General features: G+C 64.9%; 39 protein-coding genes and 1 tRNA gene (1 of these 40 only partly in view). 24 read left to right on the top strand and 16 right to left on the bottom strand.

The genetic code is table 11. From position 1 onward, the window contains the following. Both H6844_16290 and H6844_16285 read right to left on the bottom strand, forming a co-directional pair. Positions 1 to 1,012: type I secretion system permease/ATPase (locus H6844_16290; GenBank protein MCB9930963.1), on the bottom strand; the 1,012-nt coding region annotated here is incomplete at its 3' end. Between the two features lie 99 nt (positions 1,013 to 1,111). Further along, positions 1,112 to 1,900, bottom strand: coding sequence for a hypothetical protein (locus tag H6844_16285; GenBank protein ID MCB9930962.1), 789 nt, complete (start codon positions 1,898 to 1,900; stop codon positions 1,112 to 1,114). A gap of 387 nt (positions 1,901 to 2,287) precedes the next feature. Between H6844_16285 and H6844_16280 the strand changes: the two genes are divergently transcribed. Genes H6844_16280 through H6844_16260 form a run of 5 tightly spaced genes read left to right on the top strand, consistent with a single transcriptional unit; the run spans position 2,288 to position 8,304 of the window. After that, positions 2,288 to 3,607 (top strand): KamA family radical SAM protein, encoded by a 1,320-nt coding sequence (locus tag H6844_16280; protein MCB9930961.1) that lies wholly within the window; start codon positions 2,288 to 2,290, stop codon positions 3,605 to 3,607. A 3-nt stretch (positions 3,608 to 3,610) separates the two neighbouring features. Continuing rightward, on the top strand, positions 3,611 to 4,624 hold the full coding sequence (locus H6844_16275; GenBank protein ID MCB9930960.1) for a D-alanine--D-alanine ligase: 1,014 nt from the start codon (positions 3,611 to 3,613) through the stop codon (positions 4,622 to 4,624). Position 4,625: 1 nt separating this feature from the next. Next, positions 4,626 to 5,606 carry a D-alanine--D-alanine ligase gene (locus H6844_16270; GenBank protein ID MCB9930959.1) on the top strand — a complete coding sequence of 327 codons (981 nt, stop codon included), beginning with the start codon at positions 4,626 to 4,628 and terminating at the stop codon, positions 5,604 to 5,606. A gap of 5 nt (positions 5,607 to 5,611) precedes the next feature. Then, entirely contained in the window at positions 5,612 to 7,885 is a 2,274-nt protein-coding gene (locus H6844_16265) for a GNAT family N-acetyltransferase (protein MCB9930958.1), read from the top strand. Continuing rightward, positions 7,882 to 8,304 carry an SET domain-containing protein-lysine N-methyltransferase gene (locus tag H6844_16260; GenBank protein ID MCB9930957.1) on the top strand — a complete coding sequence of 141 codons (423 nt, stop codon included), beginning with the start codon at positions 7,882 to 7,884 and terminating at the stop codon, positions 8,302 to 8,304. The genes H6844_16265 and H6844_16260 overlap by 4 nt, the downstream gene beginning before the upstream one ends. On the opposite strand, the gene H6844_16255 is transcribed toward H6844_16260, so the two are convergent. From H6844_16255 to H6844_16240, 4 genes are all read right to left on the bottom strand, one after another. Further along, entirely contained in the window at positions 8,261 to 8,632 is a 372-nt protein-coding gene (locus H6844_16255; GenBank protein ID MCB9930956.1) for an XRE family transcriptional regulator, read from the bottom strand. The genes H6844_16260 and H6844_16255 overlap by 44 nt on opposite strands. Beyond that, a complete protein-coding gene (locus H6844_16250; GenBank protein ID MCB9930955.1) occupies positions 8,629 to 8,979 on the bottom strand; it encodes a type II toxin-antitoxin system RelE/ParE family toxin in 351 nt (116 codons plus the stop codon). Before H6844_16250 ends, H6844_16255 begins: the two co-directional genes overlap by 4 nt. Positions 8,980 to 10,105: 1,126 nt before the next feature. Then, positions 10,106 to 13,801, bottom strand: a complete 3,696-nt coding sequence (locus H6844_16245; protein MCB9930954.1) for a vitamin B12-dependent ribonucleotide reductase — start codon at positions 13,799 to 13,801, stop codon at positions 10,106 to 10,108. Between the two features lie 662 nt (positions 13,802 to 14,463). After that, a tRNA-Pro gene (locus H6844_16240) sits at positions 14,464 to 14,563 on the bottom strand. 755 nt (positions 14,564 to 15,318) lie between these two features. Here H6844_16240 and H6844_16235 point away from each other — a divergent pair. From H6844_16235 to H6844_16225, 3 genes are read left to right on the top strand one after another with little or no spacing between them, the layout of a single operon-like run. Beyond that, positions 15,319 to 15,684, top strand: coding sequence for an NADH:ubiquinone oxidoreductase subunit NDUFA12 (locus H6844_16235; GenBank protein ID MCB9930953.1), 366 nt, complete (start codon positions 15,319 to 15,321; stop codon positions 15,682 to 15,684). A gap of 12 nt (positions 15,685 to 15,696) precedes the next feature. Then, on the top strand, positions 15,697 to 16,155 hold the full coding sequence (mlaD, locus tag H6844_16230; protein ID MCB9930952.1) for an outer membrane lipid asymmetry maintenance protein MlaD: 459 nt from the start codon (positions 15,697 to 15,699) through the stop codon (positions 16,153 to 16,155). Further along, positions 16,155 to 16,538: a DUF2155 domain-containing protein gene (locus tag H6844_16225; protein ID MCB9930951.1), complete on the top strand. Its 384-nt coding sequence runs from the start codon at positions 16,155 to 16,157 to the stop codon at positions 16,536 to 16,538. Before mlaD ends, H6844_16225 begins: the two co-directional genes overlap by 1 nt. Before the next feature lie 168 nt (positions 16,539 to 16,706). On the opposite strand, the gene H6844_16220 is transcribed toward H6844_16225, so the two are convergent. Both H6844_16220 and H6844_16215 read right to left on the bottom strand, forming a co-directional pair. After that, positions 16,707 to 17,630: a DMT family transporter gene (locus H6844_16220; protein MCB9930950.1), complete on the bottom strand. Its 924-nt coding sequence runs from the start codon at positions 17,628 to 17,630 to the stop codon at positions 16,707 to 16,709. 17 nt (positions 17,631 to 17,647) lie between these two features. Continuing rightward, the gene (locus H6844_16215; GenBank protein MCB9930949.1) at positions 17,648 to 18,595 is read right to left on the bottom strand and encodes a 2-dehydropantoate 2-reductase; all 948 of its coding nucleotides are present in this window, start codon (positions 18,593 to 18,595) and stop codon (positions 17,648 to 17,650) included. 298 nt (positions 18,596 to 18,893) lie between these two features. Here H6844_16215 and H6844_16210 point away from each other — a divergent pair, with 298 nt between their 5' ends. Next, entirely contained in the window at positions 18,894 to 19,946 is a 1,053-nt protein-coding gene (locus tag H6844_16210) for a phosphotransferase (GenBank protein MCB9930948.1), read from the top strand. Between the two features lie 190 nt (positions 19,947 to 20,136). Here H6844_16210 and H6844_16205 read toward each other — a convergent pair whose 3' ends face one another. After that, the gene (locus tag H6844_16205) at positions 20,137 to 20,643 is read right to left on the bottom strand and encodes a GFA family protein (GenBank protein MCB9930947.1); all 507 of its coding nucleotides are present in this window, start codon (positions 20,641 to 20,643) and stop codon (positions 20,137 to 20,139) included. Further along, on the bottom strand, positions 20,636 to 21,508 hold the full coding sequence (locus H6844_16200) for a MaoC family dehydratase N-terminal domain-containing protein (protein ID MCB9930946.1): 873 nt from the start codon (positions 21,506 to 21,508) through the stop codon (positions 20,636 to 20,638). Before H6844_16200 ends, H6844_16205 begins: the two co-directional genes overlap by 8 nt. An 89-nt stretch (positions 21,509 to 21,597) precedes the next feature. Here H6844_16200 and H6844_16195 point away from each other — a divergent pair, with 89 nt between their 5' ends. Beyond that, positions 21,598 to 22,650 carry a TIGR03617 family F420-dependent LLM class oxidoreductase gene (locus H6844_16195; protein ID MCB9930945.1) on the top strand — a complete coding sequence of 351 codons (1,053 nt, stop codon included), beginning with the start codon at positions 21,598 to 21,600 and terminating at the stop codon, positions 22,648 to 22,650. 157 nt (positions 22,651 to 22,807) lie between these two features. Beyond that, entirely contained in the window at positions 22,808 to 25,030 is a 2,223-nt protein-coding gene (locus H6844_16190) for a cation-translocating P-type ATPase (GenBank protein ID MCB9930944.1), read from the top strand. Positions 25,031 to 25,129: 99 nt separating this feature from the next. Here the strand turns inward: H6844_16190 and H6844_16185 are convergent, their stop codons facing one another. The 3 genes from H6844_16185 to H6844_16175 all read right to left on the bottom strand — a co-directional run bounded on the left by H6844_16185 (position 25,130) and on the right by H6844_16175 (position 27,592). Further along, positions 25,130 to 25,675: a peptidylprolyl isomerase gene (locus H6844_16185; protein ID MCB9930943.1), complete on the bottom strand. Its 546-nt coding sequence runs from the start codon at positions 25,673 to 25,675 to the stop codon at positions 25,130 to 25,132. A gap of 84 nt (positions 25,676 to 25,759) precedes the next feature. Continuing rightward, positions 25,760 to 26,458 (bottom strand): response regulator transcription factor, encoded by a 699-nt coding sequence (locus H6844_16180; protein MCB9930942.1) that lies wholly within the window; start codon positions 26,456 to 26,458, stop codon positions 25,760 to 25,762. Between the two features lie 162 nt (positions 26,459 to 26,620). Beyond that, on the bottom strand, positions 26,621 to 27,592 hold the full coding sequence (locus tag H6844_16175; GenBank protein MCB9930941.1) for an NAD-dependent epimerase/dehydratase family protein: 972 nt from the start codon (positions 27,590 to 27,592) through the stop codon (positions 26,621 to 26,623). A gap of 1,292 nt (positions 27,593 to 28,884) precedes the next feature. Here H6844_16175 and H6844_16170 point away from each other — a divergent pair. The 9 genes from H6844_16170 (at position 28,885) to H6844_16130 (ending at position 41,299) form a co-directional block, all read left to right on the top strand. Next, on the top strand, positions 28,885 to 29,568 hold the full coding sequence (locus H6844_16170; protein ID MCB9930940.1) for a hypothetical protein: 684 nt from the start codon (positions 28,885 to 28,887) through the stop codon (positions 29,566 to 29,568). A gap of 41 nt (positions 29,569 to 29,609) precedes the next feature. Beyond that, positions 29,610 to 31,193 carry a hypothetical protein gene (locus H6844_16165; protein ID MCB9930939.1) on the top strand — a complete coding sequence of 528 codons (1,584 nt, stop codon included), beginning with the start codon at positions 29,610 to 29,612 and terminating at the stop codon, positions 31,191 to 31,193. 372 nt (positions 31,194 to 31,565) lie between these two features. Continuing rightward, positions 31,566 to 36,884, top strand: coding sequence for a hypothetical protein (locus H6844_16160; GenBank protein ID MCB9930938.1), 5,319 nt, complete (start codon positions 31,566 to 31,568; stop codon positions 36,882 to 36,884). Between the two features lie 129 nt (positions 36,885 to 37,013). Further along, a complete protein-coding gene (locus H6844_16155; GenBank protein ID MCB9930937.1) occupies positions 37,014 to 38,240 on the top strand; it encodes a glycosyltransferase family 4 protein in 1,227 nt (408 codons plus the stop codon). Positions 38,241 to 38,246: 6 nt separating this feature from the next. After that, on the top strand, positions 38,247 to 38,909 hold the full coding sequence (locus tag H6844_16150; protein ID MCB9930936.1) for a peptidoglycan-binding protein: 663 nt from the start codon (positions 38,247 to 38,249) through the stop codon (positions 38,907 to 38,909). Between the two features lie 114 nt (positions 38,910 to 39,023). Further along, entirely contained in the window at positions 39,024 to 39,536 is a 513-nt protein-coding gene (locus tag H6844_16145) for a helix-turn-helix transcriptional regulator (protein ID MCB9930935.1), read from the top strand. A 118-nt stretch (positions 39,537 to 39,654) separates the two neighbouring features. Continuing rightward, positions 39,655 to 40,329: a response regulator gene (locus H6844_16140; GenBank protein MCB9930934.1), complete on the top strand. Its 675-nt coding sequence runs from the start codon at positions 39,655 to 39,657 to the stop codon at positions 40,327 to 40,329. A gap of 393 nt (positions 40,330 to 40,722) precedes the next feature. Further along, positions 40,723 to 40,923: a hypothetical protein gene (locus H6844_16135; protein MCB9930933.1), complete on the top strand. Its 201-nt coding sequence runs from the start codon at positions 40,723 to 40,725 to the stop codon at positions 40,921 to 40,923. Then, on the top strand, positions 40,904 to 41,299 hold the full coding sequence (locus tag H6844_16130) for a molybdopterin-dependent oxidoreductase (protein MCB9930932.1): 396 nt from the start codon (positions 40,904 to 40,906) through the stop codon (positions 41,297 to 41,299). The genes H6844_16135 and H6844_16130 overlap by 20 nt, the downstream gene beginning before the upstream one ends. A gap of 670 nt (positions 41,300 to 41,969) precedes the next feature. Here the strand turns inward: H6844_16130 and H6844_16125 are convergent. After that, positions 41,970 to 49,169 carry a hypothetical protein gene (locus H6844_16125; GenBank protein MCB9930931.1) on the bottom strand — a complete coding sequence of 2,400 codons (7,200 nt, stop codon included), beginning with the start codon at positions 49,167 to 49,169 and terminating at the stop codon, positions 41,970 to 41,972. 409 nt (positions 49,170 to 49,578) lie between these two features. Between H6844_16125 and H6844_16120 the strand changes: the two genes are divergently transcribed. Further along, the gene (locus tag H6844_16120; protein ID MCB9930930.1) at positions 49,579 to 50,751 is read left to right on the top strand and encodes an isovaleryl-CoA dehydrogenase; all 1,173 of its coding nucleotides are present in this window, start codon (positions 49,579 to 49,581) and stop codon (positions 50,749 to 50,751) included. Positions 50,752 to 50,755: 4 nt separating this feature from the next. Here the strand turns inward: H6844_16120 and H6844_16115 are convergent, their stop codons facing one another. Together H6844_16115 and mscL are read right to left on the bottom strand one after the other, a co-directional pair. Then, positions 50,756 to 51,577, bottom strand: a complete 822-nt coding sequence (locus H6844_16115) for a mechanosensitive ion channel (protein MCB9930929.1) — start codon at positions 51,575 to 51,577, stop codon at positions 50,756 to 50,758. 203 nt (positions 51,578 to 51,780) lie between these two features. Then, entirely contained in the window at positions 51,781 to 52,200 is a 420-nt protein-coding gene (gene mscL, locus H6844_16110; protein MCB9930928.1) for a large conductance mechanosensitive channel protein MscL, read from the bottom strand. Positions 52,201 to 52,479: 279 nt separating this feature from the next. Here mscL and H6844_16105 point away from each other — a divergent pair, with 279 nt between their 5' ends. From H6844_16105 to H6844_16095, 3 genes are all read left to right on the top strand, one after another. After that, the gene (locus tag H6844_16105; protein ID MCB9930927.1) at positions 52,480 to 53,439 is read left to right on the top strand and encodes a nitronate monooxygenase; all 960 of its coding nucleotides are present in this window, start codon (positions 52,480 to 52,482) and stop codon (positions 53,437 to 53,439) included. 87 nt (positions 53,440 to 53,526) lie between these two features. Beyond that, positions 53,527 to 54,663, top strand: a complete 1,137-nt coding sequence (locus H6844_16100; GenBank protein ID MCB9930926.1) for an acyl-CoA dehydrogenase family protein — start codon at positions 53,527 to 53,529, stop codon at positions 54,661 to 54,663. Positions 54,664 to 54,767: 104 nt separating this feature from the next. Beyond that, on the top strand, positions 54,768 to 55,944 hold the 5' portion of the coding sequence (locus tag H6844_16095) for a DUF3095 family protein (GenBank protein ID MCB9930925.1). It continues 74 nt past the right edge of the window; 1,177 of the gene's 1,251 nt are visible here — the first part of the coding sequence; it begins with the start codon at positions 54,768 to 54,770; its stop codon lies beyond the right edge, outside the window.

Here is a 55,944-nt window from a genome sequence, read left to right as displayed (position 1 = left end):
GCCGGGCCTGCCCCGGAAACGCGAAGCTCAGCTGTTCCACCGCAATTCGCCCGGTCGGGCGCGGCAGCGCGCGGTCCGAACGGCCCATGCCCTGGCGCGACAGGAAGCCTTGCAGCCTCTGCCAGGCCTGGCGGGCCTGCACGATGTTGCGCCAGGCGCCGAACACCTGCTCGATCGGGGCGAGCGCGCGGGCCATGACGATGGAGCCGGCAATGGCCGTTCCGGCGGAGAGGTGTTCCGTCAGGCTCAGATAGGCGCCGACGCCGAGAATGGCGATCTGAAACGCCAGCCGCAGGAACTTGGTGACGGAGACGAACAGCGCCGAGCGGTCCAAGGCGCGGCGCATGGTGCGCTCGCCCTGGCTCGAAACGGCCGACCAGATCCGCAGCATGTTCGGCGCCATGCCCATGCTGTCGATCAATTCCGCATGGCGCACGATGCCGGAGGCCCGGCGCTGGGCGAGCATGGCGGACTCGTTCGCGGCCCGAAACAGCGGCGACGTCGTGCGCTCGTTCACGATGGCCAGCGCCACCATGGTGGCGACGCCGATCAGGGCCACCAGCCCGATCAGCGGATGCAGGAACACGGTCAATAACAGATAGATCGGCACCCATGGCAGATCGAAGACCGCCAGCATGGTCGGGGATGCGAGAAAGCTTCGCACCAGGCCGAGATCGCGCAGGGCTTCGGCCTGGTAGGCGGCCCCGCGCAGGCTGTTTTCCAGGGCGCGTTCGAAACTGGGCCGCGAGGCGTGTTTTTCGATCCAGGCGCCGACGCGTTCCATGACGCGGGCGCGCACCGCCTCCAGCACGGCCAGAACGCCCAGGGCGACCGCGGCGATCAGGGTGAGGTAGACCAGGGTGTCGAGGCTGCGCCCGTTCATGACCCGGTCGAACACCTGCATCATATAGACCGAGGTCGTCAGCTGCAGGATGTTCGCAAATCCGCTGAACAGCATCACGGCCGCAATCTGCGGGCGGCAGGTTTTCAGGAGGGTGGAGGGCGTAGACACGAAAATCTCCTGACATGGGGCGCCGTCGAGGCGGCGTGACCCGACGGGTTCAGGAAGAAAAGGAAAGAGGGAGCGCAAGCGCTCCCTCTCTGCCGGTCATCAGCCGATGATGGTATCGGCCGGGGCCAGGTGGGCCTGGATCGCGGCGAAGTCGACATTGCCGCTCAGGTCGAGGAAGGCATCCGACTGCGTTTCGCCTTCGGCGATCTGGGTGTAGATGCCGTCGCCGTTGTCGTCGCGGAAGACCTCGAATTCGACCTCGTTCCAGTCGGTCGTGGTCTTCACGACGTGGGAGATGCCGAACACGTCGATTTCCTGATAGGATTCGTTGCTGCGGATCCAGTCGTTGCGGGCGCCGCGCCAGGTCAGTTCCAGGTCGGCGGTGATGTTGCCGTTCAGGTCGAAGATGAACTCGTGTTGCTCGGCGCCGCGGGCGCTGGTTGCCACCTCGATCTCGAAGTCCTGGGTGAAGAGGCCGTCGCCATCCAGGTCGGAATAGCTCTTCACCTCGACCTCGTTCCACTTGAACTCGGTCTCGGTGACGTTCACGACATTGCCGACGAGGTCCTGCTCGACCGTGAACTCGCTGCGGCGGATGCTCTGCCATTCGGCCCGGCCGCGCTCGATCTCGAACATCTGCGTGACGTCGAGATTGCCGTTGATGTCGGGGGCGAAGGTGAAGCTGTACAGGTCCTGATCGTCGTGCGAACCGTAACGGGAGCCATGATCATCGTGATCCGAGTGACGCGAGCCGTAACGGGAACCATGATCGTCGTGATCCGAGTGACGCGAGCCGTAGCGGGAGCCGTGATCGTCGTGATCCGAGTCGTGGCGCGAGTAACGCGAACCGTAATACCGATCTTCGTAACGTGATCCATGACGCGACATTGTTTTTTCTCCTCGGTTTGTGGAGATTTGCTCTCCGGACAAGACAAACCTAGGCGCCGCTGCCTGTCAGAATGCTGTCAATGGCAACAGTTTCGGCTCGGGACGTTCATCGGATTGGCCTGGCGCCATGGCCGGGCCTCGCGCTTCAATGCCTCGATCCGACGGCGGCGTCAGGCCCGACGGCCGGCCGGTGCGCAGCTTGAGCCGGCGACTGACCGTGGAGGTTGCCGACGCATGGCCTCGCCATTCTGTCGCACCTTGCCCGGAAAAAGCCACTTGCCGTGAGTGGCGCTGCGTATATTTGATTGAGTGGTTCCTGGTTTGCGACAGCATCGACGATTGGCGCGCGACGGCCACCAGGATCGAACGAAAACTCGCCCCAAAATGATGGATGTTTCGGCTCCGGAAGCGGAGCCTCCCGGACACGGCAACGCCGTGCCCCTCAACGCACGCGCAGACTCTGCCGTGTTCGCCCTCCGCCAACCCCCGCTGGCTTCGCGTCCTGCGAAGCCGAAACCACCCGGCCACTCCCCCCGCTTTCCGATCGGCGCCGCCACCGACGAATTTCGCCGGCGCTTCTTCCCCGATGCCACCAAGACCGACTGGAACGACTGGCGCTGGCAGTTGCGCGCGCGCATTCGCTCGGCCGAGCGGCTGGCGCAGATCTTCGCCCTCTCCGACGACGAGCGCGGCGCCGTCGCCCTGATGAAAGGCGCGCTGCCGGTCGGCATCACCCCCTATTATGCGAGCCTGATGGACCGGGAGAATCCGGCCGATCCGCTGCGCCGCACGCACATCCCGGTCGGCCAGGAATTGCACCGGATGCCGGGCGAGGCCGACGACCCGCTGGGCGAGGACCACGACGCCGCCGTTCCGGGCCTGGTGCATCGCTATCCGGACCGGGTGCTGTTCCTGACCACCGGCACATGCTCCACCTATTGCCGCTATTGCACCCGCTCGCGCATGGTGGGCGATGCCGGCGGCGAATATGCGTTCTCGCGCAGCCAGTGGGACAAGGCGCTCGCCTATATCGAGGCGCACTCGGAAATCCGCGACGTGCTGCTGTCGGGCGGCGACCCGCTCACCATTGCCGACGAGAAGCTGGACTATCTGCTGGGCCGGCTGCGGGCGATCCCTCATGTCGAGTTCGTGCGCATCGGCACCAAGGTGCCGACGGTACTGCCCATGCGCATCACCAAGGCGCTGACGCGGATGCTGCGCCAGCACCACCCGCTCTGGCTGTCGATCCACGCCACCCACCCGGCCGAACTGACGCCGGAGGTGACGGAAGCCTATGGCCGGCTGGCCGATGCCGGCATCCCGCTCGGCAGCCAGACCGTGCTTCTGGCCGGGATCAACGACGACGTGGAGACCATGCGCGGCCTGGTGCACGGCCTGCTGAAGCGGCGGGTGAAGCCCTATTATCTCTACCAGTGCGACCCGATCACCGGCTCGGCCCATTTCCGCACGCCGGTCTCCAAGGGCATTGCGATCATCGAGGGCCTGCGCGGCCACACCACCGGCTATGCCGTGCCGCACTATGTGATCGACGCACCCGGCGGCGGCGGCAAGATTCCGTTGCTGCCGGAATACGTGGTCGGCCGCGACGGCGACGACCTGCTGCTGCGCAATTTCGAGGGGGGCGTCTACCGCTATCCCGATCCGGGCGGCGACTACGGTGCCAACCGCACCCGCGGGGAGCGCTAGGCCATGCGCATCGGTCTCACCTACGACCTTCGCGACGACTATCACGGCCTGGGCCTGACGGAAGAGCAGTTGGCCGAGTTCGACTCGCCGGAGACGATTGCCGCCATTGCGGGTGCCCTGCAACGCCGCGGCCACGCGGTCACGCGCATCGGTCATATCCGGGCGCTGGCCGCGCGTCTGGTGGCGGGCGAGCGCTGGGATCTGGTGTTCAATATCTGCGAGGGGCTCTCCGGCCGCTCGCGCGAGGCGCAGGTGCCGGCGCTGCTGGAGGCGTTCGGCCAGCCCTACACCTTTGCCGACCCGCTCACCATGGCGGTGACGCTGGACAAGGCCGTCGCCAAACGCCTGGTGCGCGACGCCGGCCTGCCGACCGCGCCCTTTGCCGTGCTGGCGAGCGATGCGGACGACGCGGCCTGCCGGCTGGCCTTTCCCGCCTTCGTCAAGCCGCTGGCGGAAGGCACCGGCAAGGGCTGCGAGCGCGCCTCGAAGGTCCGCGATGCGGCCGCGCTCGCCACCGCCGCCCGCGACCTGCGCGCCCGTTTCGGCCAACCGGCGCTGGCGGAGGCATTTCTGCCGGGCCGCGAATTCACCGTCGGCATTCTTGGCAACGGCGCCGGGGCGCGGGTGATTGCCGTCATGGAAATCGCCCTGGCCGAAACGGCGGATGAGGCGATCTATTCGTTCGAATCCAAGGAACTGTGCGAGACCCGCGTGGTCTACACCCTGGCCGACGATGCGGAGGCCCGCGCCGCGGCGGAGACCGCGCTGGCGGCCTATGCGGTGCTCGGCTGCCGCGATGCTGCCCGGCTCGACCTGCGCAGCGACGCCCGCGGCGTGCCGCACTTCCTGGAGGCCAACCCGGTCGCCGGATTGCACCCGACCCATTCGGACCTGCCGATGCTGGCGACCAAGGCCGGCCTCGCCTATGACGCCCTGATCGACGGCATCGTTCACGCGGCCGCCCGTCGCCAGGGTCTGGGCCGGTTAGACCATCGCCTTGGCGCGGAGGCCGCCTGACATGCTGAACGGTCTGTTCATCCCCGTCGTCCACGGCGCCACCGAAGGCCGCCTGGACGAGGCCGACACGGTGGTGGCGGCAGAGGCCGTCGCCGCCGCATTGCAGCGCCTCGGCGCGGCAACGGAAATCGTGCACGTCGCCCCGAACCTGGTCGCGCTCGACTGGCTGGCATTGCGCCGCCCGGACGCCGTGTTCAACCTGGTCGAGGCCCTGGGCGGCGACGGCGGTCGTGCGGCCGATGCCATCGCCCGGATGCAAGCGCTCGGCTTCGCCCACACCGGCGCCGGCGGCGACGCCTACACCGCCAGCAGCGACAAGCTCGCGGCCAAGCTGGCCTTGCAACACGGCCGCCTGCCGACGCCGGTCTGGTCGTCGGACGGTGGCGGTTTCAGCCCCGCTGCCACGGTCATCGTCAAATCGGCGACCGAGCACGCCTCGCTCGGCCTGGATGCGGCCTCGGTCGTGCCGGCGGCGCTGGCCCCGGCCGAGATCGCCGCGCGCGAAGCGCGGTTCGGCGGGCATTTCTTCGCCGAAGCCTATATCGAAGGCCGCGAGTTCAATCTGTCCGTACTGGACGGCCAGGTCCTGCCGCCGGCGGAAATCCGGTTCCATGACTTCGCTCCCGCCCGCCCGCGCATCGTCGACTGGGCGGCCAAGTGGGAGACAACGAGCCACGCCTACGCCCACACCCCCCGCAGCTTCGCCTTCTGGGACCGGGACGCCGCGCTGTTGGCGCAGTTGAAGCGCCTTGCGCTGCAAACCTGCCGCCTGTTCGGCCTTGCTGCCTATGCCCGCGTCGACTTTCGCGTCGATGCCGAGGGCCGGCCCTGGATCCTGGAGGCCAACGCCAACCCCTGCCTGACGCCCGACGCCGGCTTTGCCGCCGCCGCGGCCGCCGCCGGCATTCCCTATGACGCCCTGATCGAGCGGATCGTCCGCGCCGCCCTGCCGCGCCCGGCGACCCTCGCCCTAGCGGCCTGACGCCCATGCTTCGCATCCGCAAGATCACCAACGCCCGCGCACCCGCCAACGCCAAGGCCGTGGCCGAGGTGCAGGCGTTGATCCACCAGTCCTTTCCCGACATGCCGGAAGGGGATATCGCCAAGCTGCCGACGCAGCTCGACAATCCGTTCCGCCAGCGTTTCGTGACCGAATTGCTGGTCGCGAGCGACGCCGCCGAGCACGTGAAGGGCGCGGCGGTGCTGATGCACGACCCGGACCTGCACTTCTCCTATCTCGACGTGGTGCTGGCCGGCGGCCGCGGCACCGGCACCGGCGGCGCTCTCTATGACCGGGTGCGGCTGGAGGCGCAGGAGCGCGGCAGCCGGGGCCTGTATTTCGAGTGCTTGCCGGACGATCCGGAGACCTCGCCCGACCCGGCGACCCGCCGCCAGAACGTGGCGCGCCTGCGCTTTTACGAGCGCTACGGCGCGCGCCCCATTGTCGGCACCGACTATCAACGGCCGTTGCAGCCCGGCGACACCGACATGCCGTTCCTGGTGTTCGACGGCCTCGGCCGGAACGACCTGCCCGCAGCCGCGCCATTGCGCGCCATCGTGCGCGCCGTGCTGGAGCGGAAATACGCCGATCTCTGTCCGCCGGACTATGTGGAGGCGGTCATCGGCTCGATCCGGGACGAGACGCTGGGGCTGCGCCCGGCCCGCTATGGCGGCAAGGCCAACGGGGCGGCGACCGCCGGCCCGCCGGTGCGCGTGCCCTATCCGCTGGTGGTCAACGACCGGCACGACATCCACCATGTCCGCGAACGCGGCTATGTGGAGGCGCCGATCCGCATTCCCGCCATTCGCGATGAGTTGCACAAGACCGGCCTGTTTCGGGAAACCCCGCCCCGCACCTTTCCCGAGCGCTGGATCCGCGCCGTCCACGACGGCGGCCTGGTTGCCTATGTCGAGCGCGCCTGCAAGGAGGCACCGGAGGGGAAGTCGCTCTACCCCTACATCTTTCCGATCCGCAACCCGGCCCGCAAGCCGAAGGAGCGCTCGGTGCTGGCCGGCTATTGGTGCATCGACACCTTCACGCCCTTGAACCGCAACGCCTGGCCGGCGGCCCGCCGCGCCGTCGACTGCACCCTGACCGCGGCGGATGCGGTGCTGACCGGCGCGCCCATGGCCTATGCCCTGGTGCGCCCGCCCGGCCATCATGCGGAGCGCCGCAGCTTCGGCGGCTTCTGCTATCTCTCCAATGCCGGCGTGGCCGCCAACTATCTGGCCCAGTACGGCCGCGTCGCCATGCTCGACATCGACTATCATCACGGCAACGGCCAGCAGGACATTTTCTACGAGCGCGCCGACGTGCTCACGGTCTCGATCCATGGCGATCCGAGCTTTGCCTATCCGTATTTCTCCGGCTTTCGCAACGAGACCGGGCGCAATGCCGGCGCCGGGTTCAACCTGAACCTGCCGCTGCCGGAAACCCTGACGCCCGACGCCTATCGCGAGGCGCTGGCGACGGCGTTGCGCCGCGTCGCGCGGCACGAACCGGCCTATCTGGTGCTCTGCCTGGGCTTCGACACCGGCCAGGGCGACCCGACCGGCACCTGGCCGAACCGCGCCGACGATTTCCGCAAGATCGGCGAGATGATCGGCGCTGCCGGCTATCCGACCCTGATCGTGCAGGAGGGCGGCTATCGGGTGCGCGCCCTCGGCTCCAACGCCCGGCATTTCTTTGCGGGCTTTGCCGCCAAGCACGGGCCCGCTTTTGGCGCCAGGCCGGTTGCACCGGCGGTTTCCGCCGGGCCGGGGCGCGCATCGCGGCGGGCCGAGGTCTGGCGCGAATCCGTGCGCGAGGCCGACGCCCAGCCGATCCGGGACCTGGTGGCCGCCACGGGCTTTTTCTCCGCCGATGAAATCGCCATTGCCGGCGAACTGGTGGAGGAGCGCGTGCAGAAGGGCCGCGTCAGCGGCTACGAGTTCGTGGTGCTGGAGCAGGCGGACCGCATTGCCGGCTATGCCTGCTTCGGTGAGATCCCCGGCGCGGAAGGCAGCTTCGACCTCTATTGGATCGCGGTGCGGCCGGAGGCGCAGGGCCAGGGCCTGGGCCAGCGCATTCTGAGCCGCGCGGAAGGGGCGATGCGGCGCATGGGCTGCCGCCTGGTCTATGCCGATACCTCGGGGCGGCCCGACTATGCGCCGACCCGCGGCTTCTACGTGCGCGCCGGCTACCGGGAGGCCGCGCGCCTCGCCGACTTCTATCGGCCCGGCGACGACAAGGTCATTTTCGCAAAGGCGCTGGCGCCATGACACCCGCCTTCACCATCGTTTCGGCGGAGGCGGCCGCCCGGACGCCCAGCCCGGCGCGGGCGACGGTCCGGGCGATTGCCGGCAAGGGGCGTGGCATCGTCGCCGCGGGCCCGATTGCGGCCGGCGACCTGATCCTGACCGACCCGACCGTCGAGCTTTCCGCCGCCGACTGCCGCGCCCTGGGGCCGACGCCGATCGAGGACTATCACTTCGCCCACCCGGAAGACGCGGAACTCGGCCTGCTGGTGTTGGGGCTTGCGAGCCTGGCCAACCATGCCGATGCCCCGAACGCCGCCACCGAATACTGCCGCGCCGACGGCCTTGGCTGGCTGGTGATGCTGCGGGCGCTGCGCGCCATCGCCGCCGGCGAGGAAATCACCCGCCGCTATGCCTGCGAGCCCTGGTTCCCGGTGACGTAGACCCCGCCGGCGCTGGCCCGGCCATGGGCGCGGAGACGCGGAGGGTGACCCGGGCCTCCGGCGCCAGGGCCTGGAGCATGCAGATCAACCGGTCGAGGGTGAAGCGGGCGAGGCGGGCATTGCGCACGCGGGAGAAGTCCGCGGCGGCAAAGCCGGTGGCGGCCGCGGCCTCGCGCACGGTGAGGGTGCGGGCGTCGAGGGCCTGGAGGATGGAGGCGGCGAGGATCGCCTTCGCCTGGCGCAGGTCCGGGTCCGGCAGGCCCAGGTCGCGGAAGATGTTGCCGCTGCCGCGGTCGAGTTCGAGGGCTTCGTGGGTCTCGGCGGTCATGGGGCCAACTCCCATCGCAGGCGCCTGATCCGGTCGCGGATCAGGTCGATCTCGTGTCTGGGCGTTTTGATGCCGGTCCTGGACTTCTTCTGAAAGGCGTGCACGACCCACAAACTCCCGGCGATTTCGGTCACATAGACGGCGCGGTAGGCGTCGCCGCGATAGGGCAGGGCGATCTCCATGACGCCGGCGCCCAAGCCTTGCATGGGTTTGGCGATGTCTGCCTTGCCACCTTCCGCTGCGATGGTGAGCGCGTCGGCCATCTCATCCTGCACGTCTGCCGGGAACGCCAAAAACGCCTTCCGGGCCGCCCGGACCCAGCCGATGGGTCTGGTGTCACGGACCATGAGGCAATGTAGTCATATTTGACAAATTTATCAAGGTCGACTCCCTTTGCCGAACGAGTTCGGGAGCGGTGAATAAATCGAGTAGGGTAACGCAAGGATAGCCGATGAGCATAACGTAAACTGGTTGTTGGCGATGGGCGGAACCGAGGATAGCAAAATGACTGGCGTTTTTGCCTTCAGACAGCCTAGAAGCCATCATATTCCCTCAAATTCACCCAGTCGCAAAATGTTAGAGAGTATTCTAAAGATAATATTCGAGGATTATATTGTTGCATTGTATAAATTAAAATAAATTTAATTTTCTTCCAACATGAATAATTCTATCTAATTGGGCGCTCCTCGCTGAGCCAAATTTCTTTGCGCCGTAATCTTTCTTTCTCTTTATCCATTCCAAAGATCACAGAGTGCTTCATTATAATTGTTTCGAAAATCGTTTTTTATCTTTCTCTGAAGGTAATGAGGTCCAATACGTTCTTTTTTTATTTATATATTCTAATAGTTCTATATTTGGCGCTAAAGAGGTAATTTTTAGTATCCATCCGCTGTTCCGTTAAATTATTATGCAATTTCATTTTCTGAGTTGAATCCATCTATATCCTTAATCGGGATCCAAAAAGAAATTTTCTCTCTATTTTTATTTATCTTCTCATTGATAATTTTATTCGAATATTAAATGACTAATGTCAATGGCGTGAAAATAGTGGAGACCGTGCATAACGTCATCTATTTCTTTGTCACTGGCACCCAAATTTCGCAACGACCTATCCAAATTTTCTGAGGCATCAAACAACATCTGTCGGTTTCTTATAGAAATAAAACGCCCAGTAGAACCCATTAATTCGATAATCTGTTTGTCTCCATTTCTAGTTTATGAGACCCATTGTTACTTTATTTTCTCCTTATCGCCCTATTAGGAGGATCTTTGGGTATTTGATTCCCTGTTCCGCCGTTTTGGGCGCTAGTGTTGCTGTCTCCTCGCGGGCCATTATTCGGAGGCTTAAAGCTTTCAGTATAATGGCCCGTCGGTTTTGAACGCTGTTCGTTAGCCTGCGAGTCAGGTGGTCTCTGACGATTTGGGGCAGTCATATTCGATCCTTCTTAACTCTGATTATTTCGGTGCCATCCCTCAACTACACCCGGTCGTGCTTCCGCAGGTGTCGCATTTCAGGCAGGTGCCGTTCCTCACCAGGGTGAAGTTGCCGCATTCGGGGCAGTTGTCGCCTTCGTAGCCTTTCATGCGGGCCTCCTGGACGCGGGCGGCGCGCTCGGAGCCGGGGCCGCTGGAATAGCTCACCGCCGCGTAGGTGGCGGCGCCGCTGGCGCTGGCGCTGGCCGCGACGGCCATGCCGGTGGTGGCCTCCATCGCTTGCGCCGCGACGCTCACCATTTCCGCGCCGGCACGGGCCTTGGGCGCGCTCAGCACATAGAGGTTGTCGCGCAGATAGCCGGCGCTGGCCAGCCGCCGGGCGGTCTCCAGGTCGCCCTCGCGGCGGTGCTTCCACTCGTCGATGGCGCTCTCGGCCTCGCCCTCGCCGATGCTGTCGTGGCGGATGTCCTCCGGCTCCACATGGGCCAAGTCGGCGCGGCCCAGATAGCTGACCGCCAGCTCGCGGAACACGTAGTCGACGACGCTGGTCGCCATCTTGATGGCGTCATTGCCCTCGACCATGCCGGACGGCTCGAAGCGGGTGAAGGTGAAGGCCTCGACGAACTCCTCCAGCGGCACGCCGTATTGCAGGCCGATGGAAACGGCGATGGCGAAATTGTTCATCATCGCCCGGAAGGCCGCGCCTTCCTTGTGCATGTCGATGAAGATCTCGCCCAGCTTGCCGTCCTGGTATTCGCCGGTGCGCAGATAGACCTTGTGACCGCCGACCACGGCCTTCTGCGTGTAGCCCTTGCGCCGGTCGGGGAGTTTCTCGCGCATGACGATGGCCTTCTCGACGATGCGCTCAACCACACGCTCCGTCGCAGCAGCAGACGGCAGCGGGGCCTCCCCAGGGGCATCCTCGAAAGGGACGTCGTCCAGCAGCGACGCGCTGAGCGGCTGCGAGAGCTTGGAGCCGTCGCGATAGAGCGCGTTCGCCTTCAGCCCGCGCTTCCACGAGCGCATATAGGCGCTCTCGCAGTCGGCGACGCTGGCGCCGTTCGGCATGTTGATGGTCTTGGAGATCGCACCCGAGATGAAGGGCTGCGCCGCCGCCATCATGTCGATATGCGCCTCGGCCGACAGGAAGCGCGTGCCCTCGCGGCCGCAGGGGGTGGCGCAGTCGAACACCGGCAGGTGCTCGTCCTTCAGGTCCGGCGCGCCTTCCACCGTCATGGCGCCGCAGACATGGATGTTGGCCTGGCGGATTTCCGCCGCCGTGAAGCCAAGGGCGGCCAGCATGTCGAAGGCATAGTCGCCCAGCTGCGCGTCGGTGAAGCCCAGCACGTCGCGGCAGAAATCGTCGCCGAGGGTGAAGCGGTTGAACACGAACTTGATGTCGAAGGCGCTGGCGAGCGAGCCCTCGATGGACTCCAGCGCTTCCGGCGAGAAGCCCCGCGCGCTCAGCGTGTCGTGGTTGATCGCCGGCGCGCCGCGCAGCGTGCCGTGGCCGGTGGCGTAGGTGGTGATGGCGTCGATCTGGTCGCGGGTATAGCCGAGCGCCTTCAGCGCCTCGGGCACCATGCGGTTGATGATCTTGAAATAGCCGCCGCCGGCGAGCTTCTTGAACTTCACCAGCGCGAAGTCGGGCTCGATGCCGGTGGTGTCGCAGTCCATCACCAGGCCGATCGTGCCGGTGGGCGCGATCACGGTCGCCTGGGCGTTGCGATACCCGTGCTGCTCGCCCAGTTCGAGCGCCTTGTCCCAGGCCTCCGCGGCGCGTTCGGCCAGGCCTTCGAACGGCACGCGGGCCGCGTCGAGGGCGACGGGCAGGACGCTCAGCGCCTTATAGCCGCCGGCTTCGCCATGGGCGGCCTGGCGGTGGTTGCGGATGACGCGCAGCATGGACTCGCGGTTCTCGGCCCAGCGCGGGAAGGGGCCGAGGCCGGCGGCCATCTCGGCGCTGGTGGCATAGGCGATGCCGGTCATGAGCGCGGTCAGGCCGGCCGCGGCGCCGCGGCCCTCGTCGCTGTCATAGGCGAGGCCGGAGGCCATGAGCAGGCCGCCCAGATTGGCATAGCCGAGGCCGAGTGTGCGGAAGTCGTACGAGCGCTGGGCGATCTCGCGGCTGGGGAACTGGGCCATCAGCACGCTGATTTCCAGCACCACGGTCCACAGGCGCACCGCGTGGCTGTAGGCTTCCAGGTCGAACGTGCCGGCGCTGTAAAATGCGCCGGAGGCCAGATTCAGCGAGGCGAGATTGCAGGCCGTGTCGTCCAGGAACATGTATTCCGAGCACGGATTGCTGGCGTTGATCCGCCCGGAGGCCGGGCAGGTGTGCCACTCGTTGATGGTGCTGTCGAACTGCACGCCCGGGTCGGCGCTGGCCCAGGCGGCGTAGCTGATCTGGTCCATCAGGTCGCGCGCGCGGATGGTCCGGGCGACCTTGCCGTCGGTGCGGCGGGTCAGGTTCCAGTCGGCGTCGCGGCCCACCGCCTCCAGGAAATCGTTGGTCAGGCGCACCGAGTTGTTGGAATTCTGGCCGGCGACGGTCAGATAGGCTTCCGAATCCCAGTCGGTGTTGTAGGTGGCGAACGCCATGTCGGTGAAGCCCTGGCGCGCGAGCTGGATCGTGCGCTGGACATAGTTCTCGCTGATCTCGGCCCGGCGGGCGTCGCGGATGGCCTCGGCCAGCGCCTTGTTGCGCTTCGGGTCGAAGCGGTCGGCGTCGTCGCCTTCAATGACTTCGGCCTTGCCGTGGCAGGCTTGCATGACCGCCTTCAGATGGCGCTCGGCGATCTTGGAGCCGGCGACGAGGGCCAGCACCTTCTGCTCTTCGACCACCTTCCAGTTGACGAAGGCTTCGATGTCCGGGTGGTCGACGTCGAGGCAGACCATTTTGGCGGCGCGGCGCGTGGTGCCGCCCGACTTGATCGAGCCGGCGGCGCGGTCGCCCACGCGCAGGAAGGACATCAGGCCGGAGGACTGGCCGCCGCCGGACAGCGGCTCGCCCTCGCCGCGCAGGTTGGAGAAGTTGGTGCCGGTGCCGCTGCCGTATTTGAACAGCCGCGCCTCGCGCACCCACAGGTCCATGATGCCGCCCTCGTTCACCAGATCGTCGGCGACGGACTGGATGAAGCAGGCGTGCGGCTGCGGCCGCTCATACGACGAATCGGAGCGCTTGAGTTCGCCGGTGGTCGGGTCGACGTAGAAATGCCCCTGGCTCGGCCCGTCGATGCCATAGGCCCAGTGCAGACCGGTGTTGAACCATTGCGGGCTGTTCGGCGCGGCCATCTGCATGGCCAGCATGTAGCAGTGCTCATCGAAGAAGGCGCGGGCGTCCTCCTCCGAATCGAAATAGCCGCCCTTCCAGCCCCAATAGGTCCAGGCGCCGGCCAGCCGGTCGAACACCTGACGCGAATCGCTCTCGCCGCCCAGGCGCTCGTCCTCCGGCAGGGCGTCGAGGGCGGCGCCGTCGGGCACGCGGCGGCGGATGAAGGCGGGAACGCCGTCTTCCTCGACGCATTTCAGCTTTTTCGGCACGCCGGCCTTGCGGAAATACTTCTGGGCGATGATGTCGACCGCCACCTGGCTCCAATGCGCGGGCACGCGGATGTCGGCCGCCTTGAACACCACCGAGCCGTCGGGATTGACGATCTCGCTGGTGGCATTGCGGAACTCGATCCGGTCGTAGGGCGACTGGCCGGCACGGGTGAAGCGGCGCTCGATACGCATGGGTGGCAACTCCTCAAAGACCTCTGCTCCTAGGCATCATCGCTTCCAACCAAGTGACTACATTTAGTAGGGAGGGCTGTGGCGGGCGCGATATATGGAACCCTCACAACCCATCATCTACCAGACAATGAATTTTTCAAATCTGGTCGGGAGCGAATGCCCGATCTTGGTATTCCAAGCCGTCGAAACGACAGAGGACAAGCGGGTTACAGGCACATTTCCACAGCAAAGATTCAGTGCTTTCCCACAGGCTGTTAAGTGCGGGGGAAACTGGCTTTGAGGCGCTCAGGTCCAGGCAGGTTCGCGAATCGCATGCGGGGAAAATTATGGGATAAATTGGGATAATTTTGACGTCTCACGGTGCCATGGCAATCTCGTCCAACTCACATGCCTCAGTGGGGCCGTAGCTCAGGGGATGCGCTCTTGGAGAATATGATTATTCCGGAGTGTCCCTGTCATTGGAGATATGGCTGAGCGCCTGATCGAGCTTTCAGTGAGTGGTTGGGTGCGTTATGGGATAAAAACTCATATGTTACAATGAGATATGTTTGGGTGGCTCAAGCTTATTCCCAAGGTTTTCAATAACCTCTCCATGAGAAAGCCGACAACGATGAAGACATCTCAAAGGCTCTTCATTTAGCAGCTTCTTGCGACTAGCGTGCTGGTGGGGATGGCGGGGTTCGAACCCGCACGGGCATCAGCTTGACCGGCCTGCCCGGTGGCACCCAAGGCCACTGTGTCTACCTGTTCCACCACATCCCCGTTCCAGGCGGGGCGAGACAGCGAAAGCTTGTCTCGCCTCCGTTTGTTAGGCATTGGCCTTTGCGATCGGTCCTAAGCCCAACGAGTTTGAATTAAGGCGGCGGCATGGGAAGCACCTCTCAGTATTACGGGGTCGAACAATCAGTGGCAAACATTGCCAGCTGATGGTGTCACGTATTTCCGTAGACACTGCTACAGAATTCCGTGTAAAAATAACATAATATTCAGATTTTATCATTTTGGAATAAAATTGTCACATGCGGGCGATGGCTTAGATTTCAAATCAATAATTACGAGTATTGTAATGGGGCTATATTCTGCTGCGATGAGTAGTCTTCGTAGCGTAGTTTGACCCGCATTAGATACTCCCGGAGATTGTGGGTAGCGCTGCATATTGTGGTTCAAATGGTCTGAAGCACTGCGTTCCCCTATATTTTGTGGGTGTTTGATCCTGTGTAACGACATACGGTATGCTGTCAAACCGCGGCTCCATATGCAATGGAGAAATTGCCGTTACGCACATGGGAATTGGGTTGCATGCCTCACAGGCTGATAACCTGTAGATTACATGTGCGGATTCATGAAATCCCGCGCTTCTCCGGCGAGCCGATTCGGGGGATAACTGCGGAACGAATCGGGATAACGCTGGGCTCCCGTGCCGCGGCGGCCGACACACAGGGTTGCTGGACGCACTCCCGACGGCAGCCTATATATAGTGGCCTCGAAACCCGGCAGCTGTTGGCGGTGACACGCATATGACCACGATCGGCACCAAGCTCTATACCTGGCGTTACGGCGACCTGGTCGGAGAGGATCAGTTCGGCAACAAATATTATACGGAGAAGTCGCCGCGCGATCCGTCCCGGCCGAAGCGCTGGGTGGTGTATCCGGACAAGGCGCCGGTGGAAGCCTCCGCAGTGCCGCCGGAATGGCATGGCTGGCTGCACTTCTACAGCGACACCCCGCCCAAGGCCGAGGACCGGCGCTGGGAGTGGCAGAAGCCGCACCATCCGAACCGGACCGGGACGGCGGAAGCCTATCGGCCGCCGGGCCATGACCTGCGCGGCGGCCAGCGCTCGCACGCTACGGGCGATTACGAAGCCTGGACGCCGGGCGACTAGACGGGTGGACCGATGATTAGCCGCAACTGGGTGGAAAGCATTGTCGGGGCCGCCGTGCTGGTGGTGGCCGTGTGGTTCCTGGCCTACAGCTATCGCGCCGGGGCCGGGAAGAATGTCGGCGATGGCTATGCGGTGGTGGCCAAGTTCACCAACGCCGCCGGCATCGACAGCGGCGCCGATGTGCGCATCAGCGGTATTCCCGTTGGCAAGGTTGCCAGCCTCGCACTGGACCCGGGCACGTATCTGGCCGAAGTGCGGCTGCTGATCGATCCCGCCACGAAAATCCCCACCGACAGCTCGATCGCGGTCAAGAGCGAGAGCCTGTTGGGCGGGCGCTATCTGTCGATCGAGCCCGGCGCGGACGAAAAAATGCTGCCGGCCGGCGGCGAGATCAAATTCACCCAGCCGGCGGTCAGCCTGGAAGATCTGATCGGCAAGCTGATCTTCACCAACAACCAAGAAAAGAAGTGATGCCGAACGCAATTCGCGGCGTGCGGCTGGCGACGTTGGCGGCCCTTTGGGTCGCGCTCTCCGGCGCGACCTTCCTGGACCGGGACGTGGCGGTGTTGCAGGCGCTGGACAAGATCACCGCCCAGGTCAGCGAAATGACCGTGAAAGTGGGCGAGACCGCGCAATTCGGCCGGCTGTTGATCAAGGTCGATGCCTGCCGGGTGCGCCCGCCGGAAGAGCCGCCGGAGGCCGCGGTGTTTCTGGAGATCACCGACCTGGGACGCCGGGACACCGGCGCGAGCCAGGCTTTCCGCGGCTGGATGTTCGCCTCGTCGCCGTCGCTCTCGGCCATGGACCACCCGGTCTATGACATCTGGCTCGCCGGGTGCGAGAAGGCGGGCTAGCGTCCGTCACAGTATTTCCCGGCCGTACCGGAGGTGCGAGCCGGGATCGGTTGGCCAGAGCGAACACCGCCCTCGCCCGTGTTCGCACGATGACACCGGCCCCGGATGGCGGCTCCGCCCCCTCCGGGGAACAGAGGCGGCTCCGCCATCACCAGGGTACACCACCGCTTACCGGCGCCGGGCCAAGTGCCGCTCGTGGCGGATGGTATAGAACGATGTCGCGATGATCAGGGCCGAGCCGGCGATGGTCGACCAGCTCGGCACTTCCAGGAACACCACCAGGCCGATCAGCGCCGCGAACACCATGCGGGCATAGTCCATGGGCGCGACGGCCGTGGGCTCGCCGGCGCGGTAGCCGGCGATGTTGGCGAACTGGCCGGCCACCGACAGCAGGCCGATGCCCAGCATCATCAGCCATTGCTGCCAGGTCGGCCAGACCCAGTACCAGACGCCGAGCGGCAGCATGACCGCGCCCACCAGGATCGCCTGATAGCTGAGAATGGTGACCGAGCGGTCGAACTGGGAGAGGTGGCGGATGATGATCATCACCATGGCGGCACCCGCGGCACCGGCCAGCGCATAGGCCGAAAAGAGGTCGATGCCATGTGCGCCCGGCTGCACGATGATCAGCACGCCGCCGAAACCGACCAGGGTCGCGGCCCAGCGGTGCAGGCCGGCAATCTCCTTCAGGAAGATCAGGGCGAAGACGGGCACGAACAGGCTCTTGGCGAAGCTGAGGGCGGTGGCGTCGGCCAGCGGCATGTGCTGGATCGCCAGGAAGCCGCCAACCATGGCCATGAGCGCGAAGACGACGCGGGCGAATTGCAGCTTCAGCGAGCGGGTGCGCAGCGCGTCCGGGAAATTGCGGGCCAGCACCGGCAGCACTGTCAGCGTCATGGTCGCCTGGCGGATCAGCAGAATCTGGAAGACGGTAATCTCGCCGCTCATCTCCTTCACGAAGCCCGACGACGCGGTGAAGATCATGCCGGCGGTCATCACATAGATGGCGCCGCGCACATTGCTCGGCAGCGCCTGTAGCGGCGCCATCAGTCGCGCCCAGAGGCCCTGGATCGAAGCGAGGAGGCGGCGCATCGGCGGCGCCCCCCGCCTTAACCGGTCGGCGAGCCTTCCGGGCGGCCGTCAATATAGGGCTTCAGCATGGCATAGAGGGTGAAGGTCGTGGGCGTCGGCACGCCCTTCTCGCGGCCCAGTTCGACCACCTTGCCGGAAAGCCAGGGCAGTTCCAGCCGCTTGCCCCGCAACAGGTCCATGGCCATGGAGGAAATCCAGCCGTCGGCAAAGCCGTCCTCGCGCGCCAGCAACTCGTCGACCAGGCCGTCGGCCAGGTTGACGCCGCAGGCCTGGCCGACGGCGACGACCTCCTCGAACAGCGAGCGATAGACGCGGCGCATGTCCGGATCGGTGAGGGCGACTTTCGTGCGCTGGCGCGTGACCGCGGTGATGGCCGCGCCGCTCGACAGGAAGCAGAACTTCCACCACATGTCATACTGGATGTCGTCGGACAGCCGGCCGTCCAGGTCGGAAGCGTCGCAAATGGCCTGCAGGCGCAGGGCGCGCGGCGAGCGGGAGCCATCCAGTTCGCCGAACAGGAACATCTGGAATTCCGCCATCTGCCGGACCAGCCCCGGCTCGGCAATGGCGGCGCTGACGGCCGCGACGCCGCCCATGACATGGCCTTCGCCCAGGATCGGCGCGAGCCGCTCGGCGGCGTCGATGCCGTTCTGGAGCGGGATGACGCCGGTGTCCGGGCCGATCAGCGGCTTGATGAATTCGCCGGTGGCCTCCACGTCCCAGAGCTTGGGCGTGAACAGCACATAATCGACCGGGCCGAGGCCGGCCGGATCGTCGGTGGCCTTGGCCGGGTTCAGGTGGAAGTTGCCGAGTGTGCCCTCGACGCGGAGACCGTGCGCCTGAATCGCCCTCAGATGGTCGCCACGGGCGATGAAGGTGACGTCGTGGCCGGCGCGCGCAAGCGCGGAACCGAAGGGCGCACCGACGCCGCCGGCGCCGACTATGACAATACGGGGGGAGGACATGGGGGAGCGGGCTCCGGAGGATAAGGGCTTTCGGCCAGTGTAGCCCGCCGGTGCCGCCGCGCCTAGCCGACCAAGGGAGGGGCCTGCGCCAGCGCCCTCATTGCCGTCATTGCGAGCCCGCATGAGCGGGCGCGGCAATCCAGGGGATGCTTACCCGGGTCGGCGAGCTTTGCTGGATTGCTTCGTTGCCCTGCGGGCGCCCCGCAATGACGGGGTGTGGGCATGGAATGGGCTTGTCTGGGGTTCGGTTATGCCATAGCCATCGGAGTCCAATGCCAGCGACCGATTAGGGAATGCCATGTCCGAAGGCACCGCCACCATCGAAGCCCGCGATGCCCTGAAAATCGACGAGGGCCGGCTTGCCGAGTATTTGCGGGGGGTTGTGCCCGCCGCGGCCGGGCCGATGCAGTGCCGGCTGTTCAGCCACGGCCAGTCGAACCCGACCTATTTCGTCTCGTTCGACGACGCGGCCTATGTCGTCCGCAAGCAGCCGCCGGGCGAATTGCTGCCGTCGGCGCACGCGGTGGACCGGGAATACCGGGTGCAGAAGGCGCTGCACGCCCAGGGCTTCCCCGTGGCCGAGCAATTCCATTACTGCGAGGACCGCTCGGTCGTCGGCACGCCCTTCTATGTGATGGAGAAGATGGACGGGCGCGTGTTCACCGACTCGAGCCTGCCCGGTTGCGCGCCGGAGGAGCGGCGGGCGATGTATCTGAACATGACCGAGACACTGGCGAAGCTGCACTCCTACGACCCGGAGGCCATCGGCCTCGGCGATTTCGGCCGGCCCGGCAGCTATTACGAGCGCCAGTTCCGGCGCTGGTCGCGGAACTTCCTGGAGACCAAGACCCAGGACATCCCGGAAATGGACCGGCTGATCGAATGGCTGCCGCAGCACATGCCGGCGGGCGACGAAAGCCGCATCGCCCATGGCGATTACCGGGTCGGCAATCTGATGTTCCACCCGACCGAGCCGCGGGTGATCGCCGTGTTCGACTGGGAAATCTCGACGCTGGGCCACCCGCTGAGCGATCTGGCCTATCTGTGCGTCCTCTTTTTCTGCCGTTCGGACGAGTTTTTCGGCATTCGCGACAAGGACCGGGAGGTGCTGGGGATTCCGGCGTTCGAGGAAGTGATCGAGCACTACCGCGTCGCGGCCGGCCGGCCGGACACGGTGACGGACGCGCACATGGTCCATGCCATGTTCCGCTTCGCCGCGATCCTGGACGGGGTCCGTGCTCGGGGGCTCGCCGGCAACGCAGCCAGCGACGACGCGGAGGAGGTCGGCCGCCAGGGCCTGGCGCTCGCCCGCCGCGCCTGGGAAGTGGTAGAGCGCCGCAACGCAGGCTGAGCGGCAGGCGCACATTCGGCTCGGCCCGGCTCATTCGGCATCGCCCCATCATCCCTGTCCTCGCGGAAGCGGGGACCCACGCCTGAAAGCCAAAGACAGAGTCCGTGTCCTGTGAGAAGCTCTCAGGCATGGGCTCCCGCTTGCGCGGGAGATGGGGCAGGAGAGGGGTTCAACCAGGACCGAATGCGATTTAGCCGGTCGCCTTGCGCGCCGCCTTGAAGCGCTGGAGGGTTTCGGCCGGCCAGACCTCGCGCGGGTTGTAATAGTCCGGGAAGGACCGGGCACCCGCGGGCAGGGTCAGCCAGGGTTGTTTCGAGGCGGTGAAGATGTGGAAGTCCGGCGGCAGCCGGTCCGGCTCGTCGAGCGTGCCGACGCGGACGAAGGCGATGGTTGGGCCGGCTCCCGCATAATGGCTCCAGAGCGCCACCTTGCAGGTCGGGCAGCGGTGCACGCGCTGGCCCTTGCCGCTGGCCGACGGGGTCAGGACGTCCTCGGTCTCGCCCGCGAGCACTTCCAGCCGGTCGCGCTCGATCATGGCGTTGATGGCGAGTGCGCTGCCGGTCTCGCGCTGGCACCAGCGGCAATGGCAACCGTGGACGACCAGCGGCCGCGCGGTCAGGCGGAAGCGCACGGCGCCGCAGGTGCAGCCGCCCTCGGCGGAGAAGGCGGCGGTGTTGGTGGGGGCGGCTTCAGGCAAACGACACCTGCACCTGCATGGCGACGGTGCCCTCCGGCGTCAGGCTCCAGCACTCGCAGCCGTCCGCGGTGGGGCGGCCGACCAGCGTGATGGGCGTGTTGGCGAACAGCGGTGCGCGGGCGCGCATGCGGTAGGTCTTGATGGTCTGCGTCGGGTGGCAGTCGCGCACGAAGTTGATCAGCAGCGTCGACGACAGCGGCCCGTGCACCACCAGCGCCGGATAGCCCTCCACATCCTTGGCCCAGGGGGCGTCGTAGTGGATGCGGTGGGTGTTGAAGGTGAGGGCGGAGAAGCGGAACAGCATCGCCTCGTCGCAGGTGTGCTCGCGGCGCCAGACGGTGCCGGCGGGCGGGGTCTCGCGTTTGGGCGTGGCGGATTGGCTGCCCTCGGCCACGGCCTCGCGGAAGGCGGTGCCGCGCTCCTCCTCGATGGCGAGCCCGTTTGGGCCGTAAATGCGGCTGATGACGGTGGCGAAGACCAGCGTGCCGGTGGAGCCGGCCTTCATCTGGATGTCGGTGAGTTCGGTCTCGCGCCGGCAGACATCGCCCACATGCAGCGGCTGGTGGAAGGTCCAGGTGGTGCCGGCGAACATGCGCCGCGGCAGCGGCATGGCCGGGATCACGCCGGAGGAGGTGGGCGCGCCGTCCGGCCCCAGCTCGCCGGGGCGGGTGGTCGGCAGGAACCAGAACTGGTGCCAGCCCTGCGGGATGGGCGTGCCGATCTCCGGCGCTACCTCGTTGCGGTCGAGCGTGGCGGTCATCGCCGCCATCGGCCAGGCGGTGATGGTGTCGTGATCCTCGACCGTGTTGCCGATATGGCGGCGCAACTCGTCGATGGCGATGGCGGGGGCGGTGCTGTCAGGCATCTTGGCGTTCTCCTCGGTTCGCTGCATGCTAGGGCGAAGCGGCCTCGCACGGAAGGCCCGAAAACCGAATGTCTCAGAAGGAATGCCCTATGCGCGTGTTCGCCCAACTGCCGGTCGACGACTGGACCCGGACCGCAGAAATCGCCCGAAAGGCGGAAGCCATCGGCTATGACGGCGTGTCGTCCTCGGAACTGGCGCACGATCCGTTTCTGCCGCTGGCCGTCGCTGCCAGCGTGACCGAGCGCGTGGCGCTGAACACCTCGATCGCGGTGGCGTTCCCGCGCTCGCCCATGGTGGTCGCGAATATGGGTCACGACCTGCACGCGAACTCCAACGGCCGGTTCGAACTGGGGCTGGGCACGCAGGTGAAGGGGCACAACGAGCGCCGCTTTTCCGTGCCCTGGCGCGACCCGGTCGGACGGATGCGGGAATACATGCAGTCGCTGCGTGCGATCTGGAATGTCTGGGACCACGGCGAAAAACTGGACTTCCAGGGCGAGCATTACAACTTCACCCTGATGACGCCGGAATTCTCGCCGAAGCCGAACCATCACCACCCGATCCCGGTGAGCGTCGCCGCGGTCGGGCCGGACATGTTGCGGATGGCGGGACGGGTGGCCGACGGCGCCCGGCTGCACGGCTTCTGCACCCGCAAATACATCGAGGATGTCTGCATGGCCCGGATCAATGCCGGTCTGGAGGCGTCCGGGCGCGAGCGGGGCCATCTGGAGATTTCGGGCGGCGGCTTCGTCGCCACCGGCAAGGACGAGGCGGCGGTGGCCGAGCGGTTCGAATGGGTGCGCTACCGCGTCGGCTTCTATGGCTCGACCCGCACCTATCTGCCGGTGTTCGCCACCCACGGGCTGGAGGATCTGGGCTTGAAGCTGCACCGACTTTCGGTCGAGGGCAAATGGAACGAACTGGCGGCACAGGTGCCGGACGACGTGGTGTCCCTGTTCGCCGCGGTCGGGACCTATGATGAACTGCCCAAGGCGATCGAAGAGCGCTTTGGCGGTGTCGTCGACGTGATGCGGTTCGACATGCCGGAAGACCTGGACCCGGACCGGCACGCCGATCTGGTCGCGCGGGTGAAGGCCATTCCCTCCCATTTCGGGGGCTTCCATTCCCGCGCGAGCCGCTGATCGGGGAAGGACACGCACGTAAGCTGTAGCAGGGTGCATATATTATGATGTAAAATGGGTTTTCTGCGATGCCTCATCGTTTCCGGTGTTGCGGTACATGGGTGTGGATTCTGTGTATGCTGGCCAAACATAGGGGTTCATCGTGGTATCGATCGGGATGAATGATCGCGGACCCAAGGCATCCGTCGGCAATGGCAGGCAGGCCGAGCAGCGCTCTTGCGTCTTACGCTTGCGGGGCCGCCATGGCGTCGATCTCGGCTTGCGAGCCAAGGCGGTGCTGGCCGAGATCCCGGGCGTCAGCCGCGTGCTGCTGGACAAGGCGGGCAGCGTGCTGGTCGTACAAAGCTCCGTACCGTCCGGAACCCTGCGCCGAGCCCTCGATACGGCGCAGCTTCCGGCTGCGGTGGTGCGACGGTCCGTCGGACGGCGCAATCTGGCGGTCATCGACCAGGCTGCGCTCGCGCTGCTGGTGCTGGTCGCGCAGATCGTGTTTGCCCGCTATGGCTTTGGCCTGGCCTGGCCGATCCCCTTGATGGCCCAGGCGGCGGCCACCGTGTTCGTCCTGCTGATCCCGGGGGCCTCGGTGTTGCGCGAAGCCGCGGCCGGGCTGCGCCGCTTGCGCTTCAGCGTGGAAATGACCCTGGTGATCGGCGCCGGCGCGGCCTGGACCGCCGGGCTGTTGTCGTCTTTGCATTTGCGGGACGCGGGCCAGCCGTATTTTCTGCTGGGAACCCTGATCGTGTTCTGTGGCCTGCTGGCCCAGGCGGCGAACCGGGCCAGCCAGGCCATATCGAGCGAAAAGGTCCGGAACCTGCTGCATCTCATGCCTGACGACGCGACGGTGGAGGGCCGCAACGGCCTGCAACGGGTCCGCACGGCGACGCTGCAACGCGGGCGGGTGGTCGTGGTCGGGCAAGGGATGCGCTTTCCCGCCGACGGCACCATTGTCGAGGGGGCCGGGCCGGTGGACGAAAGCACCATCACCGGCGCCGACGCGCCCCAACCCTATGGCCCCGGCGACGCGGTGCTGGCCGGCACCGTGAATCTGGGTGCGCCTCTGCGCGTCAAGGTGACCGCGCGGCCGCGGAATGCCGTTGTCGGCCTGCTGGCGCGTCTGGCGGCGGCGGAGGACTCGCCGCGTCAGGCCGTGGTGCATGGCTGGTTGGATCGCCGGCTGAAATGGGCGTATTTCGGCGCCCTGGTGCTGGCCATGATCGTGGTCGCGGTCGGGATCATGGCCGGACCAGACTGGTGGGGTGTTCCGCTGGAGCAGGGCATGCTGGTCGCCGCGGCCGCCACGCCCGCGAGCCTGATGCTGATCGGCCCCACGGCCTATAGCGTTGCGGCATTGGTCTTGCGCCGGTGGGGCATATGGGTGCGCGATCCGGCCGCGATCGATCGCGTCGGCCAGGTGACGCTGCTTGTCGCCCGGATGTCGGGCGTGGTGACCGAGGGCCGCCGCCGGGTGCTCAAAGCCACGGCGGCGGGAGGCGGCGACGAACGGCGCATTCTGGGGCTGGCCGCAGCGGCGGTGGAGGGCAGCGCGTTTCGCTGGGCCGGTGCGGTCGCTCGGGCGGCCATCCGCAGCGGTGTGGCCGAGACAGGTCTGGAAACGCGGCAGGTTCAGCAAGCGGATGGCGTCGTTGCCGACGTGCAACAGAGCGGGCGCAGCCATCGCGTCGCGACGGGCACGGCGGCGTTCCTGGCCGCTCAGGGCGTCCGGATCCATCCGAATTTCCTGCATGGCGATCTGCCGGGCGAGTTGGCGGCGGAGCCGATGTATGTCGTCGTCGACGGTCGTGCGGCCGGAGTCATCTGGCTGACCGAACCGATCCGCCTGACGGCACGCCGGGCCTTGCTGGATTTGCGCGCCAACGGGGTCGAAACCTGCCTGATGAGCGACCGCGATGTGCACGAACTCGAACAGATCGCCGCGACGGTGGCCAGCGACAGCTATGTGATCGCGGAAACCGACGAGCAGCAGGTTGCGGAGATCGCGGCGATGCGCGAAAGCGGCCATGTCGTTGCCATGACCGGGCATCCGGTGCGCGATGGCGCCGCATTGGCGGCCGCGGACGTCAGCATCGGTTTCGGAATACTGGACAGCCCCGCAGCGGCGCGGACCGGCTTTCTGGTACGCGACGAGAGCCCGCTGCTGCTCTCCGCCTGTTTCGCCGCGGCGCGGGTCACCAAAAGGCGGCTGTGGCAGTCGGCGGTCCTGGCGACCGTGCCGATGCTGGCGGCGGTGGTGCTGGCGGTGATGGGGCGGCTGGATGTCTGGATCGCGCTGATCCTGCTGGGCGTCGGCGTCGGCCTGGTGATGCTGAATGGCCTGCGCATGCTGTACTGGCGCCCGCGCTTTTCCGACGGCATGGGCTGAGGCCGTTTTCGCCGGCAGGGGCGACCGACGGCGCCACCAGGGCGGTGGTTCGCGTTCGGGCCGATCATCGGTCGCGTCGGCCCGAAGACGGAGATACGGTCAGCGGGCGTCGTCTTCCATATACATCCGCACGATGCGATCCGGGTTTTGCACCAAGCCGTTCAGGGCCGGCTCGCCCTTCTTGATGCGGTCGACCTTGTCCATGCCGTCCGTCACCTCGCCCCAGACGGTGTATTGGCCGTTCAGGGAGGGACCGGCCTCGAACATGATGAAGAACTGGCTGTCGGCGCTGTTGGGGTTCTGCGCCCGGGCCATGCCGACCGTGCCGCGCACAAACGGCGTCGGCGTGAATTCGGCCGGCAGGTTCTTGCCGGAACCGCCGGTGCCATCGCCCTTCGGGTCTCCGGTCTGGGCCATGAACCCTTCTAGCACCCGATGGAATGTGAGGCCGTCATAGAAATGCTTGCGCACCAGTTCCTTGATGCGGGCGACATGCTTCGGCGCCAGGTCGGGGCGCATCTCGATCGTGACCTTGCCGGTTCGCAATTCCATGATCAGCGTGTTGGCGTCGGCAAGGGCGCTGTTGCTGCCGGCGAGCAGGGCGACGGCCAGGGTGGCGGCGGCGAGAAGGGTTCGCATGGGCATTGATCCGTTGATCCGGGTAACGGAGGGCGACCCTAGCCCCGGGAGCAGGGCGACGCAACCCGGCGCAGCCTTGCCGGGACCCGCCTAGTCGAACCCGTGTTCGCGTGCCCAGAGCGCTGCCTGGGTGCGGTTGGTGACGCCGAGCTTGCGCAACAGGTGGCGCAGTTGCGCCTTGACCGTCATATCCGTGGTGCCGACGCCGTTGGCGATTTCCTTGTTCGAGCGCCCGGAGACCAGCCCGCGCAGAATGTCGCGTTCGCGCGGCGTCAGGTGGAACGGGTCGCCATTGTTGGCCAGGTGAGCAAAGGCGGAGCTGATGCGGCAGGGAAACACGTTCTCGCCCAGCGCCACGAGTTGCAGCGACAGCACCAAGGCGGTTGCGGACATGGCCGTGAACAGACAGCCGGCGGCTCCGGCCTGGAGCGCGGCAACCGCCTCGCGGTCGCCGCCGCGGCTGAACAGGGCGACGACCCGGGTTTCCGGACCCAGCCGGTTCACCAGCGGCAGCCAGGGCGGGGGCGTACCGATACGCAATTCCGGGTCGATGGCCAGGAGAATCCCCGGCGCCCCTGCGTTGGCAGGAGGGGATGCGGGGGCCGTCCACTGTTCCAGCTCGCCGACAACGGGGACGAGGGAAGCGGCAAGCAGCCGTTTCACGCCCTCGCGCAACAGGGCGTCGCCACCGGCCAGCAGCACGGTCGAGCCGGCGGCCGGATCGGTCCGTTCCGGATTGGAAGCCCCCGCATTCGCCTTTGCGGAGCCGGACCATTCGCCGATGCTCATGCGCTCAATGCCTCCAACAGGGCAGCCGGCCCGTTACCAAAACCCAAGTGCTGCGCAATGCTAACACCACTTGGCCGACAATCGCTATCGACGGTCGCACATATTGGTAACCAAACGGTTAATACCAACCGGCCCGCAAGGAGGCTTTTGGAAACGGCGGGGCTAGGCGGCCACAACCAGCGCGTTGTCGGCGCCGCTGTTCAAAGTCTCCAGCAGGGAGCCAAGCCCTTGATCGAGCGAAACCTGCGCCTGAACCGAAAGCGCCATTTTGGCGGCGGTGGGATCCCCCAGTGAATGGCGGATGTCGCCGGGGCGAGGCTGATCGAACCGAATATCCGGCTCGACCTGCAACAGTTCGGCAATGGTATTGGCGAGCGTCAGCACGGTCGTCGCCCGGCCGGTGCAGACATTGTAGACCGGGGCGGCGACGGCTGCGTTTTTCATCCCGGCGATCAGGTGACAGACGACGTCGCCGACATAGACGAAATCGCGGGTTTGCTGACCGTCCCCGAAAATCGTGATCCCGTTGCCGGACGCCAACCGCTGGGCGAAGATCGAGATGACGCCGGAATAGGGCGAAGCCGGATCCTGGCGCGGCCCGTAGACGTTGAAGAAGCGGAAACCGGCCGTCGGGATGGTATGGACCAGGCCCGCAACCCGAGCCTGTTGCTCCGATCCCAGCTTGTCCGCGCCATAGGACGTCATGGGGCGGGGAATGGCGATTTCCGACAGCGGCAGGTCCGCGTTGTCGCCGTATACGGCCGCGGAACTGGCGTAGACCACCGGGATAGGGTTGTCGTTTTTCGCATGGCGTGCGGCGTTGAACACCGCAATCGTGCCCGTCAGGTTGACGAGATGGGCGCCGACCCAATCCTCGTTCGACCGCTGGACGGATGCGACGGCGGCAAGATGGAAACATCCATCCACCCCGACCATGGCGTCCTGTGTCGTCTGCGCATCCGCAACATCGCCGACGATGAGTTCAACCCTGTCCTCGGGGATGTTGGAGCGTTTGCCGGTGGAGAGGTCATCGAGAACGCGCACCCGATGCCCCATCTCCAACAACGCGTCGACCAGATGCGACCCGATGAACCCGCAGCCACCTGTCACCAGGAACAATGCCGATCTCGGCATTCCGGCGAGGTGCCCGAAGGGCTGAAGACGCGAGAGAGGGGTGATTGCGTTCACGATCGCACCATACATTTTGGTTTGACGTAAGTCATATGTATGCTAAAGAATTTACATAGTGGTTGTTATTATGCAAGCAAAAATTCAAATGCACGCGGAAAAATCCATCTAGAATGGAAAATCTGTGGCGCGCCGGCAACGAATTACCGCATTGGGTGATGGGTGGGCAGACCGATGCGGGATCAAGGTAGCGGTACATCGTCGACGTTCGGCCACCGTTGAGTTTGTGACCGGATCAAGGTACCGTTCCAATGTATCAGTGACGATCGTCACAGGCGGTGTCGAGAGGTCGATTTACAAAGGAAAACAGCGCTCTTCAGCGGATTGTCCCGAAGCGAATGCTTGGAAATGCAAGTGACCCAGGGAGAGGGGTCCACTGGCTTGGCGGCCAAACTAAAGATCTTGTATAGCAACGTAGTCAAAACGTACGTGGGGTGTATGCATGATATCGGATCGCGAACGGCTGGAGACCTTGATCAAAATTGCCCGCCTTCATTCCCTGTCGCTTGACTGGCTGGATGAGCGGTCTTGCGATCTGATGGGTGGGGAATTTCGCTTATGGGCGTCGAGGTATCTTGTGCTTGGCGCGCATGCGGATCCGTCCGGGCGAGGCGATCGCGATCGCGATCGAACCATCCGGAGCCAGGCCTGACCAAGGCGAGGGCTGTTGCGGCGCGAGAGCCCGCCCATGCGTGGCTGCGGTGCAAACGGGGCAATGTGCGCGATGCTGCCGAGCTTCGGGCTGCGCCCGACGCTTGAGGTGCCGTTGTCGGCTTTGCCTATCGGGATGTTGTGGCGAGGGTGGGCTTCGAGGGCGGCCGGCGGACGCCGAAGGGCGGTCCGCGGCAGGGCGGCATTTCCGGTGTCGCGATTCATGGCGCGCGGAGGTGGTTCCCGCTGTCGCAGTCGGCCGCAGCCGCGGTTTCCGGCCTCCGCTTCTCGAAAAGGCCGATATTTGTCTGCCTTATGAAGAAAAATAGGCGGATTTGGGCGATTTAATGGACCCGGATCCAAAGGTGGTAATATTTGATTTGATTTGAGTTTGCAAAAGCGCAGGGGCAAAAATAAGGAAAATACGTAGGTTAATAGAAAGTATAACTTATAGATGTGGCTTCCCTAATCCAATAACACTGGCCGTGACGCCCTCAACAATGGGCGAAATGACACCGAGGGTCTGAGGAGGGCAGTGCTCGTGCTCAGCAGTCACCTCCGGCCGCTGTGGATGAAAGGATAGCTTAATGCTGTATTACAACCTCTCCCGGAGGCGGATGACGGGCGCGCGACCCTCGTTACCCGTTCTATTGCTGGGGATGAGCTTCATCCTGGGATTCCTGGTCGAGCCCGGCGGCGCGCTCGCCAACGGCCTCGGCGAGAATAGGCCCTGGCAGTTCAGCTCCACGCTCGAACAGGCGCAGAAGGCCGGCATCACGGCCCTGATCGAGCAGAAAAAGGGCGGTGGGTTTCGGTCCTATTACCGGATCAACAACAACGCGACCTACAATATTGCGGGTGACTACAACGATTGCGGGGTGTCCGCTTCGACGACCGGTAACAGCAATGGCGCGAGCCAGTCGTCGATTGTTGGCTCGCCGACGATCAGCTCCGCGCCGGGCTTCTCGGCCCTGGCGCAGGGCAATGTCAACGACACCTTGCAGGGCGGCGCCGGTTCGAACGTGAACGCTTCCGGGGCGGGGTCCGCCAATCCGGTGTCGAACAACACCCAGGACAACACGGCGCCGCAGACGGCGACGGTGGACTATAACACGGTCTCGACGTCGGTCGGCACCTCGACCGGGTCGGGCACCGGCAGCCCGCTGTCGCTGGATTCCGTCCAAAGCAATGACGGCGCGGCGCTGAATTCCTCGGTCGCGTCGAGCACCGCGTGCTCGTTTGCCAACGGATCTTCGGGGGGCGCGCAGTGATGGCCAAGAACGTGAAGCGAGCATTATCGCGAACAGTTGCCGTGGGCGCCCTGGCGCTGAGCCTGTCCGCCTGCGCGAATTTCACCTTGCAGCGGGTCGGCGAGGGCGAGGCGCCGCTGGTGATGGGGCCGGCTGTCCGGGACAACCGCACGCCGCTGGATGCGGCCTATCGGTGCTATGGCGGCATGCTGAAGCATTCCTTGCGGGCGCCGCTCTCGGTCGGCGTCGGCGAGGTGCGGGACTATACGGGCAAATATAGCGACCTGGAGGGCAGCGCGGTCACCCAGGGCGCCTCGCCCATGCTGTTCTCCGCCCTGTTCAAACTGGGCGGTGCCGTCCGGGTGCACGAGCGGTTCGACACCCGTGTTGCCGAACTGGAGCTGGCGTATCTGGAGAAGAAGCGGCTCGGTACCGGGCATCCCTTCCAGGTCGGCAAGCAGACCGTGCCGTGGATGCCGTATTTCGGCGGTACGATCCTGAACTCCAAATATTACATCGTCGGCGGCATCACCGAGCTGAACTACAACATCCAGTCCGGCGGTGCGGAATTCCGCATTTCGCAGACCGGGCCGAAGGCGCGGGTCTATTCGATGAACGTTGCCGCCGACCTGCGTCTGGTGAACACCGAAACGCTGGTGGTCGAAAGCGCGGTCAGCGTCCAGAAACAGCTCACCGGCTTCGAGGTCGGGTTCGAGCTGTTCCGCTTCTTCGGCGGTGGCAGCGGGTCCGAACTGGTCGACATCAACATCGGCAACAAGAGCCAGGAGCCGTTGCAACTGGGTGTCCGGGCGGTGCTGGAACTGGGCGCGCTGAAGCTGTTGGGCGATGTGAGCGGTGTGGACTACCGGCCGTGCCTGCCGACGGATTGGCGCATTCCTTCGGACGAGGAAATGGCAAAGGCCGGTCCGGCGCCGCAAATGCAGCAGGCGGCGATTGTGGCGGAAACGCCGTCGCCGGCGCAGCAGCCAATGGCGGCGGCGCCCGCAGAGCCCAAAGCGGTGGGTCAGCCGAAACCGATGGCGGATGGCAACGCCGCTCCGGTGAGCGTCAAGAACGTCGTTTACGATGTCAAAAACGAATATGTCGTCGTCATCGTCGAGACCGATGGGCGGCCGGATTATAGCCTGACCACCAACGGCCACGGCGCGACCATGAGAATTCGCAATGGCGCGGTTGCAGCGACCAACTGCGGACAGCCCCCGGTCGCGACGCCGATTGCCCGGTCGGCCGAGTGCGGCCAGGCCGGTGACAATGCCATCCTGTCCTGGCGGAGCGACATGCCGCTGATCGTGACGCGCGAGGAGAACCTGACCAAGGAAGCCGGCGGCATCAATGGCGTGCGCTTCATGCTGACGCCGGCCACGCAGCCGGGGAAGGGCCGGCCGGTCAGTTCCGGCAAGGCGACGAAGAAGGGTGACGAGGTTGCCGAGATTCCGGCCAAGCCCAAGGCCAAGGCCAAGGCGCCGGCACCCGAAAAGGTGTCCCAGCGGCGCAAGGGCGAGGCCGAGACGGCTGGCGGTGCGGTCGCCGACGCCGGCGCAGGCCATAAGACTTTGGCCTCCGCCAACGGTGTGGTTCCGGTGGATCCGTTGAAGGGCGCGCCCTCGTTGTCGCTGGTGGATTGAGGCGGCTGCAATGGAGGCAAAAGGCTCCGATCTCGGAGCGGCGGGGCAGACGAATGTCTGCCCCGTTTTTGGTTGCGAGAACGAATCTTTCGCATCGCAATGTATTCATGATCTGCCTGGGAAATTCACGGCAATAGGGGAAATATGGAGATACATAAAATTTGGTTATAATCGAAAGTTTGGCGCAATTTGATCTGAATCAAAAAGAATTCAGGTGCGTCAACATTCTCTCCAACCCCGACTATCACCTAGAAATTACGAAAAATTACGTACAAATCTAAAGATTTATCGGATTGTATCCGGTGCCACATTTTGGCCCTTTTACCGGAGCGGTGGAAGCCGCGCTTATGGGCTAACAAAGGGATGAATAACATGTCACCCAAATACGTATCATTGCGGCAGCGGTTGTTGGCGGGCACCGCGTTTGTGGCGATGGCCACCGCACTGCCCGCCGGCGCGGCGTTCGCCACCGTCGCATCCGTCGATCTGGACTTCGCCACGGGCGTCGTGCAATCGCAGGATTTCGGCTCGGTGGTGAGCCAGAACAATGCCGCCCTGGTGACGGCGACGTCGTCCGGCAGCAGCGCAGTGCTGAACCTGCTCGACAACACCACCGCCGATATCACCTATAGCGGCGCCTATTCGGTTATCAATAACGCGATCGATGCGACCGGCACTGGCAATACCAGCACGTCCGCGGTCAATCTGAACTTCACGCCGGGCCTCGGCACGGACAGTGCGGCGGTGGGGTCGTTCCAGACCAACGGCGGCGCCGTTTCCGCCACCAGCACGGGCGACCAGCACACGGTGATGGTGCTGAATTCCGACCCCAGCTTCGAGAACATTCTGAGCGGCACGCTGACGTTCACCAACAACGACATCGGCACCAACGCCACGGCGAATGACGCGAGCGCCAGCATTGCGCTGGCCAACGGCGTGAACCTGGACGGCAATGGTGCCCCGGCGGCTGTTGCCATCGACGAAACCCTGGCCGCGGCGACCGATTCCGCCACCGATGGCGACCTGCTCGTGTCGAGCGCGCAGCAGACGACGGCCGTGACCAGCGCGTCGACTTCGAGCGCTTCCGTGACGGCGTCGCTGGAGAGCTTGCTCGGCGCGACCGTGACGCTTGCCAACAGCGATGTCGGGGCGTCCGCCAACGGCAACACGCTGGCCGGCGATATCACCAGCACCGACAGCACCGCCTCCATCGCGGCCTCGTCCGCGGTCACTGGTTTGCAGGATGTGGGCGCGGACGTCACCTCCAGCAACACGGGCACGACCATCCAGGTCCAGGCCGGCAACGTCGTCGACCTCGGCGGCACGGTGAGCGACAGCTCGGTTGCGGTGACCAGCAACACGATCACCAGCGGCAGCACCGGCAATGCCAGCAACCAGTCCATCGACCTGACCGCCAATCAGATTCTGGGCTCCGGCACGGCGCTGGTGACCGATTCCGATACGGCGGCGACCGATGTGCAATTGGCGGTGACCGGCGCCGAACAGGCGGTGGCCAGCGTGCAGACCGTCGGTGATACCGTGGCCGTGGTGTCGAACGTGGCCGGCGGGCTCGTCGGGCTGAACGTGTACGATTCCAACTTCACCACGCCCAATTCCGAACTGACCGTGCTCTCGAACACCATCGAATCGACGGCGACGGGTTCCAGCGCAGTGAATGGCCTCTCGCTGACGGCCGGCTCCACCGTGAGCGCGCCGGGTGCGGTTGCGGCGGTTCAGTCGATCGACGGCGATGTCAGCGCCTCGGTCGCCACCTCCTCCGTCACGCTTGCGACGCAGGAAGACACCACCGGCTCGACCCTGGTGACGGCGGGCAACACCATCCGCGCGGCGGTCACCGGCGCGTCCACCGCCAACGACATTGCCGTGACCACGGACATTCTGAGCCTGGATACCAGCAATGGCGGCGTAAGTATCCTGGCCGATGCGACGACCGGCGATACGGAAAGCCCGAGGGTCGCGGCCGGCTTCGCCCTCGCGAACGACCAGAGCATTGGCGGCACGCTCAGCGGCCCGACGGCATCGCTGTTGACGGCGAGCGCCACCGGCGTTCAGGTGCTGACCACCTATGCCGCGAACAGCGCCGATGTGTTCTCGTCCACGGTGCACAATGGCGGCTATGTCGATGCCACCGGCGCCATGGTCGAGCCCGGCAACACGTTGGTCGCCTCGGTCATCGGCAGCACTGCCGACAACGGGATTGCCCTCAGCTTCACCGATTTGCAGGGTGATGTGACCGGAGACGGCGAAGTGGTTGCCGCGACCGCCAACTCCCAGGTGGTTCAGGGCGACTCGGCGCTGACGGCGACGCTCCTCGGCACGAATGGCGAGCCGGTCAAGACCTATGTCAACGACCAGGTGAGCAGCAGCACGGTCACCACGTCTTACAACACGGTGGCGGTCAGCGGTGTCGGTAACCGCACCACCGGCAACAGCGTCACCGTGTCGGCCACCAACGCCGTGATTCCTGCCGGCATCGCGGCTTCTTCGGCAGTGGATGCGGCCACCGGCGATGTGACCGCGTCCGCGGCGTTCGTGGCGGCCAGCTCGCAGGAATTCCAGAATTCCTCGATCAGCGCGAGCCAGTCCGACGGTCTCAATCCCAGCGTCAGCACGCTCTCGAACACGATCGATACGGAAATCAACGGTACGATCAGCAATTCGAGCGTTGCGACCGCGCAGAACACGTTGAGCGCGACGGCGACGGCCAACAGCGCCAGCAATGGCGTGTTCCTTGGCACCGATGCGACCTCCAGCATCCAGGCGAGCAGCGCGGTTACCAACTATCAGGACGTGACTGCTGCCGCGGTCTCGGCCACCATCGGCGTGCTGGGCACGGATGCGATCAACGCGTATACCTCCAGTAACGGCTCCAATTCGCAAACCGGCGCCTTCACTTATAACTCCGGCACGGGTGACCTGAGTGTCATCGGCAGCCCGGTGACGTTTACCTTTGGTTCGGCGCTATCGACCGAGGAAGCGGAAATCCTGACGGCTTTGGGGTGGACCGCTACGGCTGGATCGACCTCGGTGACGGTTCCGGTTGGCAACTACAACATTGTCGGCAGCCTGTCGTCCATCAGCTTCAACGACCCGACCGTGGGTTCTCCGGGTAGCGGCGACGAGTCGTTTTCGGTGGCTGGCTTCGATCGTCCCGCGACCCCGGCTCAGTTGAACGGCGCCGGCGTGACCATCACGGCGTTCTCGCCCATCACCGGTTCGCAGCTGGACGTGACCGCCAACACGCTGGTTGGCGAGGTCAAGGGTAACACCGCGACCAACACGCTGGCCGTGACCGGCACCGCGCTGATCACCAACACCGCGGCTCAGCCCACTTACGCGCTCAATCCGACCCTCTCGCCGGCGGGCGCGGACAATGTGCTGACCAATGTGCAGACGGTCGATGCCGCATCGGCGCTGGCCAGCGATGTGGCGGGCTCGTTCGGCATCATCGAACCGAACGACCTGGCGGTTACCGGTTCATCGCTTTCGGTCAGCGATAACCTGCAGCAGTCCTACGCGACGGCGAACACGGGCACCAACACGCTGTCGCTCAACGCGACGACCACCGGCGTGGGTGCGGCTCTGGTCAACGACCAGACCGTCAGCACCGCGGGCGTGGCCACCACATCCGACCTGGACGTGGCGGCGAATGCCGGGGTGGCATCGTCCGACCTGGCGTTGGACGGCAACCGCAACCAGAGCGTGGCGACCGGCAATCTGGAAACCAGCACGCTGAACGTGTCGGCGACCAATGTCGATGGTCCGGCCGGGGTCGGTGGGCTCAGCAGCACCCTGATTGGCGTGCTTGTCGGCGACTCGGTGCTGTCGTCCGAACAGACGGCCGGCGCGACGACGGTCAGCGCTTCGGCGACGACCGACGTGTTCAACCGCGACGGCGCGGACCCGAGCGCCCAGATCGTTTCGGCCAGCACGCTGTCGTTCAGCCGCAACCAGACCACGGCGCAGGCGACCGGCAACAGTTCGACGCAGGACGCCAATTTGGGTGATGGCGCGACCGCCAGCTATGACGCCGGCAGTGTCGTGTACAGCGCTCAGGACTTCTCGAGCGGCGCGGCCGTGACGGCCACGACGAATACCGAGGTCGGTCTCAACCTGACGTCGGACGATACGTATGACGGCTCGACGATCCTGGCGAGCACGGTGGCGGTCGACGGCAACACCGCTTCGGCACTGGCGCGGGGCAATGTCGGCACCACCACGCTGGACGTGACGGCCACGAATTCCACCATCGTCGCCGGAACGGACGCCCTCGTCGGTACGGCTACCGGGCCGAATGCGAGCGGTGGTTTCCTCGCCGTTCGGGTGCAGAACGCGATCGGTGCGACGGTCACGGCGAACAGTTCGGCCACGGCCTATACGCTGTCGGCCCTGCAAACGACCGGGTCGGCCAGCACGGACGCCGCGGTGGAGGCCAGCACGCTGTCGCTGTCCGACAATGCCTCGGCAGCAACGGCAGTGGCCAACACGTCCGCCACCACGATGCGGGTGGGCGGCGACTCCATGAGCAATCTGGACGCTTCGGCCGGGGTGCTCACGGCGCAGTTCACGGCCGGCACGGTGACGGCGACCGGTGGTCTGACGGCCACGGCGACGTTCGACGTCGGTGTCGGTGCGGGAGCCGATGCGGTGATCGGTTCGTCGCTGGCGGTTGACGGCAACACCAGCAGTTCCAGCGCCACGGGCAATGTGACGACGGCCAGCCTCTCGGCCGACGCCACCAACGTGACCGCTGGCACCGGCGCGGCGGGTGTTGTGGACTCGACCTCCGAAAGCATCTTGGCGACGTTCGGCCTGGCCACGTACCAGAGCAACGCTGCGGTGGTAACCTCGACCAACACGGCCAACACGATTGGCCTGTCGGTGACGGGAACGGCGCTGGATGCGGTCGAGTCGTCGACGCTGTCGCTCTCCGGCAATGGTGTCAATGCGTACGCGACGGGGAACACCTCGTCGAACGCGGTGGCGCTGGGCAGTGCGGATGCAAGCTCCATCGACGCATCGGCGGGCCTGCACAACCGTCAGGACAATGGGGGGGCTGTGGCTGCCTCGGCGTCCGGTACGTTCACGGTTGAGGCGGACACCGGCACGGTTGGCTCGGCTCTGAATGCCAGCACGGCATCGCTGTCCGGCAACAGTGTGCTGGCGCTCGCCCGCGGCAACCTGGCGAACAACGGCCTGACGGTGGATGCGACGGCGACGACGAACGGCGGCGGCGGTGCGCTCTTCGCCACCGGCCTGCTGACGGCTTCGTACGGCTTGCTGAACGAGCAGAGCAACGTTGCGGCGGTCGACGCCATCAGCTCCGGTACCAGCTATGCGGTGGTGCTGAACGGCACCACGGGCACTGGCACCGGCGCATCCGGCAGCACGGCATCGTTGAGCGGCAACACCATCACGGCTGCTGGCTATGGCAACATCGCCACCAACTCGCTGATGCTGTCGTCGCTGAATGCGCCGACGGACGACGCGTCCGCCATGATTGCCAACCTGCAGTCGAATGTGGGCGCGGTCAGTGCGACGGTGACCGGCGGCTTTGCCGGGGTGACCGTGAACGGTGCGGCGACGAGCTCGACCGTGTCGGTGGGCAGCAACCGCTTCTCCGCCAGCGCTGTCGGCAACTTCGCCACCAGCACCATGACCCGCAACTAGTCCAACCCTTAGGCGCTGGCTCCAGCAGCCAGCGCCGACTCCCCCGGGCGGCGGTGCCAGCCGTCGCCCGGTATTTTTTATCTGGCGAGGCGGTGGATGGTACCGATTGGGACCTTAAAGGTTAAGGCGATGAGCGTAGAGACGGCAAAGAGATTAAAAGTCCTTTTTCTCAGCGAATGTTGCGTGCTCGACCCGAACAGCGGTGCCGCAATTTCCATGTTGAACTGGCTGCATGTCTTGAAGGCGCGCGGCCATTCTTGCTATTCGGTCACCATGTCCCTGTTCGACGGCCAGGCGGAGTTTCCGCTGCGGCGTGAAATTTTCCCGGACCTGGACGTGCAGGCCTCCGTTGGCCAGCGCATCCGCACCGTGGTGCAGGGGATCGAGCACAATATTTACAATGTCGGCACGTCCATCGGGCCGAAGGTGCCGGTCGACCGGGTCGAGGGTTTCATGGCTGCGGCGGCGGAAGATATCCGGCGCATCCGGCCTGACGTGGTCATCGGCTATGGCACACCGAACCTGGTGCCACTGCGCCGCCTGGCGGCGGACCAGGGCGCCCGAACGATTTTCTACCTGGCGAACGCCAGTTATGGCGAAGACCGGAAGGCCGCGCTGGACGCGGTCGATACCTTCGTCGTGGGCAGCAATGCCATCGGGGAATACTATCGGCGCTTGCACGGGATTGATGCATGGACGGTCATTCCGAGCCGGGTGCGGGACTATTTCCGGCGGCCGGATCTGAGCCGTGAATTCCTGCTGGCGCGCAAGCGGCAGGGGTTCGTCACCATGGTCAACCCTTCCGTGGCGAAAGGCGTGGGGGTGTTCCTGCAGATCGCCAACTACACCAAGCCGCGCTTTCCGAACCTCACATTTCTGGCCGTCGAAAGCCGCGTGACGCGGCAGGAGATCGAGGCGGAAATCACCAACGTTAACCTGCTCGACAATATTTGGTGGGTCCAGCGGCAGCGCAATATGCGGTCCGTCTATCAGCGGAGCGCGCTGATATTGGTGCCGTCGCTCACGTTCGAGGCGTCCAGCCGGGTGATCGCCGAGGCCCAGCGCGCCGGGATTCCGGTACTGGCGACCGATGTCGGCGGGAATTCCGAGCAGTTGAATGGCGGCGGCTTCCTGTTTCCGCGGCCGGAACTCGGCTCCGACCTGCGTCGCCTGCCGGGAGCGGGGGACGTGATGCCGTGGGTCGATAAGATTGCGCATTTGTTGGGTGGTGACGACAAGCACTACCTGGCGGCATGCCGCAAGGGTTTGGAAGCCGGCAGCCGGCACGATCAAGCATCGGTCGACCGGGCCATCTTCCAACTGGTGGAACAAGCTCCCACCCGAATAGCTGCGTAGCCGACCATGGCGCCGCAGTTCTTAACTTTTACTTTTCCCTGGAAGGTTGAGTTGCTATATTCCGTTTCTAAACGCATCCTGTTAGTTGGCGTGCTTGCTCTGGTCGTATCCGGCACGGGCGCAAGGGCCGACGACAAGGATGGAAAATACGCCGTGAGGGGCGCTGGCGCGCAGTCTTGCGAACGATTCGTGTCCTACATGGGATCGTCGGACGCTGCGGTTAAGCGCGAAACCGTGCTGATTTATGATGCCTGGTTTTCCGGGTACGCGTCTCATGTCAATCGGGTTGCGGAGAAAACATACGATATTTCTCCGATCGTCAGTTCTATCGACATGCTGAATCTGTTGATTCAACAGTGCGCGCGCAATCCCAAGGCGTTGGTTGAGACCATTGCCGCGGGTGTCCTTTCGGGCCTTGCCCCCGGCAAGGTTGCGGAGGAGTCGGAATTGGTCACTGTGGCCGACGGCGAAAATAAGAGGGAATACCGCCGATCGACCATTCTGGCCGTTCAGGTCAAATTGGCCGCCCAGAAACTCCTGACGGAAAAACCCGACGGGCGGTTCGGCCCGAAAACCTCGGCGGCGCTGATGCAGTTTCAGAAGGCGGAAAAGCTGCCGGAGACGGGCTTTCTGGATGCTCGGACCCTGTTGCGGTTGGTGCTGAAATAGCGCTGCGAACGAAGGTCGGCATGACGGGGGCCCGCTAGTACCGGATTAAAATCGGTAAATCCCATTCCAGTTTGGCATAGGTCAAGGCGAGTGGAAAAAAAAGGAACGATAATAATGCAATTGAGGGACAACAAAGAGCCGGACATCAAGGCACGATGGCGACGCTCGAACAGGGAAGCCGGCACGGACCGGCTGAGTATGGGAAACAAACGGGTGGAACGGCACTCAACGGACATGATGGCGAAAGCTAGCGACCGGCCGCCGGGCGCTCGTATTGGTGGACATTTGTTGGGGGACGGTATGGCCTCTGCGGGATCGAAGTTTGAGTCGGCGAATTCCAGTGGTGACCGTGCTGGTGGAGTTCCCGAGGATCCGGTGCAGGTTGCGGCCCGTCTGGAGTGGGTGAGGCGCTACTTTGGGTTGACGCAAAAGGAGTTTGCGCAAAGCATCGAAGTCTTGCCAACGACCTATAGCAATTGGCGCCGATGCTCGCAGAATTTGTCGCTGGACGGCGCAAAGCGGATTCGGCAGCGCTATGGCATATCGCTGGATTTTCTGTTTTTCGGCGAGGCGCACAACCTGCCGGCGCAGATTCGTGCGGCCTGGGATGCGCGTGCGGACGCATGATGTCCGATGGCAGCCGAGTGAGATAGGGCAAGGGAAAAACCATAAACGGTCCGCTGCTTGCCCGGCAGACAAGGGCCGTTGATCAATGCGGGTGCCTTGGGCGACGAGGATATAGGTGATGGCGTCTAGAAGCGAAGTACAGACAGTTTACATCGTCGATGATGACATTCATTTCATCGAAATCGTTAGTCCGGTCCTGAGGGGGCCGGACAGGCGCGTCGATGTCTATACCGACGGCGTCGAATTTCTGGAGAACATCCATGCCGGCGTGAGCGGCATGGTGTTGCTGGACCTGGAATTGCCCGGGCTCAGCGGGTTCGCGATTCTGGACCAGCTGATGGAACGGAAAGTGCATTTGCCCATTGTGGTGCTGTCGACCTATGACGACTGGGAGTCGGTGCGCGGTGCCTTCAAGCGCGGGGCGCTGGATTTCCTTCCGAAATCGTCATCCCTGTTGAAGATCAGCAGCATGGTCAGCGAATGTCTGCGTCTGGAAAACGAGTTCAACTCCGTCAGGGTTGTGGAGAAGGAAGTCGACAACGCCGTCAGAACATTGAGCAAAAAAGAAAAGGAAATTCTGCAATATCTGTCTGACGGGCGAACCTCGAAGGAAATCAGCCGGATCTGCGGTGTGGCCCCGCGCACGGCCGATGTTCACCGGCATAACATCTTCCAGAAATTTGGCGTGAACTCTCTTCCGCAATTGATGAGCAAGTTGGCAAAGGCGGGGTTCTATAGCGATGTCCTGGCCATCGGTGCCGTGAAAGAGGCGAGCCGCCAGTCGACGAGGTAACGTCACGATTGCAAGGGGCGGGCGCATGGCGCCCGCGCGGGAGGGCCGGACAGGTCCGTGGCTTACCCTTGGTGCGGGACGTGAGTGCGTCTTTCTAAAGAAATCACTTAGTGGGGAGCGGATCGCTACAGAAAATCCGCACAAATATGTTGGTTTTTCATATTGGATGAATTTTCAAGGCGATTTATACTGATACATCCGTGGGTTGATACCGAGGTCGTGTGACGTTGCGGACTTGGGTCGATTGTCTGCCGCGCATGAACCGGGACCGACTTTGGTCGGGTTTTAACCGAGTGTGCGCGTGCGTAGAATCGGCCGGCACGATACCGGTTGGCCCAAAGGCCAAAGCGGTTCAATGAACGGTCGATACGCGGCCGTCGTGGGAGTGTAAGGATGGATTTCCGGGTCTCGATGGGCAGTGGTGCAGGGCTCGCGCAGTTTCGGCGGGCGATTGCCGGGTTCGGGTTCCTGATTTTGGCTCTGCCAGCGATGCTATGGAGCGGCGGCGTGTCGGCTGGCGATCCCGCCGCTGCCCGAACCGGCGGCGAGGTGTTGCTGACGATCAACGGGGGCGATTGCCGACGGCGGCGATGACGGCGCATCGACCTTCGACCGCGCCAGACTGGAGGCTCTGCCCCGGACGGCGTTCCGGACCACGACGATCTGGACCGATGGGGTCCAGACCTTCGAGGGCGTATCGCTCGCGGTGTTGCTGGATGCGGTCGGCGCGAAGGGAACGGTGATCCGCGCCTATGCGCTGAACGATTACCATATCGACATCCCGGTCAGCGATGCGGTGCCCGGCGGGCCGATCGTGGCGTATCTGCGCAATGGATCGCCCATGCCCCGACGAGACAAGGGGCCGCTTTGGGTCGTCTATCCGTACGATTCGAATGTGATGTACCGAACCGAAAGCGTCTACGCACGGAGTATCTGGCAGTTGGACCGAATGGAGATCTTGCCGGAATAGGAAGAACCGGCGAAACCCCGAAACGGGAGGTGGGCAGGCGGCCTTGTTCAGTCGAAAGACCGACCGGATTTTCAGTGCGCGCGTCATAGCGGAAATCGTTGCCGTCGTTCTGGTGTTGGCGACGGTCGTGACCATGGCGGGCATGCGGCTGTCGAAAGAATTGGATGCGCTGGCAAGCGCGCCGCGGGACAATGTGCAATGGGTGTTGTCCGAGTTGGAAGTCGCGGTCTGGCGACTGCATCACACCGTTCACGAGGCCGGCAAGGGCGCCGTGCCGCTTGGCCAGGTCCGGCTTCAATTCGATAATCTCTACAATCGCCTGTCGATTGTCGAGCACGGGCAGGCCTTTTCCGGCATGCGCGAACGGCAGGTTGCGGCAAATGCCGTCAAGGGGGCGTCGGAAACGTTGAAGGCGATGGCGCCCTATATCGATGGGCCGGACCGGAGGCTGTTGGAGAGTCTCCCGCTCATCGAATCGCGCCTGGAAGAACTGGGCGGTGACGTCCGTACCATCGCGCTTGACGGCATCGCCTATTTTGCCGGAAAGACGGATCAGAAGCGTCTGGAATTCACCCACGTTCTTGGTGTGGTCGGCTATTCTGCGGTCGGGCTGATAGCCGCCCTGGCGATGGCGCTGATCGTCATGGTGTTGCAATTCCGGACTTTAATCCTACGGGATCGCGAAGTCGGGGATCATCAGCGGCGGTTCGAACTGACATTCAATGCCGCCACGGACGCCATCATCGTCGTGGGCCAGAATGGCCGGATCCTGGATTGCAATGCCGCGGCGGAGCGGTTGTTCGAGTTCCAACGCGAGGCCGTCCGCGGCCGCGACATGGGGGATCTCATCATCCCGGAGAGGTTTCGCAGCCTGCACGAAAAGGGCTTCGCCGAGTATCTGCAAACCGGTCAGGGAATAAGCCTGAAGTCGCGGCGTATGGAGGTGACCGCACTCAAGACGAACGGCATCGAGTTTCCCGCGGAGATCTCGGTCAGCACGGCGCAGTGGCATGGGGAGTTGATCTTTATCGGCTTTGCCCGGGATATCTCGGCCCGGCGCCGCGCTCAGGAGGCCATTGTGGTTGCGCGCGACAAGGCCTTGGCGGCGGATCGGGCCAAGACCGATTTCATTGCGGTCGTCAGCCACGAAATGCGCACGCCGTTGAATGGCCTGATCGGACTGCTGGATTTGTTGCAACGGGCCGGCGACCTGAACGGCCAGCAACGGCGTTACCTGGAAACCGCGATCGATTCCGGTGAACTGCTCATGCGACAGATCAACAACGTGCTCGACATCACGCGTGTCGAGACCGGCAATATCGAACTGGCGAACCAGGCCCTCAATCTGGGGCAGATGATGGACCGTGCCGCTTCGCTGAACGAACCCATTGCCACCAGGATGGGCACGACGATCGCGCACGGCTCCGTTCCCGACAACCTGGCGATTGCCGGCGATCCGCACCTGACGGAGCAAGTGTTGCTCAATCTGGTCGGCAATGCGGCCAAGTTTACGATGAACGGGACCATTGCCATCGCTGCCGCGGTCATCAGTGAGACCGACAAGACGGTTCTGGTGGAAGTCAGCGTCCAGGACACCGGCATCGGCATTTCCAAGGCGGACCAGGAGCGGGTGTTCGAGGAATTCGTGACGCTGGATACGAGCTATGGCCGGACGACCGGCGGTTCCGGTCTCGGCCTCAGCATTTGCCGCCGGCTGGTGGAACTGATGGGCGGCACGATCGGGGTCGAGAGCGAACCGGGGGTCGGCAGCCGCTTTTGGTTCCGCATCCCGTTCCACCGCCTGCCGGCGAAGGGCCGGCGGGATGCGGCAGCGGCCGAACGGGAGGCCATGGCGGGGGATGAGAGCGTGCGCTTCAATATCCTGGTCGTTGACGACAACGAGATCAATCTGCTGGTGGCGGGGGAAATGGCCCGTGGCTTGGGCCACACCGTCACGGCGGTCGGCAGCGGGCAGGCGGCCATTGATGCAGCCCGGGTCGAGGCGTTCGATGTTATTCTGATGGATATCAGCATGCCGGGCATGGATGGCTTTGCTGCGGCGAAACGCATTCGCGACGGCGATGGCCTGTCGTGCAACGCCGTCATGATCGCCCAGACCGCCCACGCCGCGCCGGAAGAGCAGGCCCGGCGAGAAGAATCGGGCCTGGTGAGCGCCTTGATCAAGCCGTTCCGGACCTCCGACCTGGAGGCGGCTCTCCAAGACGCCATGGCCCGAAAGCGGAAGCAATCCGCCGCCGGCAAGGGTGCCGTGCGGACGGTAGCCGCCGTCACTGGCAATGAGGCTTCGGAGGTGGAGCCGGCTTTGGATCCGGCGAAGATCGAAGAACTGCGGATGCTGCTGGGCGAGGAGGCGGCCGCTCACACGCTGCGGCGCTTTGTTGAGCAGGTGGAGGGCACCCGTTCGGCGGTCAGCGTGGCCATGCAGGCGGGCGACTATGCGACGGCGGCGAGCCTCTGCCACAAACTGGCCGGATCGGCCGGCGTTCTGGGTGCGGATCGTCTCTTCAAAGCCCTGAAATCCGCCGAAGCGGCGTGCCGCAATGGATCGGTCGCGGCGGAAAAAGCGGGTCTGATGGATGCGCTGGAAGCCGATATGACGGCAACCGTCGAGCAGATGGAAAAGCTGGAACGCTCGCGCGAAGTGCCGGTGTGATTGCGGCGGCCAGCATGGCCGCCCTCCTCGCAACAACGGGCGGCGGTTGGTGACCGCCGCCGGAGGGGGCGCTGGCTGTGGCAGCCAGCGCCCAAGGGGTTGGACTAGTTTCGGGTCATGGTGCTGGTGGCGTAGTTGCCGACCGCGCTGGCGGCGAAGCTGTTGCCGCCGACGGACACGGTCGAGTTGGTCGCCGCACCGTTCACGGTCACGCCGGCAAAGCCACCGGTCACCGTCGCCCCGATCGCAGCCGTGTTCGACTGCAAGCTGGTGAGCATGCCGGAGGCATCGTCGGTCGTGCCGTTCAGCGAGGCGAGCGTCAGGGCGTTGGTGGCGATGTTGCCATACGCCGCCGACGTCACGCTGTTGCCGCTGAGCGAGACCGTGCTGGCATTGGCGCCGGTGCCGCCCGTGGTCGGCGTGCCGCCATTGCCGTTCAGCGCGACCGTGTAGCTGGCGCCGCTGCTGGTGGCGTTGACCGCCGCCGTGTTGCTCTGCTCGTTCAACAGGCCGAACGCGGCGGAGAGCGCACCGGTGCTGCCGGTGTAGGTCGCCGCACCTGTAGCCCGTCGTCGTGGCCGCCGCGTTGATCGCCAGGCTGTTGCTGGCCAGGTTGCCGCGGGCGAGCGCCAGCACGCTGTTGCCGGTCAGGCTCGCCGTGCTCGCGTTCAGGGCGGAACCGGTCGCGCCGGTGTCCGCATTGAGCGCGAACGTGCCGGCGGCCGAGACATTCACCGCGCCGCCATTGTCCTGGCGGTTGTGCAGGCCGGCCGAGGCGTCGAGCGAAGCGGTGCTCGCGCTGCCCAGCGCCACCGTGTTGGCGGCGGTGTTGCCCGTGCCATACGCGGTGACGGCATTGCTGGCGAGCGACAGCGTCGAGGAGTCGACCCCGTCCAGCGTCGTCCCGGTCGCCCCCAGGCTGAACGTGTTGGCGGTGTTGGTCGCGGTGATCGCCGCGCCGTTGCCCTGGTAGGTGACCAACCCGAACGTGGCGGCGACGGTGTCGTTCAACGCATTGATCGTCCCGGCGGTGCTGGCTCCGGCGGTCACATTGGTGGCGTCGGCCGAGAGGCCCGCCGTCGCCACATTGCCGCTGGCGCTGGCGCTGCTGGTGTTGCCGTCGAGCGACAGCGACGAACCGGCCACCGCATCGGCGCCCGCGCCGACGGCGAACGCCGCCGTCGCCGACACGCCGCCGGTCGCCGACACCGTGCCGCCGGCATACTGGGTCGTCAGCGCTGCCGCGGACGCGTCGAGAGTGCTCATGGCGTCGCCGCCCACCCGCAACGCGGTGGTGGACGTGTTCGCCACCGCCGTGGCTGCCGACGCGTTGTTCGACAGCGACAGCGTGCTGTTCGATGCCGCCGCATCCGTGCTGGTCGCCGCGGTCGTCTGCGTGGCCGCGAGCGAGTAGGTCGTGGCGGAGCTGTCGGCCGAGACGGACGTGCTGTTGGCGGTGCTCTGGTTGCGGTAGGCGAGGAACCCGGCCTCGCCGACCAGCGCCGTCGAGTCCAGGTTGGCGTCGACACCGCTGTCGACGGTCGAATTGGCCGCCGTCACGTCCAGGGTGATGGTGCCGACATTGGCCCGCGCCAGCGCCGCCGAAGAGTTGCCGTCGACCGCCACCGTGCTCGCCGAAACCGTCGCGCCGGCATAGGTGTCGTCCGAGGTCAGGGCGAACCCGACCGCGGCCGCCGTCGTGGCCGAAAAGGCCGCGCCGCTCAGCACATCCTGGTCGCCATAGACGACGCCGTTGGCGTCATGGCTGGCGGTCGTGCCGGTGCCGAAATTGCCGTCCAGCGACGAGCTGTTGCCGGTCGCCTGCGCCGTCGTCTGGTTGCCGCCGAGCGACACCGTGCTCTGATCGACGATCCGGGCGCTCGCGTCCGCGTTATCGGCATTGAAGACGTTCGTCGTGGCGGACGCACTGACAGTCGGGGCGCCCGTCACCGCCTGTTCGGAGGACAGGACCGAGTCGCCATAGACCGAGCTGCCGTATTCTGCATAGGCGCCATATCCGGTTCCCGGCACCGCGTCGGCATTGGTGGCCGCCACGGTGAGCGTGCTGGTTTCCAGGTTGCCGGTGGCGACGCTCTGGTTGCGGTTGCCGTCCAGCGTCAGGTCGGAGGCGGTCAGCCCGGCATTCGCCGTCACGTCCAGGTCGGACGTGGTAACCACGCCGGTGCCGTCGGCCGTGGTCGGGCCGGCCAGCGCCTGGTGGTTCACCAGCGCCGAGCCCATGCCGCTCGTCGTCGCGTCCAGCGTGACCGTGTTGGTCGCCGTATTCGCCGTCGCATAGGATTGTTGCAGGTTGCCGCTGACCGCGAGCGACGAGCCGCTGACCGACTGATCGGCCGGCTCGATGATCGCGAACGAGGCGGCGACATCGCTGGTCAGGTCCGTGGCCGCGTCCACGCTCTGCACGTTGACCAGTGCATTATCCGCGCCGGCCGGATTGACGGTCGAGCCGACGAAATGTTCCGGCTGGGAACCCGTAACACTCGACGTCAGCGTGTTGCCCGTCACGGCCAGCGTGTTGGTCGCGGTGTTGGCCTTGACCTCACCCACCACCGTGTTGCCGGTCACATCCACCTGCGAGCCGCTGATGGCTCCGGACGCGGTGACGTTCACGCCGCCATTGTTGAGGCCCGTTCCGGTGCCCAGCACGCCGAGCACGGCCTTGATCGTGCCGGCATCCACGACCTGATAGTTGGCGACCGCGCTGCTCGCCTGGATGGTCGAGGTCGCATCGGTGCCGACGCTGACGCCGTTGCTGGCGCTGTTCGCCGTCGCCGTGGCGCTCAGCGTGTTCTTGTCCGCAGCCAGGCTCGAATTGGTGGTCGTCCCGGCGACAATGGTCTCGACCTTGTTCGACGTAGTGCCGCCGGTGTTCAATTGGAGCGCCTGGATCGTGGAATTCTGGAATTCCTGCGAGCTGGCCGCCACGAATGCCGCGGACGCGGTTACATCGCCGTTAGTCGTGTTGACGCTTGCCGACGCGTCGATGCCGTTGGCGAGCACCGCATTGGTCGCCGACACCGTCACGGTGTTCGCCGTGGTGCGGTTGCCGATCGCGCTGACCGCCACCGTGTTGTAGGAGGTGTCGAGGGTGCTGTCGGTGACAAAGCCGCTGACATTGGTCGCAACCGGCACGCTGGACTGGCCGTCATACCGCGCGCTCAGCAAGGCGTCGCCCTGGATCACCTGGGAGTTGGCGGTCACCGCGACGACTTCGCCATTGGCCGTGGCATCGCCTTGCAGGTCGGTGAAGCTGAGGGCAATGCCGTTATCCGCGGTGTTGCCGATCACCGAGGAGGAGACCGAGTTGCCCGGTTGGACCAAGTTGCCGCTGGCATCGACATAGCCGCCGGTGTGCGCCGTGGACGAGATGGCGTTGGCGCTGTTGAGCGAGAAATAGTCGGTGACGATCTGGGAAACGGTCACCACGGACGTCACTTGCGACGCGGTCGGCGCGGTGAGCGTGCCGCCGATGCTCTGGTCGTTCACCAGGGCGAAGCCAGCGGAAGTCTGGGCGATTTCCTGGTCGCCGGTGGTGGCATCCGCCAGGATGGTCACGCCGCCGGGGGTGGTATCCAGGCTCAGAATATCCGTGGTCACGGCGATGTCGTTGGTGGTCGAGCCGCCAATGGCCGTGGCGCGAATGGTGTTGCCAGCATTCACCAGGGTCGACCCGTTCGTGTCTTCATAGGTCCGGAGGACGAAATAGGACAGGTCGCCATTGATGCCCACGTCGCCATCGAGCGACTGTACCGCCGTCACCGCACCGGGCGCGCTCACGGTCGAGCCGGCCGTCAGCGCCAGGCTGTTCACCGCGCGGGAGCCGGTCGCCGCCGATTCGATCGTGTTCGAGGTGAGGAGCACTTGCGAATTCGCCGTGGTGCCGCCGGTATCGTAGATGTCCACCTTGATTTTCGAACTGTCGGACACGGCCCCGGACACGGTCACGCCATCGGCGACGGTCTGCACGCTCGCCACGGCCTGTTCGGCGCCGGCAATCGACAACTGAACGTCGGGACCGGTTGCTGCGGTCACGTCCGAATCGGTAATGGCCGCGGTGCCGGATCCCAGGATCTGGTTGGCGGTCAGGTCGATGGACTGGGTGCTGGCATTGCCCGTGCCGGCGGCGGAAATCGTGTTGTCGGTCACCGTGATCGAGCTGTTCGCGACCGTGCCGCCATCGTCGGCGGTGTTGCCGCCGGGGAGAAGGTTGCCGGCCTCGACCTGAATGGTGTCGCCGGCCGCGACGGCTTCGACGTTCGCCGCCAGGTCCTGCAGGCTGGTCACGGCAGCCGAGGCGCTGATCGATGCGGTGCCATCGGTGCTGGTGATGTCACCGGTGAGGGAGTTGCCGGTGGCGGTCGAGGTCAGGTCGCTGTTCGTCAGCGTGACGGTGGCGCCGGAGAGGCTTTCCAGAAAGGCGGACACGGCACTCGAGCCGGATTCCGAGCGCGTCAGGCCGGTCGTCCGCTGGGCGCTCGACACCAGCAGGTCCGCGTCGGTCGCGGAATCCTGCGAGATCAGGGTCTCGTCCATGGCGACCGTCGCAGCCGCGCCGGTGCCGGTCAGGTTCACGCCGGAGGCGAGCGCGATCGACGCACCCGCTTCGTTCGCCGTGGCGGTGGATGCGACGTCGTTGTTGGTTATCGCCAGCGAGCCGGTCAGGACGTTCTCGAATCCGACGTCGGAATTCAGCAGGTTTACCGTAAAATTGTTGGTGCCATTGGCGGTGGCCCTAACGGTGCCGCTGTTGGTTTGCAACGAGCCGGTCGCCGCCGTATCGGTGCCGAGGGTCGGCGTGAAGGCCAGATTCAGCGTGGAAGCGCTCAAGTTGCCGGTGCCGGTTGCCGTGATGGCATTGTCGATCACCGAATACGCACCGCTATAGGTTACGTCGGCCGTCGTATTGTCCAGCAAGTCCAGCGTTGCGGTGCTGCCGATCACAGTGCCTGTGACGGCGGATGCGTTGGACTGGCTCAACACCGAGCCGAAATCCTGCGACTGAACGACTCCGCTGCCGAAATCCAGGTCCACGGATGCGACGGCGAACGCCGCGCTTGCGGGCAGGACCGCGGCAATCGCTACAAACGCGGTTCCCGCCAGCAACTGCCTCCGAAACGGAAGTTTTTTGGATGACATGGGTTGCATCTCTTTCTTGAACGTTGACGCGGTCTTCACCGCGACGCTCCTTTTGGCATAAAGGGAGCGTTTCGTTCAATTCAACAAAATGTTGAGGTAAAGGTTTATTATTATACAAATTGGATAGGATGTTAATCAAGGCAATAAGGACTTTCATGTACTGGAAATGGGGCAGTGATTATTGAAATTCATACAATATCGATAAAAACGAAATGTCCCACATGAATCGGGCTTGGTGGCCCTGGCGTTTGGGCGATTGGGGTAGGTTCCGGCACTGCGACCATGCGGGCCGCGCTTCGCATGGGGGGCGGTATGGTGACTGTATGCCGCAGCATTGGAACTGAGCCGCGGTTCGTCGATCCGTCGGCCGGATATGATCGTCGCCTTGGCGGCCGTGCCGGTGTAGAACACCCGGGTCTGATATTCTCGAACCATCGCGGTGAAGCCCATGTTGCCCAACGCCATGCCCGCCTTCGATTTCGGCCTCGGCGAGACCGCCGACCTGTTGCGCGACACGGTGACGGCGTTTGCCGCCGACGAGATCGCGCCGCGCGCCGCCGATATCGACCGCGACAATGCCTTCCCCATGGACCTGTGGCGGAAGCTGGGCGGGCTGGGTCTGCTGGGCGTGACCGCGAAGGAGGAATATGGCGGCAGCGCCATGGGCTATCTGGAGCACATGGTGGCGATGGAAGAGGTCAGCCGCGCGTCAGCCAGCGTCGGGCTCTCCTATGGCGCGCATTCCAATCTCTGTGTGAACCAGATCCACCGCAACGGCACGGAAGAGCAGAAGAAGCGCTACCTGCCGAAGCTCATCAGCGGCGAGCATGTGGGCGCGCTGGCGATGAGCGAGCCCAATGCGGGCTCGGACGTGGTGTCGATGAAGCTGCGGGCCGAGAAGCGGGGCGAGCGCTATGTGTTGAACGGCTCGAAAATGTGGATCACCAACGGTCCGGATGCGGATACACTGGTGGTCTATGCCAAGACCGACCCGGCGGCCGGCCCGCGCGGCATCACGGCCTTCCTGATCGAGAAAGGGTTCAAGGGCTTTTCCACCGGCCAGAAGCTGGACAAGCTGGGCATGCGCGGCTCGAACACCGGCGAACTGATCTTCCAGGATTGCGAGGTGCCGGAGGAAAACGTGCTGGGCCAGGTCGGCCGCGGCGTCAACGTGCTGATGAGCGGCCTGGATTACGAGCGGCTGGTGCTCTCCGGCGGGCCGCTGGGCATCATGCAGGCCTGCATGGACGTGGTGCTGCCCTATCTGCACGAGCGCGAGCAGTTCGGCGAACCCATCGGCAATTTCCAGCTGATGCAGGGCAAGCTGGCCGACATGTACACGACCATGAACGCCTGCAAGGCCTATGCCTATGCGGTGGCGAAGGCGTGCGACCGCGGCGACACCACCCGCATGGATGCCGCCGGCGTCATCCTCTACACCGCCGAAAAGGCGACCTGGATGGCGCTGGAGGCGATCCAGTGCCTGGGCGGCAATGGCTATATCAACGACTACCCGACCGGGCGGCTGCTGCGCGACGCCAAGCTCTATGAGATCGGCGCCGGCACCCAGGAAATTCGCCGCTGGCTGATAGGGCGGGAGTTGTTCAGCCAGACGGCGTAGGCGCTTAGGCGGATTTCTGTACCTGCACCCGGTGCGGGTAGGGAATGGTGATGCCGTTGCTGTCGAAGGCTTCCTTTACCTTCTGGGTCAGGGCGAATTTCAATTCCCAGTAGTCGGCGGCGTTGCACCAGACGCGCACGCCCAGATCGACCGAGGATTCGCCGAGATTGGTGAGGCGCACCCAGGGGGCCGGGTCGGCGTGGGCGCGCTCGTCGGTGGCGATCACGTCCAGAATGATCTGGATCGCCTTGGCGTGGTCGTCGTCATAGTCGATGCCGAAGGTCAGATCGACCCGCCGGGTCGGATGGGCGGAGAAGTTGGTGATGATCGCCCCCCAGGCCTGACCGTTCGGGATGATGATCTGGACATTGTCCGGCGTCGCCAGCTCGGTCACGAAAATGTCCAGGTCCTTCACCGTGCCGGCGGTGCCGCCAATGCTGACGAACTGGCCGATCCGGTAGGGGCGGAAGACGATCAGCATGACGCCCGCGGCCAGATTGCCGAGCGTCCCCTGCAAGGCCAGGCCGATGGCCAGGGTGGCGGCGCCCAGCACCGCGACCAGGCTGGTGGCCTGGATGCCGAACGTGTCCAGCACGGCGCTGAACACGGCGATCAGGATCACCCAGCGCACCAGATTGCCGAAAAAGCTGCCGAGCGTGGCGTCGATCGACTTGCTGGCGGTGATGCGGCGCTTGATGAATCCCCCCACCGCGCCGGCAATGATCCAGCCGACCACCAGGATGGCCAGGGCCTTCAGCACCTCCAGGACCATCGGGGCGTAGTCGCTCAGATGCTCCAGGCCCAACTGGCTGAGAAGCGAGTCCATGAATGTCTCCGTCAAAAAGTTACGGTAGGGGAGGTATGGCCGAATAATGGCGTCAAAACGGCATCCGGCTGCCGAAATGCAGCCGAAGGGCCGCGAACGACCCTTCGATAAGGCGCAAAACAACCGGTCTGTCGGCTATGGCCGACAGACCGGCGGGCGATGGCGGTTTCAGGCCGGTTTCGCCGGAGCGGCGGTCCCGGGATTTACCGTTGTGCTTTCAGAAGATCGCGGATTTCCTCCAGCAGCACCTGCTCGCGCGGCGGTTCGGCCGGCGGCGGCGGGGCGGCTTCTTCCTTGCGCTTCAGCGCATTCATGCCGCGGATCAGCCAGAACAGGACGAAGGCGACGATCGCGAAGCTGATGACCGCGTTGATGAACAGGCCATAGGCGATCACCGGCAGGCCGGCTTCCTTCGCGGCCGCGAGGGAATCGACGGCCTGGCCCGACAAATTGATGTAGAAATCGGAAAAGTCGACGCCGCCGAGCAGCAGGCCCAGCGGCGGCATGATGACGTCGTCCACCGCCGACTTGACGATGGTGGTAAAGGCCGCGCCGATGATGATACCCACCGCCATGTCGAGCACGTTGCCGCGCATGGCGAAGTCCCGGAACTCTTTCCACATGCCGTGAATCTCCCTCGTGGCAAAAAGTTAGGTATTTTACCGTATGCGAATGCCTCTGGGTTGCAAAAAAGTCGACTGTGTCGCGCCAATCGTGCCTGGGCTCGGAGCCAGGCCGGTTCCGGCCGCCGATCGGCCAGAGTCTCCCGCAGTCGTCCTGCGGCGAAGACCGGCGCTTTCCGGGCGGTTTTGCGTCGGTCACCGGGCCGCAGGCTGGCGCCTTGTCAAACCGGCGGGTCGGCTCCGACAATAGTTGCAAATTCGCTTCGAGGACCGACGCCCATGTTTCACACCGTGCTCTGCGACATGCTGGAGATTCGTTACCCGATCCTGATGGGGGCGATGCAGGGGGCCGGCAAGCCGCGCCTGGTCGCCGCCGTCAGCGAGGCCGGTGGGCTGGGCGTGCTGCCCACCTTCGGCGAGACCGAGGCCGACCTGCTGCGCCAGATCGAGGAGACGCGGGCGCTGACCGCGAAGCCCTTCGGCGTCAACATCACCCCGGTCGGCCGCGCCTTCACCGAGAAGCGCGCCGCCATCTGCATCGAGCAGAACATTCCGGTGGTGACCACGGGCCTGGGCGACCCCGGCCCGGATGCGGTGGGCGCCATGCGCGGCCACGGCATCAAGGTGATCCCCGTGGTGCCGACCGTGCGCCACGCCCTCAGGGTCGAGGCGGAAGGGGCCGACGCCATTGTCGCGAGCGGCACCGAGGGCGGCGGCCATGTCGGCCTGATCGCGACCCTGCCGCTGGTGCCGCAGGTGGTCGATGCGGTGAAGGTGCCGGTGGTGGCCGCCGGCGGCATCGGCGATGGCCGCGGCTTCCTGGCGGCGCTGGCGCTGGGCGCCGTCGGTGCGCAACTGGGTACCCGTCTGATCTGCACGCCGGAAGCCCAGGACCCCGGCTGGTACAAGGATGCCATCCTGGCCACCAGCGAGGAGGGGACGACCATCACCAAGGCGCTGACCGGCAAGACCACCCGCGCCTTCGCCACGCCCGAGGTTCGGGCCTATGAGGAGGCGCGGCTGCGGGGCCTCTCGGCGGAAGACCTGAAACCGTTCGAGCGCGCCGTGCGCCAGGGCCGCAAAAAGGGCGAGGATTACGAGGGCACGCGGCAGGCGGTGGTCGGGCAGATTTGCGGCATGCTGAAGGACCAAGGCGACATCAAGCCGGTGGCGGATCTGATCGGGGAAATCATCCAGGACGCGGCCGCCCGCGCCCGCCATATCGCGGCACTTTTGTAGGCGCCCTGACGCTTGCCAAGCCGGACGCCGCGCCGTAGCTTTGCCGGTAGCCAATCAACACCCGCCTTTCGCTAGCGAGGACGCCCCATGGATTTCGAACTCACCGACGAACAGCGCCAGCTTCAGGACAGCGTCGCCCGGTTCGTGCAGGACAATTACAGTTTCGAACAGCGCCGGGCGATTGTCGCGACCGACGCCGGCTTTTCCGAGGACCACTGGAAGCAGATGGCGGAACTCGGCTGGCTGGGCCTGGCCCTGCCGGAGGACCATGGCGGTATCGGCCTGGGGCCGGTCGAGACGATGATTCTGATGGAAGAGTTCGGCAAGGGCCTGGTGGCCGAGCCCTACTTGGCGACCGTGGTGCTGGGCGCCGGCGCCGTCGTCCATGGCGGGTCGGACGCGCAGAAGAACGCGCTTCTGCCGGCGGTGGCCGAGGGCAAGCTGAAACTGGCCCTGGGTTTTGCCGAGCGCCAGTCGCGCTACAATCTGGCCGATGTCGCGACCACGGCGAAGCCGCTGCGTGACGGCACCTTCACGCTGAACGGCATGAAGGGCGTGGTGTTCGGTGCGCCGGCGGCGGACAAGATCATCGTCTCCGCCCGCACCAGCGGCGGCCCGCGCGATGCGGACGGCATCTCGCTGTTCATCGTCGACAAGGGCCAGGCCGGCGTCACCGTGCGCGGCTATCCGACCGCCGACGGCCTGCGCGCCGGCGAGGTGACGCTGGAGAATGTCGAGGTCGGCCAGGACGCCATGATCGGCGGCATGGGCGAGGGCCTGCCGGTGCTGGAAAAGGTGATCGACTACGCCATCGCCGCCATCGCGGCCGAGGCGACCGGCGCCATGAGCCATCTGAACGACATGACGCTGGAATACATCAAGACCCGCGAGCAGTTCGGCCAGCCGATCGGCAAGTTCCAGGTGCTGCAGCATCGCATGGTCGACATGTTCATCGCGCACGAGGAAGCCAAGTCCATGGCGATGATGGCGGCCATGCGCGTCGAGGAAGACGACTCGGCCGAGCGCAAGAAGGCGATGTCGGCGGCCAAGGTGCAGATCGGCAAGTCCGGCCGCTATGTCGGCCAGCAGGCGATCCAGTTGCACGGCGGCATCGGCATGACCGACGAATACGCGGCCGGCCACTATTTCAAGCGCCTGACCATGGTCGACCGCACCTTCGGCGACGTGGACTTCCACCTGAAGCGCTTCAGCGACCTGTCCTAAGAGGCGAGCGGGCGCTGCGGCGCCCTCTCAAATTTTCGTCAAACGGCGTCGGTTTCGGCGCCGTTTGCGTATGGGGGGCATCGAAGCGCCCCCATATGGGAGTGATGACCGACACCGCCCGCTTCTATGCCGACCTGCCGGCCGCGCCCGATTTTGCGGCTGTTGCAGATTTCGCCGCCTATGCGCCCGCACCGGACGACTGGACGGTGCTGCACACCGACATTGTCGATTCCAGCAGGGCGATTGCCGGGGGGCGCTACAAGGACGTGAACCTGATCGGAGCGGCCGGGATCACGGCCGCGTTGAATGCGGCGTCGGATTTCGCCATTCCCTTTGTGTTTGGTGGCGATGGTGCATCGTTGCTGGTGCCGCCGCAGGCGCTGGCACCGGCGCGGGCGGCCTTGATCGGACTGGCGGCACTGGCACGGGCTCGGTTCGACCTTGCCCTGCGGGTGGCGGAGGTGCCGCTGACGACAGTGCGGGCGCTCGGCGGGGAGATCGGCGTGCGAAAGCTGGAGTTGAGCCCCGGCAACGATCTGGCCCTGTTCAGCGGCGGCGGCCTGGAACTGGTCGACTGGCTGGCGAAAGATCCTGCGCCGGACAACCCTTATCGGCTGCCACAGCCGGCAGAGCCGCCGCCACCGGATTTGGCAGGGCTGTCGTGCCGCTGGGAACCGCTGCGGGCGGCGAATGGGGTGTCGCTCACGCTGCTGGTGCGGGCCGCCGCTCCGGATGCGCAAGCACAGGCGACCGTGTTGCGGCAAAGCCTGGATGCGGTGGAGACGATTTTGCGGGACGGGGGCCGGGCCGCCGCTCCGGTGCGGCCAGAGACCATGCGCTTCCGCTTTCCGCCGCGCTGGCTCTGGGAGGAAGCAAAGGCGACGGCGGGGCGTGGCAGCACGATGCTGCGCGCAGCCCAGATTGCGCTGATATCGGCGATTTTCGCGGTGGGAAAGGCGTTGAAGGCAAGGATCGGCGGGGTCGATATTCCCGCCTATCTGGAGCAGACCCAGATCAACACCGATTTCCGAAAATATGATGGTCTGTTGCGCCTGGTGCTGGACGTTACCCCGGCGCAAGCTGACGCCATCGAGGCTCATCTGGCGCGGGAATATGCGGCCGGCCGGCTGGTCTATGGCACACATCGGGCCGACGCGTCGCTGATGACGTGTCTGGTGTTCCGCTTGGAGGCAGGGCAGCATATGCATTTCATCGACGGCGCCGATGGCGGCTTTGCGCTGGCGGCGCAGGCGTTCAAGGCGCGTTTGACCTCCGACCTTG

This window comes from Alphaproteobacteria bacterium (assembly GCA_020638555.1).
In the GTDB taxonomy this organism is placed as follows: Bacteria; Pseudomonadota; Alphaproteobacteria; order Bin95; family Bin95; genus JACKII01.
Note: the sequence above shows the minus strand (reverse complement) of the source record. Positions and strands in the feature narration are given on the sequence as shown.

What these genes read in the sequence shown, in the direction of transcription:
- H6844_16270 (MCB9930959.1), top strand. Translation starts at nt 4,626, where the DNA reads ATGCTGAACGGTCTGTTCATCCCCGTCGTCCACGGCGCCACCGAAGGC.
- H6844_16105 (MCB9930927.1), top strand. Translation starts at nt 52,480, where the DNA reads ATGTTTCACACCGTGCTCTGCGACATGCTGGAGATTCGTTACCCGATC.
- H6844_16225 (MCB9930951.1), top strand. Translation starts at nt 16,155, where the DNA reads ATGCCGAACGCAATTCGCGGCGTGCGGCTGGCGACGTTGGCGGCCCTT.
- H6844_16255 (MCB9930956.1), bottom strand. Translation starts at nt 8,632, where the DNA reads ATGACCGCCGAGACCCACGAAGCCCTCGAACTCGACCGCGGCAGCGGC.
- H6844_16260 (MCB9930957.1), top strand. Translation starts at nt 7,882, where the DNA reads ATGACACCCGCCTTCACCATCGTTTCGGCGGAGGCGGCCGCCCGGACG.
- H6844_16180 (MCB9930942.1), bottom strand. Translation starts at nt 26,458, where the DNA reads ATGAGCATCGGCGAATGGTCCGGCTCCGCAAAGGCGAATGCGGGGGCT.
- H6844_16140 (MCB9930934.1), top strand. Translation starts at nt 39,655, where the DNA reads ATGGCGTCTAGAAGCGAAGTACAGACAGTTTACATCGTCGATGATGAC.
- H6844_16265 (MCB9930958.1), top strand. Translation starts at nt 5,612, where the DNA reads ATGCTTCGCATCCGCAAGATCACCAACGCCCGCGCACCCGCCAACGCC.
- mlaD (MCB9930952.1), top strand. Translation starts at nt 15,697, where the DNA reads ATGATTAGCCGCAACTGGGTGGAAAGCATTGTCGGGGCCGCCGTGCTG.
- H6844_16135 (MCB9930933.1), top strand. Translation starts at nt 40,723, where the DNA reads ATGGATTTCCGGGTCTCGATGGGCAGTGGTGCAGGGCTCGCGCAGTTT.
- H6844_16245 (MCB9930954.1), bottom strand. Translation starts at nt 13,801, where the DNA reads ATGCGTATCGAGCGCCGCTTCACCCGTGCCGGCCAGTCGCCCTACGAC.
- H6844_16195 (MCB9930945.1), top strand. Translation starts at nt 21,598, where the DNA reads ATGCGCGTGTTCGCCCAACTGCCGGTCGACGACTGGACCCGGACCGCA.
- H6844_16160 (MCB9930938.1), top strand. Translation starts at nt 31,566, where the DNA reads ATGTCACCCAAATACGTATCATTGCGGCAGCGGTTGTTGGCGGGCACC.
- H6844_16175 (MCB9930941.1), bottom strand. Translation starts at nt 27,592, where the DNA reads ATGCCGAGATCGGCATTGTTCCTGGTGACAGGTGGCTGCGGGTTCATC.
- H6844_16235 (MCB9930953.1), top strand. Translation starts at nt 15,319, where the DNA reads ATGACCACGATCGGCACCAAGCTCTATACCTGGCGTTACGGCGACCTG.
- H6844_16170 (MCB9930940.1), top strand. Translation starts at nt 28,885, where the DNA reads ATGCTGTATTACAACCTCTCCCGGAGGCGGATGACGGGCGCGCGACCC.
- H6844_16285 (MCB9930962.1), bottom strand. Translation starts at nt 1,900, where the DNA reads ATGTCGCGTCATGGATCACGTTACGAAGATCGGTATTACGGTTCGCGT.
- H6844_16150 (MCB9930936.1), top strand. Translation starts at nt 38,247, where the DNA reads ATGGCGCCGCAGTTCTTAACTTTTACTTTTCCCTGGAAGGTTGAGTTG.
- mscL (MCB9930928.1), bottom strand. Translation starts at nt 52,200, where the DNA reads ATGTGGAAAGAGTTCCGGGACTTCGCCATGCGCGGCAACGTGCTCGAC.
- H6844_16280 (MCB9930961.1), top strand. Translation starts at nt 2,288, where the DNA reads ATGGATGTTTCGGCTCCGGAAGCGGAGCCTCCCGGACACGGCAACGCC.
- H6844_16190 (MCB9930944.1), top strand. Translation starts at nt 22,808, where the DNA reads ATGAATGATCGCGGACCCAAGGCATCCGTCGGCAATGGCAGGCAGGCC.
- H6844_16145 (MCB9930935.1), top strand. Translation starts at nt 39,024, where the DNA reads ATGCAATTGAGGGACAACAAAGAGCCGGACATCAAGGCACGATGGCGA.
- H6844_16100 (MCB9930926.1), top strand. Translation starts at nt 53,527, where the DNA reads ATGGATTTCGAACTCACCGACGAACAGCGCCAGCTTCAGGACAGCGTC.
- H6844_16210 (MCB9930948.1), top strand. Translation starts at nt 18,894, where the DNA reads ATGTCCGAAGGCACCGCCACCATCGAAGCCCGCGATGCCCTGAAAATC.
- H6844_16250 (MCB9930955.1), bottom strand. Translation starts at nt 8,979, where the DNA reads ATGGTCCGTGACACCAGACCCATCGGCTGGGTCCGGGCGGCCCGGAAG.
- H6844_16185 (MCB9930943.1), bottom strand. Translation starts at nt 25,675, where the DNA reads ATGCCCATGCGAACCCTTCTCGCCGCCGCCACCCTGGCCGTCGCCCTG.
- H6844_16220 (MCB9930950.1), bottom strand. Translation starts at nt 17,630, where the DNA reads ATGCGCCGCCTCCTCGCTTCGATCCAGGGCCTCTGGGCGCGACTGATG.
- H6844_16155 (MCB9930937.1), top strand. Translation starts at nt 37,014, where the DNA reads ATGAGCGTAGAGACGGCAAAGAGATTAAAAGTCCTTTTTCTCAGCGAA.
- H6844_16120 (MCB9930930.1), top strand. Translation starts at nt 49,579, where the DNA reads ATGTTGCCCAACGCCATGCCCGCCTTCGATTTCGGCCTCGGCGAGACC.
- H6844_16115 (MCB9930929.1), bottom strand. Translation starts at nt 51,577, where the DNA reads ATGGACTCGCTTCTCAGCCAGTTGGGCCTGGAGCATCTGAGCGACTAC.
- H6844_16215 (MCB9930949.1), bottom strand. Translation starts at nt 18,595, where the DNA reads ATGTCCTCCCCCCGTATTGTCATAGTCGGCGCCGGCGGCGTCGGTGCG.
- H6844_16275 (MCB9930960.1), top strand. Translation starts at nt 3,611, where the DNA reads ATGCGCATCGGTCTCACCTACGACCTTCGCGACGACTATCACGGCCTG.
- H6844_16200 (MCB9930946.1), bottom strand. Translation starts at nt 21,508, where the DNA reads ATGCCTGACAGCACCGCCCCCGCCATCGCCATCGACGAGTTGCGCCGC.